This is a genomic window from Streptomyces sp. NPDC005017, from assembly GCF_042873115.1.
Taxonomy (GTDB): Bacteria; Actinomycetota; Actinomycetes; order Streptomycetales; family Streptomycetaceae; genus Streptomyces.
On sequence record NZ_JBIALD010000019.1, the window covers coordinates 1 to 56,778 of the forward strand.

General features: G+C 71.8%; 51 protein-coding genes and 1 riboswitch (1 of these 52 only partly in view). Of the genes, 12 read left to right on the plus strand and 39 right to left on the minus strand.

The window, feature by feature from the left end; genetic code table 11:
• Positions 1-123: 123 nt before the first annotated feature.
• Positions 124-534, minus strand: a complete 411-nt coding sequence (locus ACFYR0_RS25900; RefSeq protein ID WP_389332642.1) for a winged helix-turn-helix transcriptional regulator — start codon at positions 532-534, stop codon at positions 124-126.
• Positions 535-622: 88 nt separating this feature from the next.
• Between ACFYR0_RS25900 and ACFYR0_RS25905 the strand changes: the two genes are divergently transcribed.
• Entirely contained in the window at positions 623-1,477 is an 855-nt protein-coding gene (locus ACFYR0_RS25905) for an NAD(P)H-binding protein (RefSeq protein WP_389332645.1), read from the plus strand.
• Positions 1,478-1,733: 256 nt separating this feature from the next.
• Positions 1,734-2,726, plus strand: coding sequence for an EamA family transporter RarD (rarD, locus tag ACFYR0_RS25910; RefSeq protein WP_389333042.1), 993 nt, complete (start codon positions 1,734-1,736; stop codon positions 2,724-2,726).
• A 243-nt stretch (positions 2,727-2,969) separates the two neighbouring features.
• On the opposite strand, the gene ACFYR0_RS25915 is transcribed toward rarD, so the two are convergent.
• Positions 2,970-3,602 (minus strand): CGNR zinc finger domain-containing protein, encoded by a 633-nt coding sequence (locus ACFYR0_RS25915; protein ID WP_389332648.1) that lies wholly within the window; start codon positions 3,600-3,602, stop codon positions 2,970-2,972.
• Between the two features lie 21 nt (positions 3,603-3,623).
• On the opposite strand from ACFYR0_RS25915, the gene ACFYR0_RS25920 reads away from it, so the two are divergent.
• Complete coding sequence (locus tag ACFYR0_RS25920) at positions 3,624-4,115, plus strand: VOC family protein (protein ID WP_389332651.1); 492 nt, start codon at positions 3,624-3,626, stop codon at positions 4,113-4,115.
• Between the two features lie 68 nt (positions 4,116-4,183).
• Here the strand turns inward: ACFYR0_RS25920 and ACFYR0_RS25925 are convergent, their stop codons facing one another.
• Positions 4,184-5,536 (minus strand): tetratricopeptide repeat protein, encoded by a 1,353-nt coding sequence (locus ACFYR0_RS25925; RefSeq protein ID WP_389332654.1) that lies wholly within the window; start codon positions 5,534-5,536, stop codon positions 4,184-4,186.
• 369 nt (positions 5,537-5,905) lie between these two features.
• Here ACFYR0_RS25925 and ACFYR0_RS25930 point away from each other — a divergent pair, with 369 nt between their 5' ends.
• Entirely contained in the window at positions 5,906-6,487 is a 582-nt protein-coding gene (locus ACFYR0_RS25930) for a flavodoxin family protein (protein ID WP_389332657.1), read from the plus strand.
• A gap of 12 nt (positions 6,488-6,499) precedes the next feature.
• Here ACFYR0_RS25930 and ACFYR0_RS25935 read toward each other — a convergent pair whose 3' ends face one another.
• From ACFYR0_RS25935 to ACFYR0_RS25950, 4 genes are all read right to left on the minus strand, one after another.
• A complete protein-coding gene (locus ACFYR0_RS25935) occupies positions 6,500-7,399 on the minus strand; it encodes an ABC transporter permease (protein WP_389332660.1) in 900 nt (299 codons plus the stop codon).
• Positions 7,386-8,399: an ABC transporter ATP-binding protein gene (locus ACFYR0_RS25940; RefSeq protein ID WP_389332663.1), complete on the minus strand. Its 1,014-nt coding sequence runs from the start codon at positions 8,397-8,399 to the stop codon at positions 7,386-7,388. Before ACFYR0_RS25940 ends, ACFYR0_RS25935 begins: the two co-directional genes overlap by 14 nt.
• A gap of 74 nt (positions 8,400-8,473) precedes the next feature.
• On the minus strand, positions 8,474-9,718 hold the full coding sequence (locus ACFYR0_RS25945) for an outer membrane lipoprotein carrier protein LolA (protein ID WP_389332666.1): 1,245 nt from the start codon (positions 9,716-9,718) through the stop codon (positions 8,474-8,476).
• Positions 9,719-10,121: 403 nt separating this feature from the next.
• Positions 10,122-11,132, minus strand: coding sequence for a polyprenyl synthetase family protein (locus ACFYR0_RS25950; protein WP_389332669.1), 1,011 nt, complete (start codon positions 11,130-11,132; stop codon positions 10,122-10,124).
• Positions 11,133-12,088: 956 nt separating this feature from the next.
• Positions 12,089-12,216, plus strand: a riboswitch (cyclic di-AMP (ydaO/yuaA leader).
• Between the two features lie 5 nt (positions 12,217-12,221).
• Between ACFYR0_RS25950 and ACFYR0_RS25955 the strand changes: the two genes are divergently transcribed.
• Positions 12,222-12,692, plus strand: coding sequence for a transglycosylase SLT domain-containing protein (locus ACFYR0_RS25955; RefSeq protein ID WP_389332672.1), 471 nt, complete (start codon positions 12,222-12,224; stop codon positions 12,690-12,692).
• A 73-nt stretch (positions 12,693-12,765) separates the two neighbouring features.
• Here ACFYR0_RS25955 and ACFYR0_RS25960 read toward each other — a convergent pair whose 3' ends face one another.
• Positions 12,766-13,590 (minus strand): HAD family hydrolase, encoded by an 825-nt coding sequence (locus ACFYR0_RS25960; protein WP_389332675.1) that lies wholly within the window; start codon positions 13,588-13,590, stop codon positions 12,766-12,768.
• 338 nt (positions 13,591-13,928) lie between these two features.
• Here ACFYR0_RS25960 and fahA point away from each other — a divergent pair, with 338 nt between their 5' ends.
• Positions 13,929-15,140: a fumarylacetoacetase gene (gene fahA, locus ACFYR0_RS25965; RefSeq protein WP_389332678.1), complete on the plus strand. Its 1,212-nt coding sequence runs from the start codon at positions 13,929-13,931 to the stop codon at positions 15,138-15,140.
• 518 nt (positions 15,141-15,658) lie between these two features.
• Entirely contained in the window at positions 15,659-16,597 is a 939-nt protein-coding gene (locus ACFYR0_RS25970) for a M56 family metallopeptidase (protein ID WP_389332681.1), read from the plus strand.
• A gap of 47 nt (positions 16,598-16,644) precedes the next feature.
• Here the strand turns inward: ACFYR0_RS25970 and recQ are convergent, their stop codons facing one another.
• The 15 genes from recQ to ACFYR0_RS26045 form a co-directional block, all read right to left on the minus strand.
• Positions 16,645-18,639 (minus strand): DNA helicase RecQ, encoded by a 1,995-nt coding sequence (recQ, locus tag ACFYR0_RS25975; RefSeq protein WP_389333045.1) that lies wholly within the window; start codon positions 18,637-18,639, stop codon positions 16,645-16,647.
• Between the two features lie 241 nt (positions 18,640-18,880).
• Positions 18,881-20,530 carry an NADH-quinone oxidoreductase subunit NuoN gene (nuoN, locus tag ACFYR0_RS25980; RefSeq protein ID WP_389332684.1) on the minus strand — a complete coding sequence of 550 codons (1,650 nt, stop codon included), beginning with the start codon at positions 20,528-20,530 and terminating at the stop codon, positions 18,881-18,883.
• Complete coding sequence (locus ACFYR0_RS25985; RefSeq protein WP_389332687.1) at positions 20,527-22,098, minus strand: NADH-quinone oxidoreductase subunit M; 1,572 nt, start codon at positions 22,096-22,098, stop codon at positions 20,527-20,529. The genes nuoN and ACFYR0_RS25985 overlap by 4 nt, the downstream gene beginning before the upstream one ends.
• Before the next feature lie 5 nt (positions 22,099-22,103).
• Positions 22,104-24,017: an NADH-quinone oxidoreductase subunit L gene (nuoL, locus tag ACFYR0_RS25990; protein ID WP_389332690.1), complete on the minus strand. Its 1,914-nt coding sequence runs from the start codon at positions 24,015-24,017 to the stop codon at positions 22,104-22,106.
• A 14-nt stretch (positions 24,018-24,031) separates the two neighbouring features.
• Positions 24,032-24,331, minus strand: a complete 300-nt coding sequence (gene nuoK, locus ACFYR0_RS25995) for an NADH-quinone oxidoreductase subunit NuoK (RefSeq protein ID WP_053760538.1) — start codon at positions 24,329-24,331, stop codon at positions 24,032-24,034.
• A complete protein-coding gene (locus ACFYR0_RS26000; protein WP_389332693.1) occupies positions 24,328-25,170 on the minus strand; it encodes an NADH-quinone oxidoreductase subunit J in 843 nt (280 codons plus the stop codon). The genes nuoK and ACFYR0_RS26000 overlap by 4 nt, the downstream gene beginning before the upstream one ends.
• Positions 25,167-25,817 carry an NADH-quinone oxidoreductase subunit NuoI gene (gene nuoI, locus ACFYR0_RS26005; RefSeq protein WP_389332696.1) on the minus strand — a complete coding sequence of 217 codons (651 nt, stop codon included), beginning with the start codon at positions 25,815-25,817 and terminating at the stop codon, positions 25,167-25,169. Before nuoI ends, ACFYR0_RS26000 begins: the two co-directional genes overlap by 4 nt.
• Positions 25,810-27,177 (minus strand): NADH-quinone oxidoreductase subunit NuoH, encoded by a 1,368-nt coding sequence (gene nuoH, locus ACFYR0_RS26010; RefSeq protein ID WP_389332699.1) that lies wholly within the window; start codon positions 27,175-27,177, stop codon positions 25,810-25,812. The genes nuoI and nuoH overlap by 8 nt, the downstream gene beginning before the upstream one ends.
• Positions 27,174-29,678, minus strand: a complete 2,505-nt coding sequence (locus tag ACFYR0_RS26015; RefSeq protein WP_389332702.1) for an NADH-quinone oxidoreductase subunit G — start codon at positions 29,676-29,678, stop codon at positions 27,174-27,176. The genes nuoH and ACFYR0_RS26015 overlap by 4 nt, the downstream gene beginning before the upstream one ends.
• The gene (gene nuoF / locus ACFYR0_RS26020) at positions 29,675-31,021 is read right to left on the minus strand and encodes an NADH-quinone oxidoreductase subunit NuoF (RefSeq protein ID WP_389332705.1); all 1,347 of its coding nucleotides are present in this window, start codon (positions 31,019-31,021) and stop codon (positions 29,675-29,677) included. The genes ACFYR0_RS26015 and nuoF overlap by 4 nt, the downstream gene beginning before the upstream one ends.
• Positions 31,021-31,893, minus strand: coding sequence for an NADH-quinone oxidoreductase subunit NuoE (nuoE, locus tag ACFYR0_RS26025; RefSeq protein WP_389332708.1), 873 nt, complete (start codon positions 31,891-31,893; stop codon positions 31,021-31,023). Before nuoE ends, nuoF begins: the two co-directional genes overlap by 1 nt.
• Complete coding sequence (locus ACFYR0_RS26030; RefSeq protein ID WP_389332711.1) at positions 31,890-33,212, minus strand: NADH-quinone oxidoreductase subunit D; 1,323 nt, start codon at positions 33,210-33,212, stop codon at positions 31,890-31,892. Before ACFYR0_RS26030 ends, nuoE begins: the two co-directional genes overlap by 4 nt.
• Complete coding sequence (locus ACFYR0_RS26035; RefSeq protein ID WP_389332714.1) at positions 33,209-33,943, minus strand: NADH-quinone oxidoreductase subunit C; 735 nt, start codon at positions 33,941-33,943, stop codon at positions 33,209-33,211. Before ACFYR0_RS26035 ends, ACFYR0_RS26030 begins: the two co-directional genes overlap by 4 nt.
• Positions 33,940-34,494 (minus strand): NADH-quinone oxidoreductase subunit B family protein, encoded by a 555-nt coding sequence (locus ACFYR0_RS26040; protein WP_003998928.1) that lies wholly within the window; start codon positions 34,492-34,494, stop codon positions 33,940-33,942. Before ACFYR0_RS26040 ends, ACFYR0_RS26035 begins: the two co-directional genes overlap by 4 nt.
• A 15-nt stretch (positions 34,495-34,509) precedes the next feature.
• Positions 34,510-34,869: an NADH-quinone oxidoreductase subunit A gene (locus ACFYR0_RS26045; protein ID WP_007383963.1), complete on the minus strand. Its 360-nt coding sequence runs from the start codon at positions 34,867-34,869 to the stop codon at positions 34,510-34,512.
• Positions 34,870-35,586: 717 nt separating this feature from the next.
• On the opposite strand from ACFYR0_RS26045, the gene ACFYR0_RS26050 reads away from it, so the two are divergent.
• Positions 35,587-36,432, plus strand: a complete 846-nt coding sequence (locus ACFYR0_RS26050; RefSeq protein WP_389332717.1) for a C40 family peptidase — start codon at positions 35,587-35,589, stop codon at positions 36,430-36,432.
• A 335-nt stretch (positions 36,433-36,767) separates the two neighbouring features.
• On the opposite strand, the gene ACFYR0_RS26055 is transcribed toward ACFYR0_RS26050, so the two are convergent.
• Complete coding sequence (locus ACFYR0_RS26055; RefSeq protein WP_389332720.1) at positions 36,768-38,105, minus strand: geranylgeranyl reductase family protein; 1,338 nt, start codon at positions 38,103-38,105, stop codon at positions 36,768-36,770.
• 47 nt (positions 38,106-38,152) lie between these two features.
• Between ACFYR0_RS26055 and ACFYR0_RS26060 the strand changes: the two genes are divergently transcribed.
• A complete protein-coding gene (locus ACFYR0_RS26060) occupies positions 38,153-38,659 on the plus strand; it encodes a GNAT family N-acetyltransferase (protein ID WP_389332723.1) in 507 nt (168 codons plus the stop codon).
• A gap of 119 nt (positions 38,660-38,778) precedes the next feature.
• Entirely contained in the window at positions 38,779-39,087 is a 309-nt protein-coding gene (locus ACFYR0_RS26065) for a PASTA domain-containing protein (RefSeq protein WP_389332726.1), read from the plus strand.
• 284 nt (positions 39,088-39,371) lie between these two features.
• Here the strand turns inward: ACFYR0_RS26065 and ACFYR0_RS26070 are convergent, their stop codons facing one another.
• The 8 genes from ACFYR0_RS26070 to ACFYR0_RS26105 form a co-directional block, all read right to left on the minus strand.
• Entirely contained in the window at positions 39,372-40,067 is a 696-nt protein-coding gene (locus tag ACFYR0_RS26070) for a demethylmenaquinone methyltransferase (protein WP_386380585.1), read from the minus strand.
• A gap of 60 nt (positions 40,068-40,127) precedes the next feature.
• Positions 40,128-40,727, minus strand: coding sequence for a hypothetical protein (locus ACFYR0_RS26075; protein WP_389332729.1), 600 nt, complete (start codon positions 40,725-40,727; stop codon positions 40,128-40,130).
• Between the two features lie 48 nt (positions 40,728-40,775).
• Positions 40,776-41,972 (minus strand): cyclic dehypoxanthinyl futalosine synthase, encoded by a 1,197-nt coding sequence (gene mqnC, locus ACFYR0_RS26080; RefSeq protein ID WP_389332732.1) that lies wholly within the window; start codon positions 41,970-41,972, stop codon positions 40,776-40,778.
• Positions 41,973-42,044: 72 nt separating this feature from the next.
• A complete protein-coding gene (locus ACFYR0_RS26085; protein ID WP_389332735.1) occupies positions 42,045-42,953 on the minus strand; it encodes a prepilin peptidase in 909 nt (302 codons plus the stop codon).
• 20 nt (positions 42,954-42,973) lie between these two features.
• Positions 42,974-45,958, minus strand: coding sequence for a BTAD domain-containing putative transcriptional regulator (locus ACFYR0_RS26090; protein WP_389332738.1), 2,985 nt, complete (start codon positions 45,956-45,958; stop codon positions 42,974-42,976).
• Between the two features lie 203 nt (positions 45,959-46,161).
• On the minus strand, positions 46,162-46,704 hold the full coding sequence (locus ACFYR0_RS26095) for a barstar family protein (RefSeq protein WP_389332741.1): 543 nt from the start codon (positions 46,702-46,704) through the stop codon (positions 46,162-46,164).
• A gap of 7 nt (positions 46,705-46,711) precedes the next feature.
• Positions 46,712-51,280, minus strand: a complete 4,569-nt coding sequence (locus ACFYR0_RS26100; RefSeq protein WP_389332744.1) for an RHS repeat-associated core domain-containing protein — start codon at positions 51,278-51,280, stop codon at positions 46,712-46,714.
• Positions 51,281-51,332: 52 nt separating this feature from the next.
• Complete coding sequence (locus tag ACFYR0_RS26105) at positions 51,333-52,010, minus strand: hypothetical protein (protein WP_389332747.1); 678 nt, start codon at positions 52,008-52,010, stop codon at positions 51,333-51,335.
• Between the two features lie 107 nt (positions 52,011-52,117).
• Between ACFYR0_RS26105 and ACFYR0_RS26110 the strand changes: the two genes are divergently transcribed.
• Together ACFYR0_RS26110 and ACFYR0_RS26115 are read left to right on the plus strand one after the other, a co-directional pair.
• Positions 52,118-52,453 carry a hypothetical protein gene (locus ACFYR0_RS26110; protein WP_389332750.1) on the plus strand — a complete coding sequence of 112 codons (336 nt, stop codon included), beginning with the start codon at positions 52,118-52,120 and terminating at the stop codon, positions 52,451-52,453.
• On the plus strand, positions 52,450-52,869 hold the full coding sequence (locus ACFYR0_RS26115; protein ID WP_389332753.1) for a hypothetical protein: 420 nt from the start codon (positions 52,450-52,452) through the stop codon (positions 52,867-52,869). Before ACFYR0_RS26110 ends, ACFYR0_RS26115 begins: the two co-directional genes overlap by 4 nt.
• 213 nt (positions 52,870-53,082) lie before the next feature.
• Here the strand turns inward: ACFYR0_RS26115 and ACFYR0_RS26120 are convergent, their stop codons facing one another.
• The 7 genes from ACFYR0_RS26120 to ACFYR0_RS26150 all read right to left on the minus strand — a co-directional run.
• Positions 53,083-53,502, minus strand: coding sequence for a pilus assembly protein TadG-related protein (locus ACFYR0_RS26120; protein ID WP_389333048.1), 420 nt, complete (start codon positions 53,500-53,502; stop codon positions 53,083-53,085).
• 44 nt (positions 53,503-53,546) lie between these two features.
• A complete protein-coding gene (locus ACFYR0_RS26125; protein ID WP_389333051.1) occupies positions 53,547-53,951 on the minus strand; it encodes a TadE/TadG family type IV pilus assembly protein in 405 nt (134 codons plus the stop codon).
• Positions 53,952-54,019: 68 nt separating this feature from the next.
• Positions 54,020-54,472: a TadE family protein gene (locus ACFYR0_RS26130; RefSeq protein WP_389332756.1), complete on the minus strand. Its 453-nt coding sequence runs from the start codon at positions 54,470-54,472 to the stop codon at positions 54,020-54,022.
• Positions 54,473-54,495: 23 nt separating this feature from the next.
• Complete coding sequence (locus ACFYR0_RS26135; protein ID WP_389332759.1) at positions 54,496-54,762, minus strand: hypothetical protein; 267 nt, start codon at positions 54,760-54,762, stop codon at positions 54,496-54,498.
• 55 nt (positions 54,763-54,817) lie between these two features.
• Positions 54,818-55,738, minus strand: coding sequence for a type II secretion system F family protein (locus ACFYR0_RS26140; protein ID WP_389332762.1), 921 nt, complete (start codon positions 55,736-55,738; stop codon positions 54,818-54,820).
• A complete protein-coding gene (locus tag ACFYR0_RS26145; protein WP_389333054.1) occupies positions 55,735-56,694 on the minus strand; it encodes a type II secretion system F family protein in 960 nt (319 codons plus the stop codon). The genes ACFYR0_RS26140 and ACFYR0_RS26145 overlap by 4 nt, the downstream gene beginning before the upstream one ends.
• A gap of 46 nt (positions 56,695-56,740) precedes the next feature.
• Positions 56,741-56,778: the 3' portion of a CpaF family protein gene (locus tag ACFYR0_RS26150; RefSeq protein WP_389332765.1), read on the minus strand. It continues 1,270 nt past the right edge of the window; the window shows 38 of its 1,308 coding nt (coding positions 1,271-1,308); the start codon falls outside the window, past its right edge — the gene reads right to left on this strand; its stop codon occupies positions 56,741-56,743.

Genomic DNA, 56,778 nt, shown 5'->3' on the forward strand with positions numbered 1-56,778 from the left:
CACCCAGATGGCCGAGCAGCTCGACACGGCCGTCGAACAGCACGGCAAGGGCGACCTCGCCGCACTGCTCACCGGCGGCGACACCTGGACCGTCGTCGGCTGACCCGACGAGGGCAGGCTGTCTCACGAGGCCCGGGCGGACTCCGTCCGGGCCTCGTCGTATGCCGTGCGGGCGTCCGCGACGTCGGACATCCGGCGCTCGGTCCACAGGGCGAGGGCACGCACCTGCTCGGCGGCCTCACGGCCCAGGGGGGTCAGCGAGTAGTCGACGCGGGGCGGGATGACGGGCTTGGCGTCCCGCAGGACCAGGCCGTCGCGCTCCAGGGTCTGGAGGGTCTGGGTGAGCATCTTCTCGCTGACGCCCCGCCCGGACCGCCCGATCTCGCGGCGCAGTTCGCTGAAGCGGTAGGAGCGTTCCATCAGGGCGATCAGCACCAGGACGCCCCAGCGGCTGGTGACGTGCTCCAGCACCAGACGGTACGGGCACATGGCCTCGGCCTCGGCCGGTGAGACCTTCGAGTTACTTACTCCCATGCCAGTACCTTACTTCAAAGTGGGTACTTACGAAAAGTTAGTGCCCCTCCTAGGGTGAGTGACACAGACACCGAAGGAGATCACCACCATGAGCATCGTCGTTACCGGCGCCACCGGAAAGCTCGGCCGTCACGTCGTGGAGCAGCTGCTGGAGAAGGTTCCGGCGGAGCGGATCACCGCGGTCGTGCGGGACGAGGCGAAGGCCGCCGACCTCGCCGAGCGCGGCGTACGGCTGGCCGTCGCGGACTACAACGCCCCCGAGACCTTCGACGGGCTGTTCGCGGCCGGCGACAAGGTGCTGCTGATCTCCGGGAACGAGTTCGACAAGGGCCGCCCGGCCCAGCACAAGGTCGTCATCGACGCCGCCGCGGCCGCGGGGGTCGCCCTGCTCGCCTACACCAGCGCTCCGGGCGGCCTGACCGCCGCGCTGGCCGACGACCACCGCGCCACCGAGGAGATCTTGCTGGCCTCGGGCGTGCCCTACGCCCTGCTGCGCAACGGCTGGTACTTCGAGAACTACACGGAGAACCTCGCCCCGGTCCTGGCGCACGGAGCCGTGGTGCAGGCCGCGGGCGACGGCCGTGTCTCCGCCGCCTCCCGCGCGGACTACGCGGCCGCGGCGGTCGCCGTGCTGACCGGCGAGGGCCACGAGAACAAGACCTACGAACTGGGCGGCGACGAGTCCTTCGGCTTCGCCGAGTACGCGGCCGAGCTGAGCCGGCGGACCGGACGCGAGATCACCTACACGCCCGTCTCGCCCGAGGCGTTCGCCGGGATCCTGACCGGCGCCGGACTGCCCGAGGTCTTCGCCGGGATCCTCGCCGCGGTGGACGTGTCCGTGGGGAAGGGCGAGCTGGTCGTCTCCACCGGGGACCTGTCCCGGCTGGCGGGCCGCCCGACGACGACGCTCACGGAGGCGGTCGCCGCGGCGGTCGAGGCCTGAGCGAGCGGCGGGGGCTGCGGCCGGGGCCGGGAGGCCGGGGCCGGGAGGCCGGGGCCGGGAGGCCGGGGCCGGGAGGCCGGGGGCTTTCCATCCGCACCTCCGCCTGTCATGACCGTATGGCGATACGGACATGACACGCGGGGGTGCTCGGCGCTACCTTGTCCCAGCGGGTGATGGCGGCGAGTGAGGAGGACCTGTGGGCGAGGCGAAGGGCGAGCGGCGCGTCGGACTGCTGAACGGTTTCGCGGCCTACGGGATGTGGGGGCTGTTCCCCCTGTTCTTCCCGCTGCTGGCACCCGCCGGAGCGGCCGAGGTGCTCGCCCACCGGATGGTGTGGTCCTTCGCCGTCGTGGCCGTGGTCCTCGTCGTCCTGCGCCGGTGGCGCTGGATCGGCGAGCTGGTGCGGCAACCGCGCCGGCTGGCGCTGGTGGCCGTCGCCGCGGCCGTGATCGCCGTCAACTGGGGCGTGTACATCTGGGCCGTGAACAACGACCGGGTCGTCGAGGCGTCCCTCGGTTACTTCATCAACCCGCTGGTCACCATCGCGATGGGCGTACTGCTCCTCAAGGAGCGGCTCCGGCCCGCGCAGTGGGCTGCCGTCGGTACCGGCTTCCTCGCCGTCGTCGTCCTCACCGTCGGCTACGGCCGTCCGCCGTGGATCTCGCTCGTGCTGGCCTTCTCCTTCGCCACGTACGGCCTGGTGAAGAAGAAGGTGAACCTCGGCGGTCTGGAGTCGCTGGCGGCCGAGACCGCGATCCAGTTCCTGCCCGCGCTGGGCTATCTGCTGTGGCTGGGCGCCCAGGGCCGGTCGACCTTCACCTCCGAGGGTGCCGGGCACACGGCCCTGCTGGCCGCGACCGGCGTCGTGACGGCGATCCCGTTGATCTGCTTCGGCGCGGCCGCGATCCGTGTGCCGCTGTCCACGCTGGGACTGCTCCAGTACCTCGCCCCGGTCTTCCAGTTCCTGCTCGGCGTCGCCTACTTCCACGAGGCCATGCCGCCCGAGCGGTGGGCCGGCTTCGCCCTGGTCTGGCTGGCGCTGACGCTGCTGACCTGGGACGCGCTGCGCACGGCACGACGGGCGGCACGGGCCCTGCGGGCCGGGGCGGCGGAGGCCGCGGGCCTGGCGGGGACGGTGACGGGCGTACCCGTGGCCGGGGCCACCGCCGGTTCGGCCCCGGTCACGGCGGCTTCTCCGGAACCGGCGGTGGCTCCGGGCGCGGCCGAGCCCATGGAATCCGCTTCGTAGCGACGGCGAGCCCGCCCGGAGGCGGGGCGGGCCGGCCACTAGGGCCCTTCTGATGGCTCTCCGTGGGAGAAGGAGCGGCGTTCGGTGCGTGCGATCGGCCTGCGGTCGTGCGGTGTGGAGGGTCATGTGGCGGAGCCACCTGTCCCCTCGCGCCGTGCGGCTGGGGGCACCTCCCACGCCCTTGAGGCAGTGGGGGAGTGCGTGCCGGGTGCCGCGACGCCGCGGAGATCCATCAGAAGGGCCCTAGGCCTGCCCGGTCGCGTTGCGGGCGCGGTGGGCGCGGGCCTTCTCGCGGTTTCCGCAGTGCTCCATGGCACACCAGCGGCGACGGCCGGGGCGCGAGGTGTCGACGAAGAGCAGGAAGCAGTCGTGGGCACCGCACTCGCGGACGCGGTCGGCGTACGGTCCGCCGAAGAGGTCGATCGCGTCACGGGCCAGCGTGGACAGCAGCCGGGTCCCGGTGGCACCCGGCGCCCAGGCGGGTGAGCCGTCCGGGGCGAGACGGGGCACGAGGGGCGGTTCGGCGGCGGCCGTGTTGACGATCTCCAGATGACGCGGCTGGAGCGGACGGCCGTGCGCCCGGTCGGCGGTGAGCAGGAACAGCGCGTCGCGGAAGACCCGGGCGTCGCTCAGCTCGCCCTCGTCGACGGCGAGCTCCAGACCGTCCGCGAGCCGGCTGCGGCGCGCCCAGGCCGCCAGGTCGGCGGGCTCGTGCAGCACCTCGAAGCGCGCGAAGGCACCCGGACCGCCCGTGGGCAGCAGCTCCAGGCACAGGGCACCCGGATCGAAGCGGTACGGCGTTCCCTCGTACGAGATCAGGGTCAGGCCGGGCGTCTTCGGCGGGAGTTCCGGCGTTTCCCGGACGCGATCGGTCACGTAACCAATATAACTGGTTACGTGACCGACACCGAAGCACACGAGACGAGGGCGCCCGCCCCGGCGCCCGTCCACTGGAAGCTCGTCATCGACTGCGGCAACCCACAGGCCCAGGCCGACTTCTGGGCCGCCGCGCTGCACTACGAGGTCGAGGACAACAACGCGCTCATCGAACGGCTGCTGGAACTCGGCGCCCTGCCGCGCGAGGCGGTCGTCGAGTTCCACGCCCGCCTCGCCTTCCGCGACCTGGTCGCCGTACGGCATCCCGAGGACCCCGTCGAGCCGGACAGCGGCACAGGGCTGGGGCGGCGGCTGCTCTTCCAGCGCGTGGCCGAGCCCAAGTCCGGCAAGAACCGGCTCCACCTGGACCTGCATCCGGGCGCCGACCGGCGCGAGGACGAGGTGGCCCGGCTGCAGGGGCTCGGGGCGAGCGTGCTGCGGGAGGTGAAGGAGGCGGGGGGACAGTGGGTGGTCATGGCGGATCCGGAGGGGAACGAGTTCTGCGTGCAGTGAAGCCCAGGCCCCGTGCCGCGAGCGGGCCGGGGCCCCCGTGCCCTAGGAACGGGCGGGCCGGGGCACCCTCACGCCTGGGAACGGGCGGCGCGGGCCGCTCGGTCGGTGAGCCGGATCATGCGGGCGTGGGACGACTCCAGTTCCTCCAGGTCGACGGCGGCGGGGCCGCCCTCGGCCGCCAGGTCCGTCCACATGTCTATCAACTCGTGGCCGAGCCGCAGCCCGTCCTGCGGATCGCGCACCGCGCGCCAGGCCATCGCGGCGCTCTGCACGTTCCCGTACGCCGCGTCGGCGTCTCCCAGACGTCGGTGCACCCGGGCCAGGTCGAGCGACATTCCCATGGCGCGCTCGCCCTCTCCGGCCAGGTAGGCGATGTAGGCGGTCAGTTCCCGCAGCCGCAGCACGTCGGGGTGCTCCGGCTCCAGCCCCGATCCCGCCAGCGTCCGTGCCGCGAGCTCTGCGGCCGTCTCGACCCGTCCCGACCGCACGGCCTCGCCGATCCGACCCATGGGCTCCGCGAGGGGCCCGGTGGCGACGCCCTGTTCGTCGTCGAGCACCGCTTCGGCGATGGCGTCGAAGCCGCAGGGCGGGGTCGGGGTGAGCGAGGTGGACGGGGCCGCCGGGGCGGACTCGGTGAGCCGGGTCAGGGCGGACGAGGTCAGCGCGGACGTGGTCAGCGGGGGCGGGGTGCCGTTCGCGGTGGTGGTCTGCGGTTCCGGGATCGGCCGGGGGGCCGGCGCGGTGCCGGGAACCGGCTCGGGCCGCAGGGCCGTCGGCGGCGGTGCCGTCGGCCGGAGGTAGGGGTTCGACGCGTCCGGATCGGCGTGGTGCGCCTGCGGGACGTAGGGCGAGCCGGAGGGCGCGGGCGGCGGGGGCAGGGTCTGGGGGCCGTACGGCTCGGCGCCGTGGGACGGCCCGGCCATCACCGGCGGCGGACCGAATCCCTCGGCGGGTGACGGCTCCGGGTGCCGGGCGCGCACCGGCTCCACCCGCCGGGGCTCCCCGCCGGGTGCCGCGGTCCGCGGCCGCTCCTGCCCCCGGGGCCGGCCGACCCCGCCCGGGGTGGCCGGTGCGGTCGTCCCGCCCAGGGCCTCGGCCTTCGGTGCCTCCCGCCGCACCCGGACCGGGTCGGCCGTGAAGCTGCTCGCGCCGTCGGGGGCGACCTGGAGCGGAACGACGTAGCCGATGCGCTCGTCGTGGACCATCGCGAGCACCGGGCGGCCCGAGGCGCGGGCGACGGTCTGGAGGTGCTTGAGGACGGCCCGCTGGATCTCCTCGCCGGTGCCCGTGGCCACACGCACCCCCTCGACGAGGGCGCCGGTCACGGTGACGCGGACGTCGAGCGGTGCCACCGGTCCTGCGGTCGGCGCCTGGGTGATGCCGTGCTGCTCCCGCTGGTCGCCGCGGCTGGTCGGTGTCATCGGTTCCCCCACTCCCTCTGTCCGCGAACGCCGCCGGACACGCACGGTCGAGTCTCTCCGCTCACGGGCCCTTCACACGTCACCACGACGTCACAGCCTCGTCCCAAGAACCGGGGCTGAATTCCCGGGCGCCCCAGGCCTCCCGAAGGCCCCAGAGACCACACAGACAGCAGAGGCACCAGAGATCGCTGAGATCCCAGGGACCGCTGAGGCCCCGTGAGCCCCAGAGGCCCCAGAGATGCCACTCCCTCGGTTCCCGGTGGAAAGATTTTGATGCATGTGCATACGATGTGGGAGCCTTCCCGACCCGAGCACGGGCCTGAGCAGCGTTCCGAGCACAGCTCTGGACACGGACCACCTGGGGGACCCATGACCCGCCGCTTCCTCTTCCTGACCACCGGCAGCCGCGCGGACGGCAACACCGAACTGCTCGCCCGCCGCGCCGCCGAGCAACTGCCCGAGGACGTCGGGCAGCGCTGGATCCATCTGGCCGACCACCCCCTGCCCGACTTCGAGGACGTACGGCACGACGGCGCCCGCGAGCGCGGCGAGGACCCGAATGTCAGCCTCCTGCTCGACGCCACGCTCGCCGCGACGGACCTCGTCATCGCCTCACCCCTGTACTGGTATTCCCTCTCCGCACACGCCAAGCGCTACCTCGACCACTGGTCGGCCTGGCTGCGCGTGCCCGGCGCGGACTTCCGGGCCACGATGGCGGGACGGACGCTGTGGGGCGTCACCGCGCTCGCGCACGAGGAGACCGAGGTCGCCGAGCCGCTCATCGGCACCCTGAACAACTCCGCGGCGTACATGAGGATGCGCTTCGGCGGCGTCCTGCTCGGCAACGGCAGCAGGCCGGGTGATGTGCTCGCCGACACCGACGCCCTGGCCCGCGCCAAGACCTTCTTCGCCCAGGACGCGCCCCTCGCCCGCTTCCCGTACGGGAAGTGAGCGGCCGGGGCCCTACGCCGTGATGTCCTTCGTGGTGAACCGCGCCCAGGCCGCCGAGCCGAACACCACCGCGTACAGCGCCTGGACGCCGAGGTTCCTGCGCAGGTCCTCCCAGTAGACCGGCTCACGCATCAGGTCGGCGAAGGACAGCCAGTGGTGGGAGAAGAAGTACGGGTGCAGTGCGCTCAGCTGGGGGATCTGGTCGAGGATCTGCACGGTGATCAGCAGGCCCACCGTCGTCGCCATCGCGGCGATGCCGCTGCCGGTCAGCGTGGAGACGAACAGGCCGAGCGCCGCGACCCCGAGCAGTGACGCGGCGACGACGAGGGCGATCAGCACGGCCCGCACGAGGCCCTCGGTGAAGCTGATGCGGGTCCCCGAGATGGTCGTCAGATCACCCATGGGGAAGAGCAGGGCACCGACCATGAGGGCCGAGACGGCGACCGTGAGCGTGGCCGCCAGACAGAAGGCCATCACCGTCACGTATTTGGTGAGCAGCAGCCGGGTGCGGCCGGCGGGCGCGACCAGCAGATAGCGCAGGGTGCCCGCGTTGGACTCGCCGGCCAGCGCGTCCCCCGCCACCACGCCGACGGCCATCGGCAGGAAGAACGGCAGTGTCGCCGCGAGCCCCGTGAACACCAGGAACAGGCCGTTGTGGGTGATCTGCGAGATGAACGCGGGGCCCTCGCCGCCTCCGCCGCCGACGGCGGAACCGTCACTGGTCTCGATCTTCACCGCGATCCCGACCAGGACCGGCACGGCCGCCAGCACCCCCAGCAGGGCGAGCGTGCGCCAGCGCCGGAAGGTCGTCACCAGCTCGCTGCGCAGCAGGCCCAGGCTCCACAGGAAACCGGGCGTGCGGGCGGCGGACGCGCCGCCCGGCGCCGCGACGGTCAGGTCAGCCCGCGACATCGAAGCCCTCCCCCGTCAGCGCCACGAACGCCTCCTCCAGCGAGGCCCGTTCGACGCCGAATCCGCGTACCCGCACCCCTGCCCGGACCAACGAGGCGTTGATCTCCGCGAGTTCCCGCTCGGGCGGCTCGCCGGTGACCCGGTCCCCGTCGGCGACCACGTCGCCCACGCCCTGTTCCTTCAGCACCCGGGCCGCCTCGGCCGTATCCGGGGTCGTGACGACCAGCCGCCCGCGCGCCCCGGCCGCGAGGTCGGCGACCGCGCCCTGGGTGATCAGCCGGCCGCGGGCCATCACGGCCGCGTGCGTGCAGACCTGCTCGATCTCGTCCAGCAGATGGGAGGAGAGGAACACCGTCGTGCCGTCGGCGGCCAGCTCCCTGATCAGGGTGCGGATCTCCCGCATGCCCTGCGGGTCGAGCCCGTTGGTCGGCTCGTCCAGCACCAGCAGCCGGCGCGGCTGGAGGAGGGCCGCGGCGAGGCCCAGCCGCTGCTTCATGCCGAGGGAGTAGGCCCGTGCCTTCTTGCCCGAGGCGCTCGCCAGCCCCACCCGCTCCAGTGCCGTGCCGACCCGGTCCCGGCGGGTGCGCGGGTCGGCGGTGGGGTCGGCGGCGTCGTACCGCAGGAGGTTGTCGCGGCCGGACAGGAAGCCGTACAGCGCCGGGCCCTCGATCAGGGCGCCCACCTGCGGGAGCACGGTCCGCGCGGCCCGGGGCATGGGCCGCCCCAGCACGCGCGCGCTGCCCGAGGTGGGCTCGATCAGGCCCATCAGTATGCGGATGGTGGTGGTCTTGCCGGAGCCGTTGGGGCCGAGGAAGCCGAAGACGCTGCCCGCCGGGACGGTCAGATCCAGCCCGTCGACGGCGAGCTGCCCGCCGCGGTAACGCTTGGTGAGAGCGCGGGTGACGATCACTCCGTCACCCTCGTCGGCACCGGCGCCGGGGGCGGAATTGGCGGCGCCCGGGTCGCTCTCGTGCCCCGGTGTGGCGGACGTCGCGCGCATGGGCTCCCCCGGCTCCCTCGACTCGTCGTACGCGTACGGTACTTACTGTCCCGCCCGCACGCCCGCCCTCGCGGTCATCCCTGCGAATCGGCCGCCTTCACCAGGGCTTCCTCGGTGACCGCGCCGACGTAGACCTTGCCGTCGTCGGTGATCAGGGCGTTGATCAGGCGGGTCTTGAAGACCGTGCCCGAGCCGAACTTGCCGTCGACCTTGTCGCCGAGGGAGTCCAGGAAGCCGCCGAACTGGCCGCCCACCTCGTCGCCGGAGGGGACGCCCTCGCCGCCGGTGTCCAGGACGGCGATCGCGTTCCAGCCCTCGCCGATGGTCTGCGGACCGTCCGCGGACCCGCCCTCGGTGCCCGGCTCCAGGCCCTTCCCGAAGCCCTTCCCGAAGTCCCCGAAGCCGCCGTCGCGGGAGGCGCCCGGAGCGTCGTGCCCGGCCTCGCCCTCCTCGGTGACCTTCGCGCCCTCGGGCGGGGTGAAGTCGAACGTGGAGGCGGCCGGCCTGGCGAAGCTGACCTGGGTGAAGCCGACGTCCAGGACGGCCGCGCCGCCGCTCGCCGGGGTGAGCGTGAACTTCAGCGGCGTCCAGGTCTTCGCGTCCACCGCGATGCTGATCGCGCCGACGGTCGTACCGGACTGCTTGGGCTCGATCAGCAGCTTGTACGCGTCGCGGCCGGCGACCCGGGCGGTGCCGTCGACGGTCACGGACGTGGTGTCGTCGGCCGCCTTCAGGGCCTCCTCGGCGAAGTCCTTCGGCGTGGCGGGCACGTCCTCGGGCTCGGCGGGCTCGGCCGTCGTCGAGTGGTAGACCTCGTTGGACCGGCTGTCGTAGCCCCAGACGTCCTTGCCGTTGTGGATGACGCTGTACTCGGCGGCGTCCTGGAGGAGCGACAGCTTCTGGCGGTCGGGGCCGTCGGCGGCCACGCGCAGGGTGTGCGTGCCCGTGGCCAGCTCGGTGAGCCGGGCCGACGGGTCGGCCGCGGAGCCGTCGCCGCCGTCCGCGCCCCGGGCGGCGCCGGAGAACAGCCCGCTCTCCAGTCCGCCGAGGTCGGGCAGGCCGAGGTCGGTGTTGATACGGACCGTGCCGGACAGCTGCTCGGTGTCCGACTCGGCGATGTTCTGGACGACTTGCTCCGCGCTGATCTTCGGCAGGTCGGGGCTGCCGGAGCTGGCGAGCGCGGGCACGAGCCCGATGGTCGCCGCCGCCACGCCGGTCACCGCGACCGGGACGATGTACCGCGTGGCCCTGCGTCGGCCCGCGCTCGGGCCGTCGGCCTCCGAGGCGGCCGTGGTCTCGTCGGATTCGTACGGTGCCATGTGTGCCCTACCTCCGTGTCGGCGGCGGCCGTTCAGCTCGATGCGCACTGTTCACCCTGAGCCGCCATTCTCACCCGAATCGGTGAGGAGTGGTGTTTTCCGTGTGGTCTCCATCAGACCAAACCGGGGGTGGCGACGCGTCACTCCGCGGAGCCAACTCCACGTACTCCTGCGGTATGACACGCGAGGGCGGCGCCTCCCCCGACCCGTAGGGGTCGGGGGAGGCGCCGCCCTTGGACAGGCAGTTGGGGGGCGGAGCTCCGGGTGGTGGTGCCGGGGGAGCCGGGCCGTGGTGCAGGGGGAGCCGGGTGGTCGCTTCGGCGAGGGACGACGGGGCCTGCGGACCGCCGGGGCGGTGTGGTGCGGAGCCCCCGTGGCCCTCGGGCCGTCCCCCTGGGGGCCGTCAGCCCGCCCGGTGCACCACCGCGTCGCAGAGTTCCACCAGGGACGCCTTCGCGTCGCACTCCGGCAGGGGCGCGAGCGCGGCGCGGGCTTCCGAGGCGTAGCGGACGGTGTCGCGGCGGGCGTGCTCCAGGGCCGGGTGCTCGCGCAGCGCGGTGAGCGCCTCGGCGTGCCGGGCGTCGTCGGTGAGGTCGGAGTCGAGCAGCTCGCACAGGGCGAGGTCCTCGGCGAGTCCCAGCCGGGCGGCCCGCTCGCGCAGCCGCAGCACGGGCAGGGTGGCGATGCCCTCGCGCAGGTCGGTGCCGGGGGTCTTGCCGGACTCGCGGGAGTCGGAGGCGATGTCCAGGACGTCGTCCGCGAGCTGGAAGGCGACGCCGAGCCGCTCGCCGTACTGGGTGAGCACGTCGACGTAGGTCTCGTCGGCGCCGGACATCATCGCGCCGAACCGGCAGGAGACGGCCACCAGCGAGCCCGTCTTGCCGCTCAGCACGTCCAGGTAGTGGTCGACGGGGTCGCGGCCGTCGGCGGGACCGGCCGTCTCCAGGATCTGGCCGGTGACCAGCCGCTCGAACGCCTCGGCCTGGACGCGGACCGCCTCGGGGCCGAGGTCGGCGAGGATGTGCGAGGCACGGGCGAAGAGGAAGTCGCCGGTGAGGACGGCCACCGAGTTGCCCCAGCGGGTGTTGGCGCTGGGCACGCCACGGCGTACGGCCGCCTCGTCCATCACGTCGTCGTGGTACAGCGTGGCGAGGTGGGTCAGCTCGACCACCACGGCCGAGGGCACTACGCCGGGCGCGTAGGGGTCGCCGAACTGGGCGGCGAGCATCACGAGCAGCGGCCTGAACCGCTTGCCGCCGGCCCGCATCAGATGCTGGGCGGCCTGGGTGATGAAGGGGACCTCACTCTTGGTTGCCTCGAGCAACCCTTCCTCGACTGCCGTCAATCCGGCCTGGACATCGGCCTCCAGAGCCTGGTCCCGCACGCTCAGCCCGAACGGCCCGACGACGGTCACGAGGGTCTCCTGTCTGCTGGTGTCCACCGGCGATTACGCGGTTTGTCGATAGGTCGCCGCCATCACTCAAGTCAGCGTATCCGGTCACGATTCGATCACTGCCGCCACCCACCCCGCAGGCAGGGCGGTATCGCGGCACGGCCGGTATGTTGCCGATCAACCGATAAGAACGGACATTTATCCACTTAATCGAACGGGTTTCACAGGGATCGCGCCATTCGCATTCGCCCGCCCTCCCCGGCGGGATCGCCCCCCAGGATCCGCGTACCCCGCTTCCGGACGGGGCGCGCCCGCGCGGACGCTCCGGCAGGGGCGCCCCCGCCCACGTCCGGCGACCCGCCGCGCTCGGCGACCCGCCGCGCCCGCGGAGGTCCGGGAGGCGACCGCCACGCCCACGGGACGCGGCCTGGGAGGCGACCGCCACGCCCACAGGAGGCCACGGAAGGCGGCCGCCGCGCCCCGGGAGCCACGGAAGGCGACCGCCACGCCCGCGGGAGCCAGGGGAGGCGACCGCCACGTCCGCGGGAGGTCCGGGAGGCGACCGCCACACCCACGGAAGGCGGTCGACCCGCCCGGCCCCGGGCTCCGAGATCCGCACCCGGGAGAGGCGGATCCCACGAGCGGTCAATTGAGGGAGAGTTGGGCCTGATGCCCGAATTGCCGTTCTTGCGGCCGACGGTGAGTTGGCTCACTGGCGGGCCCCCACGCCGAACCGCGCACCCAGGGGTCACGAGGGGCGCCCCGCCCTGCAATTGCACGGCGGCCGCCAAAATGGATCAAGTACCCCAAACAGCCTGGATCATGCCGGGTCGGCTCATTGTGTGAATCCCGCGCTTGTTTCGGTCATGCGCTCTCGCATACGTTCCGGGCCAGCCGGGCGGACGCCGAATCCTGCCGCCGCCCACAGCATCCGACGACCAGACGCAGCGGCAGGAGCGGGGGACCCAGGCAGGTCGCCGGACCGAACGTCGTACCAGGTACGAGGCGCGGTACGGCTCGGGGTGAAGCCGTGTCCGAAAGGGCAGGGCCGGGCGCCTTTCCGCCCGAACCCGACAGCTCACCTCGCAGGCGCCGGAGAGGAACACCCCCATGCCTGCGACCACGCACGCAAACCGCCGCCCCCGTCTCGCCCGTGCCCTCGCCGCCGCCGGTGTCGGCGCCGCCGTGCTGGCGCTGCCGATCGTCGGCGCGACCACCGCGTCGGCCGCCCCCACGGCCCCCACGGCCGCGACCGCCTACCCGAGCAACCTCGACGGCTGGATCCGTCAGTCGCTCGACGTGATGGCCCAGAACGGCATCCCGGGCACGTACGACGGCATCTACCGCAACGTCATGCGCGAGTCCTCGGGCAACCCCCTCGCCATCAACAACTGGGACTCCAACGCCGCCGCCGGCACGCCCTCCAAGGGTCTGCTCCAGGTCATCGACCCGACCTTCGCGGCGTACCACGTGCCCGGCACGGCGTTCGACCCGTACGACCCGGTCGCCAACATCACCGCCGCCTGCAACTACGCGGCCGCGCGCTACGGGTCGATCGACAACGTCTTCGGCGCCTACTGATCCCTCCGGCCGGCCGCCGAGACCCGGGCAACACATCCGATCTGATCGGATTCACCCGGATATGCCCGGCGTGTCAGCCGTAGAGTCGTTCGAGGACGACGGCGATGCCGTCGTCCTCGTTCGAGTGGGTGATCTCGTCGGCCACCGACTTGAGTTCGGGGTGGGCGTTGGCCATGGCGACGCCGTACTCGGCCCAGTCGAACATGGGGATGTCGTTGGGCATGTCCCCGAAGGCGATGGTGTCCTGCGGGGTCAGGCCGAGATGCCGGGCCGCAAGCGCCAGGCCGGTCGCCTTGGTGATGCCGCACGGCTGCAGCTCGACCGTGCCGGGCCCCGACATGGTGACCGTGGCCAGCGAACCCACCGCGCCGCGCGCGACCGTCGCCAACTCGTCGTCGCCCAGGGTGTGATGGCGCAGCAGCACCTTGCTGATCGGCTCGCACCACAGGTCGTCGCGGCGCTCGACGCGCAGCGCGGGCAGGGTGGGGTGCGGCATCGTGTAGCCCGGCTCGATGAGCGTGAGCCCGTCGACGCCGTCCTGGTCCACGGCCGCGTACACCTGCCCCACCTCGGCCTCGATCTTGCCGAGCGCGGTCTCGGCCAGCTCCCGGTCCAGCGTCACGGACCACAACAGCCGGTCCGCACCGGCGTCGTAGAGCTGCGCGCCCTGTCCGCACACCGCGAGGCCCGTGCTGCCCAGCTCCTCCAGGAGCGGACGCACCCTCGGCGCCGGCCGGCCGGTCACCACCAGATGCCGGGCGCCCGCGGCCTCCACCAGGGCCAGCGCGGCACGCGACCGGTCGGAGAACGTGTCGTCGCCGCGCAGCAGTGTGCCGTCCATATCGGTGGCGACGAGCGAGAAGGCGGTGCGGTCGGCATATGCGGTGGGTGCGGCCATGATCAGAGAATACGGACATCGAACCCCCCGGACCCCCCGCCTCGGAGACTACGACAGGCGCCTCTCCGAGCTCACGCGCCTCTTCAACTTCCTTTCGCGCTCCGGCATTTCACCCCCAAGTGGGGCCGACCGGATGGCTCGGCCCGGTGGCCCGGCTCCGTTCGGCGCGGTTCGACCGGTTTCGGCAGCGGCGACGCGGCCGGGAATCGACGGCGGCTCCGCCTGACGACGCCGGGCGGCTCGGCCGTAACGTGTGGCGCAGTCACGTGCCGTCCGAACGCGCGGCACGCGAGCGCACGGCACCGCACACGGCACGCACGAGAGCGAGGCAGAACCGCATGCCCCCCTTCGATGTCCCCGAGGGCGACCCCTTCGGTCCGCACAACCTTCCGTACGGCGTGTTCTCCACCGGGGACCCGCACGCCCGGACCGTCGGCGTCCGGCTCGGAGACCACGTCCTAGACGCGGGCGCGGCGGCCCGGGCCCTCGGCTCCCCCTACGCCACGCTGCTCGCCCAGCCGTCCCTGGACCCGCTGCTGGCCGCCGGCCGCACGGCCTGGTCGGACGTCCGGCGCGCACTCACCGCGTGGGTGACGGTCCCCAGCTACCGCGAGACCGTCGAGCCGCTGATGCACCCCCTCGACTCGGTGACCCTGCACCTGCCCTTCACCGTCGCGGACTACGTGGACTTCTACGCGTCCGAGCACCACGCCCGCAACGTCGGCCAGATGTTCCGTCCCGACGCCGAGGACTCCCTCACCCCGAACTGGAAGCACCTGCCGATCGGCTACCACGGCCGCTCCGGCACCGTCGTGGTCTCCGGCACCGACGTCGTACGGCCCTCCGGGCAGCGCAAGGCCCCGGCCGACCCCGCCCCGGTCTTCGGCCCGTCCGTGCGCCTGGACATCGAGGCCGAGGTCGGCTTCGTCGTCGGCACGCCGTCCACGATGGGCACCCCCGTGCCGCTGGCCAGCTTCCGCGACCACGTCTTCGGCCTCTGCCTGCTCAACGACTGGTCCGCCCGCGATCTCCAGGCCTGGGAGTACGTCCCCCTCGGCCCCTTCCTGGGGAAGTCCTTCGCCACCTCGGTGTCGGCGTGGATCACCCCGCTCGAGGCCCTGGAGGAGTCCCGCGTCGCCGCCCCGGAGCGCACCCACCCGCTGCTGCCCTACCTCGACGACGCCGACGAGGAGCCCTACGGCTACGACCTGCGGATCTCCGTCGCGGTCAACGGTCAGGTCGTCTCCGAGCCCCCCTTCTCCACCATGTACTGGACCGCCGCCCAGCAGCTGGCCCACATGACCGTCAACGGTGCCTCCCTGCGCACCGGTGACCTCTACGGCTCCGGCACGGTCAGCGGCCCCGCCGAGGCCCAGCGCGGCTCCCTCCTGGAGCTGACCTGGAACGGCCGCGACCCCTTCGAACTCCCCGACGGCAAGCGCACGTTCCTCGAGGACGGCGACGTCGTCACCCTCACCGCCTGGGCCCCCGGCCCGGACGGCATCCGCGTCGGCCTGGGCGAGGTCACCGGGCGGATCGTGGCGGGCTGAACCGGCGCCCCGGTGCGGCGGGTGGCGCCGGGCAGGGCACGGTGACGCACGGCCGGTGCGGCGGGTCAGCCGGGCGGGACGGACCTGTGCGGCGGGTGCGCCGGGCGGGACGGGCCGACTCGCGGCCGGTGCGGCGGGTCCGCCGGGCAGTGCTGGCCGACGCACGGCCGGTGCGGCCGGGCGGGACGGGCCGGGGCGCAGGCGGTGAGTGAGGACGGCCCGGGCGGCCTGGGCCGCGATCGGTGAGGAGATCCCCGGCGGCCGGTGCCGCGATCCCGTGAGGGTGGGTCGCGGCCCGGCCCGCCGGGCGACGGACTGGCGACGGCCGGGCGACGGACTGGCGACGGCCGGGCGGCGGCATGGCTCCGGCCACTACCGGATCCCCTCCCGATCCGCTCACGCCGATTCCTTACGCCCACCGCCCCCCGCCGTCATACTGGCGGCGAGCGCGTCCCGCCGCGCGCGCAGCGAGGCACCGCACCCCCGCCCTACTCCCGATCAGGACCGGAGCCCGTGGCATGACCGTCTGCCTGCTCCTGCTGAGCCTTCTCGCCCTGACGGCCGCCGTGCCGGCCCCCCGCGCGCTCACCCGGGCCGCCTGGCCCGAGCGGGAGCCCGTGGTCGCACTGTGGGTGTGGCAGTGCCTCGTCGCGACCGTCCTGCTCTGCTGTCTCACCGCCCTCACGCTGAGCGCCGCCGCCGTCTTCCAGACCGTCCGCGCCCATGTCTTCGCCCCGGCGCCCGCCGAGGTGACCGCCGCCTACGACCTCACCGCCGCCCCGCCCTGGGCGACCGCCCTCACCGTCCTGCTGGCCTTCGGAGCGGCCTGGACCACCGCGATGCTGGCCCGTGAGCTGGTGGAGGCCCGCCGTCGGCGTGGACTGGCCCGCGCGCAGCTGCGCGAGCGCGCCCCCGACCTGCCCGCCGGGCTCCCGGCCTCGCGCGGCCCCCTGCTGGTGCTGGAGGACGAGTACCCAGACGCCTGGTGGATGCCGGGCAGTCCGCCCCAGCTGGTCGTCACCACCGGCGCGCTGCACCGCCTCACCGACCACCAGCTGGACGCCGTGCTCACCCATGAACGCGGTCACGCCCGCGCCCACCACGACTGGCTGCTGCATCTGTCGACGGCCCTTGCCACCGGCTTTCCCCGGGTGCCGCTGTTCGCCCACTTCTGCGACCAGACCCGCCGGCTGGTGGAGCTCGCCGCCGACGACACCGCCTCGCGCAGGTGCGGCCATCTCACCGCGGCCCTGGCACTGATCGAGCTGAACCAGCACCGCGGCGTCCTGTCCTGCGCCTCCAGCGACCGTCTGCTGCGCGAGCGCGTGGACCGCCTGCTCCAGCCGCCGCCCCGCCTGGACCGCGGCCGGCGCGCCCTGACGACCACGGTCGCGGCCCTGGTCCCGCTGCTCCCGCTGCTGATCACCTTCGCGCCGGGGCTGACCGCGCTCAACTGACCCGGCGCCCCCTGCGCCGCCCGGTCCGCCTCGGGCGCCCCTCCCGCCTACGCCCAGTCGTCCGGCTCGGGCTCGGCGTCGAACTCCGGCCAGTCGTCCGGCGCGGCGGCGGCCTCCTCGCCCGGCCCCGTGGAGCCGGGCTCGCCGTCCAGCGCGGCCAGCACTCCGAGCACGCCCTCCCCGTAGGTCGCCAGCTTCTTCTCGCCGACGCCGTTGATGGAGCCGAGCTCGCGCACCGAGCCGGGCCGGGCGAGGGCGATCTCCCGCAGCGTGGCGTCGTGGAAGATGACGTACGCCGGGACGCCCTGCTCCCGGGCCTGCTCGCCGCGCCAGGCGCGCAGCGCCTCGAAGACCGGCTGAAGCTCCTCGGGCAGCTCGACCGCCGCCGCCTTGGGCTTGCGCTCGCCTCTGCCGGAGGACGAGCCCGACCGCGATCCGGCGGGCTTCTTCGGCTCCTTGCGCAGCGGCACCTCGCGCTCGCGCCGCAGCACCGACCCGCTCTCCTCGGTGAGCACCAGCGTGCCGTACTCCCCCTCGACGGCGAGCAGTCCCTGCGCCAGCATCTGGCGGACGGCACCGCGCCATTCGGCCTCGCTCAGCTCCTCGCCGATGCCGAACACGGACAGCTGGTCGTGGTCGAACTGGATCACCTTCGCGGTGCGTCTGCCGAGCAGGATGTCGACGATCTGTCCGGCGCCGAACTTCTGCCCCCGTTCGCGCTGGAGCCGCACCACCGTCGACAGCACCTTCTGGGCCGCGACCGTGCCGTCCCAGGTCTCGGGCGGTGTCAGACAGGTGTCGCAGTTGCCGCAGGCCGTCGAGTCGGGGTCCTGGCCGAAGTAGGTGAGGAGCTGTGCGCGCCGGCATCGCGCGGTCTCGCACAGGGCGAGCATCGCGTCCAGGTGGGACGCGGCCCGGCGGCGGAACGCCTCGTCGCCCTCGCCGGACTGGATCAGCTTGCGCTGCTGGATGACGTCGTTGAGCCCGTAGGCCAGCCAGGCCGTCGAGGGCTGTCCGTCGCGGCCGGCCCGGCCCGTCTCCTGGTAGTAGCCCTCCACGGACTTGGGCAGGTCGAGGTGGGCGACGAAGCGCACGTCGGGCTTGTCGATGCCCATGCCGAAGGCGATGGTGGCCACCACGACCAGGCCGTCCTCGCGCAGGAACCGGGACTGGTGGGCCGCGCGGGTGCCCGCGTCCAGGCCCGCGTGGTACGGCACGGCCTCGACGCCGTTGGCGGACAGGAACTCCGCCGTGCGCTCCACGGAGTTGCGCGACAGGCAGTAGACGATGCCCGCGTCGCCCGCGTGTTCCTCGCGCAGGAAGCTCAGCAGCTGCTTCCTGGGCTCCGCCTTCGGCACGATCCGGTACTGGATGTTGGGCCGGTCGAAGCTGGCCTCGAAGTGGCGGGCGGCCGGCATGCGCAGCCGCTCGGTGATCTCCTGGTGGGTGGCCCGGGTCGCCGTGGCCGTGAGGGCGATGCGCGGCACGTCCGGCCAGCGCTCGCCGAGCAGGGACAAGGCGAGGTAGTCGGGGCGGAAGTCGTGGCCCCACTGGGAGACGCAGTGCGCCTCGTCGATCGCGAACAACGAGATCTTGCCGCGCCCCAGCAGCTCCAGCGTGGTGTCCAGCCGCAGCCGCTCCGGCGCCAGATAGAGCAGGTCCAGCTCACCCGCGAGGAACTCCGCCTCCACCAGGCGCCGCTCGTCGAAGTCCTGCGTGGAGTTGATGAAGCCGGCCCGCACGCCGAGTGCCCGCAGCGCGTCGACCTGGTCCTGCATGAGCGCGATCAGCGGGGAGACGACGATGCCCGTGCCGGGTCTGACCAGGGCGGGGATCTGGTAGCACAGGGACTTGCCGCCGCCGGTGGGCATGAGCACCACGGCGTCCGAGCCGGACACCACATGCTCGATGATCGCTTCCTGCTCGCCGCGGAAGGCGTCGTAGCCGAACACGCGGTGCAGTGTGGCCAGTGCCTCGCTGTCGGTCGCCACCGGCCCCCCGGTCGTCCCTGTCATCTCGCTGATCCCGCCCGTCCCGCCCATCGCCGTGCCCCCCGTACGCCGTGTCTCGACCACTGCGTCCACGATAGGCGCAGGCACCGACAGCCCCTGGAGTTATCCACAGACCCGTACGAGTGAACGCCGCGACTCTCCGTGTTCGGCCAGAAGAGTCGGCAGGAACAGGCCGCCGGATCGGCCGACCGGAGCAGCGGGCCGCCCCCGCCGGACGCGCGTGGGCCCCGGCCCCCTCACGGGGAACCGGGGCCCACGGGCGATGCCGGTCTCAGCGCACGAACACCCCGGCCTGGCCCGCCAGGTCCAGGAAGTACTGCGGCGCCACACCGAGCACCAGCGTGACCGCCACGCCCACGCCGATCGCCGTCGTCGTCAGCGGCGACGGCACGGCGACGGTCGGGCCCTCAGGCCGCGGCTCGCTGAAGAACATCAGCACGATCACCCGGATGTAGAAGAACGCGGCGATCGCCGAGGAGATCACACCGACCACGACCAGCGGCGCCGCGCCGCCCTCCGCCGCCGCCTTGAACACGGCGAACTTGCCGGAGAAGCCCGAGGTCAGCGGGATGCCCGCGAAGGCCAGCAGGAACACCGCGAACACGGCCGCCACCAGCGGGGACCGCCGGCCCAGACCGGCCCACTTGGACAGGTGCGTCGCCTCGCCACCGGCGTCCCGGACGAGCGTGACCACCGCGAACGCGCCGATCGTCACGAACGAGTAGGCGGCCAGATAGAAGAGGACGGAGGAGACGCCCTCCGGCGTGGTCGCGATGACACCCGCGAGGATGAACCCCGCGTGCGCGATCGAGGAGTACGCCAGCAGACGCTTGATGTCCGTCTGGGTGATCGCCACGATCGCGCCGCCCAGCATGGTGACGACGGCCACGCCCCACATCACCGGCCGCCAGTCCCAGCGCAGGCCCGGCAGCACCACGTACAGCAGCCGCAGCAGGGCGCCGAAGGCGGCCACCTTGGTCGCGGCCGCCATGAAGCCGGTCACCGGGGTCGGCGCGCCCTGGTAGACGTCCGGCGTCCACATGTGGAACGGCACCGCGCCCACCTTGAACAGCAGGCCCATCAGGATCAGCGCGGAGCCGACCAGCAGCAGCGCGTCGTTGCCCATGGTGCCGGCGAGAGCCGGGCTGACCTCGGGGACCGAGCCGTCGACGACCTGCGCGATCGCCGCGTACGACATCGAGCCGGAGTAGCCGTACAGCAGGGCGATGCCGAACAGCGTGAACGCGGAGGCGAACGCGCCGAGCAGGAAGTACTTCACGGCCGCTTCCTGCGACATCAGCCGCTTGCGGCGGGCCAGCGCGCACAGCAGGTACAGCGGCAGCGAGAAGACCTCGAGCGCGACGAACAGCGTCAGCAGGTCGTTGGCCGAGGGGAACAGCAGCATGCCCGCGACCGCGAAGAGCAGCAGCGGGAACACCTCGGTGGTGGTGAACCCGGCCTTCACCGCGGCCTGCTCGCTCTCGCTGCCGGGCACGGAGGCGGCCTGCGCGGCGAAGGAGTCGACGCGGTTGCCGTGCGACTGCGGGTCGAGCCGGCGCTCGGCGAAGGTGAACAGACCGACCAGCGCCGCCAGCAGGATCGTGCCCTGGAGGAACAGCGCCGGACCGTCGACCGCGATCGCGCCCATGGCCGCGACGCCCGCCTTGGTGGTGCCGTACCCGTCCGCGGCGAGCGCCACGACCGCGGCGAACGCGGCGACCAGGGCGACGACCGAGACGAACACATGGGCGTAGTAACGGGACTTGCGCGGCACGAACGCCTCGACCAGTACTCCGACGATCGCCGCGCCCACGACGATCAGGGTGGGCGACAGTTGCCCGTATTCGATCTTCGGCGCGTCGATCTTCGTGATCGGGTCGGCCGCGGTTGTCCACAGGCTGTGGACGGCTGTTGCGCTCACTTGGCCGCCTCCACCTCGGGCCGGGGGTCCTTCTTCTGTACGTCGGACATGGTGTGCTCGACCGCCGGATTGACGATGTCCGTCAGCGGCTTCGGGTAGACACCCAGGAAGATCAGCAGCACCACGAGGGGCGCGACCACGGCGAGTTCACGGAGCCTGAGGTCGGGCATCGTGGCGACCTCGGTCTTCACCGGGCCGGTCATCGTCCGCTGGTACAGGACGAGGGTGTACAGCGCGGCGAGCACGATGCCGAGGGTGGCGATGATGCCGACCACCGGGTACTCGGCGAACGTGCCGACCAACACCAGGAACTCGCTGACGAACGGCGCGAGCCCCGGCAGCGACAGCGTCGCCAGGCCGCCGATCAGGAAGGTGCCCGCGAGCACCGGGGCGACCTTCTGCACACCGCCGTAGTCGGCGATGAGCCGCGAGCCGCGCCGCGAGATCAGGAAGCCGGCCACCAGCATCAGCGCGGCCGTCGAGATGCCGTGGTTGACCATGTAGAGGGTCGCGCCGGACTGGCCCTGGGTGGTCATCGCGAAGATGCCCATGATGATGAAGCCGAAGTGCGAGATCGACGCGTACGCCACCAGGCGCTTCATGTCCCGCTGGCCGACCGCGAGCAGCGCCCCGTAGATGATGCTGATCAGGGCGAGGACGAGGATCGCGGGCGTCGCCCACTTCGATGCCTCCGGGAACAGCCCGAGGCAGAAGCGGAGCATCGCGAAGGTGCCCACCTTGTCGACGACCGCGGTGATGAGGACGGCGACCGGGGCGGTGGCCTCCCCCATCGCGTTGGGCAGCCAGGTGTGCAGCGGCCACAGCGGGGCCTTCACCGCGAAGGCGAAGAAGAAGCCCAGGAACAGCCAGCGTTCGGTGCTGGTCGCCATGTCGAGCGTGCCGTTGGCGCGGGCCTCGGCGATCTCGGGGAGCGAGAAGTTCCCGGCGACCACGTACAGGCCGATCACCGCGGCCAGCATGATCAGACCGCCGACCAGGTTGTAGAGGAGGAACTTCACGGCCGCGTACGACCGCTGCGTCGAGGCCGCCTCCTCGCCGTGCTCGTGGGCACGGTCCCCGAAGCCGCCGATGAGGAAGTACATCGGGATGAGCATGGCTTCGAAGAAGATGTAGAAGAGGAAGACGTCGGTGGCCTCGAAGGAGAGGATCACCATGGCCTCGACGGCGAGGATCAGGGCGAAGAAGCCCTGGGTCGGCCGCCACCGCTTGCTGCCGGTCTCCAGCGGGTCGGCGTCGTGCCAGCCCGCGAGGACGATGAACGGGATCAGCAGGGCGGTGAGCGCGATCAGCGCCACCCCGATGCCGTCCACGCCCAGTTCGTAGCGGACCCCGAAGTCCGCGATCCAGGAGTGGGACTCGGTGAGCTGGTACCGGTCGCCGTCGGGGTCGAAGCGGACCAGGACGCCGATGGCCAGGGCCAGCGTGGCCAGCGAGAACAGCAGCGCCAGCCACTTGGCGGCGGTGCGGCGCGCGGCGGGCACGGCGGCCGTGGCCACCGCCCCGATGGCCGGGAGCGCCGCCGTCGCTGTCAGCAGGGGAAAGGACATCGGTATCAGACCGCCCTCATCAGCAGGGTCGCGGCGACGATGAGTGCCGCACCGCCGAACATCGAGACCGCGTACGACCGCGCGAAGCCGTTCTGGAGCCGGCGCAGCCGTCCGGAGAGGCCGCCGACCGAGGCAGCCGTGCCGTTGACGACGCCGTCGACCAGGGTGTGGTCGACGTAGACCAGGGACCGGGTGAGGTGCTCGCCGCCGCGGACCAGGACCACGTGGTTGAAGTCGTCCTGGTACAGGTCGCGACGGGCGGCCCGGGTGAGCAGCGACCCGCGCGGGGCGACGGCCGGGACCGGGCGGCGGCCGTACTGGAGGTAGGCGACGGCGACGCCGATGAGCATGCAGGCCACCGTCGCGCCGGTCACCGCGCCCGCGCTGATCGGCGCGTGGCCGTGGTCGTGCCCGGTGACGGGCTCCAGCCAGTTCAGGAAGCGGTCGCCGATGCTGAAGAAGCCACCCGCCGCGACCGAGCCGACGGCCAGGAGGACCATCGGGATCGTCATGATCTTCGGCGACTCGTGCGGGTGCGGCTCGTGGCCGTCCGCGTCGGGCTGCCAGCGCTTCTCGCCGAAGAACGTCATGATCATCACGCGCGTCATGTAGAAGGCGGTGAGGGCCGCGCCCAGCAGGGCCACGCCGCCGAGGATCCAGCCCTCGGTGCCGCCCTTGGCGAACGCCGCCTCGATGATCTTGTCCTTGGAGAAGAAGCCGGACAGGCCCGGGAAGCCGATGATGGCGAGGTAGCCGAGGCCGAAGGTGACGAAGGTGACCGGCATGTACTTCCTGAGGCCGCCGTACCTGCGCATGTCCACCTCGTCGTTCATGCCGTGCATGACCGAACCGGCGCCGAGGAAGAGCCCGGCCTTGAAGAAGCCGTGCGTCACCAGGTGCATGATCGCGAAGACGTAGCCGATGGGGCCGAGGCCCGCGGCGAGGACCATGTAGCCGATCTGCGACATGGTCGACCCGGCCAGCGCCTTCTTGATGTCGTCCTTCGCGCAACCGACGATCGCACCGAACAGCAGCGTGACCGCGCCGACGATGGTGACGACGAGCTGCGCGTCCGGTGCCGCGTCGAAGATCGCGCCGGAGCGGACGATCAGGTAGACGCCCGCGGTCACCATGGTCGCGGCGTGGATGAGGGCCGAGACCGGGGTCGGGCCCTCCATCGCGTCCCCGAGCCAGGACTGCAGCGGCACCTGGGCCGACTTGCCGCAGGCCGCGAGCAGCAGCATCAGCGCGATGGCGGTGAGCCTGCCCTCGGAGCTCTCGCCGACCAGGCCGGGCTCCCCGTGCGTGCCGAGGAGGGGGCCGAAGGCGAAGGTGCCGAACGTCGTGAACATCAGCATGATCGCGATCGACAGGCCGATGTCGCCGACGCGGTTGACCAGGAAGGCCTTCTTCGCGGCCGTGGCCGCGCTGGGCTTGTGCTGCCAGAAGCCGATCAGCAGGTAGGAGGCGAGACCGACGCCCTCCCAGCCGACGTACAGCAGCAGGTAGTTGTCGGCGAGGACCAGCAGCAGCATCGCCGCGAGGAACAGGTTCAGATAGCCGAAGAAGCGGCGGCGCCGCTCGTCGTGCTCCATGTACCCGACCGAGTACAGGTGGATCAGCGAGCCGACGCCCGTGATCAGCAGCACGAACGTCATCGACAGCTGGTCGAGCCGGAAGGCGACGTCCGCGTCGAAGCCCCCGACCTGGATCCAGGTGAACAGGTGCTGGGTGACGGTGCGGTCCTCGGCGGCCCTGCCCAGCAGGTCGGTGAACAGGACGAGACCGAGGACGAAGGAGACGGCCGCCAGCGCCGTGCCGATCCAGTGGCCGACGGCGTCGAGACGCCGGCCGCCGCACAGCAGTACGGCCGCTCCGAGCAGAGGCGCCGCGATGAGCAGCGCGATCAGGTTCTCCACGATTCAGCGACCCCTTACAGCTTCATCAGGCTGGCGTCGTCGACCGAGGCCGAGTGGCGGGAACGGAACAGCGACACGATGATCGCCAGCCCGACCACGACCTCCGCGGCGGCGACGACCATCGTGAAGAACGCGATGATCTGCCCGTCGAGATTGCCGTGCATCCGGGAGAAGGCGACGAACGCGAGGTTGCAGGCGTTCAGCATCAGCTCGATGCACATGAACAGCACGATCGCGTTCCGCCTGATCAGCACGCCGGTGGCGCCGATCGTGAACAACAGGGCGGCGAGGTAGAGGTAGTTGACCGGGTTCACTTCGACGCCTCCTCGGTCCGCTTGAAGGGGGGCGGCTCGATCTCGCCACGCTCCAGGCGCTCCTCGGCGCGCTGCTCGATGGCCTTCAGATCGTTGAGCGCCTGCGCCGAGACGTCCCGGATCTGGCCGCGCTCGCGCAGGGTCTTGCTGACCGTGAGCTCCGACGGGGTGCCGTCGGGGAGCATGCCCGCGATGTCCACGGCGTTGTGCCGCGCGTACACGCCGGGCGCCGGCAGCGGCGGCAGGTGCTTGCCCTCGCGCACCCGCTGCTCGGCCAGCTCGCGCTGGGTCCTGGCGCGCTCGGTGCGCTCGCGGTGGGTGAGCACCATCGCGCCGACGGCGGCCGTGATGAGCAGCGCGCCGGTGATCTCGAACGCGAAGACGTACTTGGTGAAGATGAGGGCCGCGAGACCCTCCACATTGCCGTTCGCGTTCGCCTGGCCGAGGCCGTTGAACTCCGTCAGGGAGGCGTTGGCGATGCCGCCGATCAGCAGGATGCCGAAGCCGGCGCCGCACAGCAGGACCAGCCAGCGCTGGCCCTTGATGGTCTCCTTCAGGGAGTCCGCCGCGGTGACACCGACGAGCATCACCACGAAGAGGAACAGCATCATGATGGCGCCGGTGTAGACGATGATCTGCACGACGCCGAGGAAGTAGGCGCCGTTGGCGAGGTAGAACACCGCCAGGACGATCATGGTGCCGGCCAGGCAGAGCGCGCTGTGCACGGCCTTCCTCATCAGGACGGTGCACAGGGCGCCGATCACCGCGACCGTGCCGAGGATCCAGAACTGGACGGCCTCGCCGGTGGAGGTGGTGTAGGCGGCGAGCTGGGCGCTCATCGGCGGACCACCCCCTCCGCCGCCGGCTCGTCCTCGCCGGAGGTGGACGCCGCCTCCTGCGGGCCCTCGCCCTTGGAGACCGCGGCCTGCTGCTCCGTGCCCGGAGCGGCCTCCGTCACCAGGCCCCGGTAGTAGTCCTGTTCGTCCATGCCGGGGTAGATGGCGTGCGGACTGTCGACCATGCCCTCGTCCAGACCGGCGAGCAGCTGCTCCTTGGTGTAGATGAGGTTGGCCCGGCTGGAGTCGGCCAGCTCGAACTCGTTGGTCATCGTCAGCGCGCGCGTGGGGCACGCCTCGATGCACAGGCCGCACAGGATGCAGCGGGCGTAGTTGATCTGGTAGACGCGGCCGTAGCGCTCGCCCGGGGAGTAGCGCTCCTCGTCGGTGTTGTCCGCGCCCTCCACATAGATCGCGTCGGCCGGGCAGGCCCACGCGCACAGTTCACAGCCGACGCACTTCTCCAGGCCGTCCGGATGGCGGTTGAGCTGGTGCCGTCCGTGGAAACGGGGAGCGGTGGTCTTCTGCTGCTCCGGGTACTGCTCGGTCAGCCGCTTCTTGAACATGGCCTTGAAGGTCACGCCGAAGCCGGCCACGGGGTTCTGGAAACCGGGCTTCGACTGCTCGGTCTCCTTGGGCTCCTCAGCCATCGGACGCCTCCTTTCCATCCAGAGATCCGTCACTGGCAGTATCCGGTCCGCCACTGACAATCAGCTCCCGCTCCCGGCGCGGGCGCCTGCGCGGGGCCGCGGGCACCTCCTGTCCGGGCAGCGGCGGCACGGGGAATCCGCCCGCCATCGGGTCGAAGGGGGCGCGGTCCGCGGGCGCCGCCTCCGCCTGCCCGTCCCGGCCGCCGCGGAAGAAGTCCGCGACGAAGGAGAGCAGCAGCAGGGCGATCACACCGCCGCCGACGTACAGGGCGATGTCGGCGAAGTCGTAGTTCTCGTTGCGCAGGGCCCGCACGGTCGCGACGAGCATCAGCCAGACCAGCGAGACCGGGATGAGGACCTTCCAGCCGAGCTTCATCAGCTGGTCGTAGCGGACCCGCGGGAGCGTGCCGCGCAGCCAGATGAAGAAGAACAGCAGCAGCTGCACCTTCACGGTGAACCACAGCATCGGCCACCAGCCGTGGTTGGCGCCCTCCCAGAAGCCGCTGATCGGCCACGGGGCCCGCCAGCCGCCCAGGAAGAGCGTCACCGACACGGCCGAGACGGTCACCATGTTGACGTACTCGGCGAGCATGAACATCGCGAACTTGATCGACGAGTACTCGGTGTTGAAGCCGCCGACCAGGTCGCCCTCGGACTCCGGCATGTCGAACGGCGCCCGGTTGGTCTCGCCGACCATCGTGATCACGTAGATGATGAACGACACCGGCAGCAGCAGGATGTACCAGCGGTCCGCCTGCTGTTCGACGATCGTCGACGTCGACATCGAGCCCGAGTAGAGGAACACCGAGGCGAACGCGGCGCCCATCGCGATCTCGTACGAGATCATCTGCGCGCAGCTGCGCAGACCGCCGAGCAGCGGGTACGTCGAGCCGGAGCTCCAGCCCGCCAGCACGATGCCGTAGATGCCGACCGAGGCGACCGCGAGGATGTAGAGCATCGCGATCGGCAGGTCGGTGAGCTGCATCGTGGTGCGGGTGCCGAAGATCGAGACCTCGTTGCCGGCCGGGCCGAAGGGGATCACCGCGATCGCCATGAAGGCCGGGATCGCCGCCACGATCGGCGCGAGGATGTAGACGGCCTTGTCCGCGCGCTTGACGACGAGGTCTTCCTTCAGCATCAGCTTGATGCCGTCGGCGAGCGACTGGAGCATGCCCCAGGGCCCGTGCCGGTTGGGCCCGATGCGCAACTGCATCCAGGCGACGACCTTGCGCTCCCAGACGATGGAGAACAGCACGGTCACCATCAGGAAGGCGAAGCAGAACACCGCCTTGATCGTGACCAGCCACCAGGGGTCGCGGCCGAACAGCGAGAGGTCTTCAGCGGCGAGGAACGGGCTCATGCCTCCACCTCCTTGGGGGCCTCGCCGGCGGGGACCGCCGGGCCGATGCGGACGAGGGAGCCGGGCTGTGCCCCGGCGTCGGAGGCGACGCCCCGGCCGGTGGAGTTCAGCGGCAGCCAGACCACGCGGTCGGGCATCTCGGTGATCTCCAGCGGCAGTTCGACGGTGCCGGAGGGCCCGGTCACGACCAGGACCTCGCCGTCCCGCACCCCCGCCTCGACGGCCGTGGCCGCCGACACGCGCGCGTGGGCCGCGTGCCGCGTCCCGGCGAGCGCCTCGTCGCCCCGCTGGAGCGCGCCGAGGTCCAGCAGCAGCCGGTGCCCGGCGAGCACGGCCTCCCCGGCCGCGGGCCGGGGCAGCACACCGCCGCTCTCCCGCGGCTCGCCGGCCCGCTGACCGTCCCACGCGCCCAGCCGGTCCAGCTCGGCGCGCGCGGTCCGCAGGTCCGGCAGGCCCAGGTGGACGTCCATGGCGTCGGCCAGCATCTGGAGCACCCGCGCGTCGCCGGGCGCGAGGCGCCGGGTCATCTGGTCGGGCTTCAGCGCGGCCTCGAAGAAGCGCACCCTGCCCTCCCAGTTGAGGAAGGCACCGGCCTTCTCGGCGACCGCGGCGACCGGCAGCACCACGTCCGCCCGCGCGGTGACCTCGCTGGGCCGCTGCTCCAGCGACACCAGGAAGCCGGCCTCGTCCAGGGCCTCACGCGCGCGTGCCGGGTCGGGCAGGTCGGCGACCTCCACACCGGCCACCAGCAGGGCCCGCAGTTCGCCGGAGGCCGCGGCCTCGACGATCTGGCCGGTGTCGCGGCCGTAGCGGTGCGGGAGTTCGGCGACGCCCCAGGCGGCCGCGACCTCCTCGCGCGCCCGCGGGTCGGTGGCCGGACGCCCGCCCGGCAGCAGCGACGGCAGCGCGCCCGCCTCGATCGCGCCGCGCTCACCGGCCCGGCGCGGGATCCACACCAGCCGAGCGCCGGTCGCCGTGGCGGCCCGTACGGCGGCGGTGAGCCCGCCCGCGACGGCCGCCAGCCGCTCGCCGACGACGATCACCGAGCCCTCGGCACGCAGCGCCTCGGCGCACCGGCCGCCCGGCTCCTCCAGGCCGACGCCGCTCGCGAGCGCGTCCAGCCACTCGGTCTCGGTGCCGGGAGCGGCCGGGAGCAGTGTGCCGCCCGCCTTCTGGAGTCCGCGGGTGGCGTAGGTGGCCAGCGAGAACACCTTCTGGCCGTGTCCGCGCCAGGCCTTGCGCAGCCGCAGGAAGACTCCGGGGGCCTCCTCCTCGGACTCGAAGCCGGCCAGCAGTACGGCCGGCGCCTTCTCCAGGGAGGTGTAGGTGACACCCGTGCCGTCGAGGTCCCGGCCGCGTCCGGCGACGCGGGCGGCGAGGAAGTCGGCCTCCTCGCTGCTGTGCACGCGCGCGCGGAAGTCGATGTCGTTGGTGTCGAGCGCCACGCGCGCGAACTTGCTGTACGCGTACGCGTCCTCGACGGTCAGCCGGCCGCCGGTGAGCACTCCGGTGCGGCCGCGCGCGGCCAGCAGCCCCTCGGCCGCGGCCTGGAGCGCCTCCGGCCAGGACGCGGGCACGAGCCTGCCGTCGGCGTCGCGCACCAGGGGCGTCTCGACGCGGTCGCGCGTCTGCGCGTACCGGAACCCGAAGCGCCCCTTGTCGCAGATCCACTCCTCGTTGACCTCGGGGTCCGCCGCCGCGAGGCGCCGCATGACCTTGCCGCGCCGGTGGTCGGTGCGGGTGGCGCAGCCGCCGGAGCAGTGCTCGCACACGCTCGGCGAGGAGACCAGGTCGAAGGGCCGGGAGCGGAACCGGTACGCCGCCGAGGTGAGCGCGCCGACCGGGCAGATCTGGATGGTGTTGCCGGAGAAGTACGACTCGAACGGGTCGCCCTCGCCCGTGCCCACCTGCTGGAGCGCGCCCCGCTCCAGCAGTTCGATCATCGGGTCGCCGGCGATCTGGTTGGAGAAGCGGGTGCAGCGCGCGCAGAGCACACAGCGTTCCCGGTCCAGCAGCACCTGGGTGGAGATCGGCACGGGCTTCTCGAACGTCCGCTTCTTTCCCTCGAAGCGGGACTCGGAGTGGCCGTGCGACATGGCCTGGTTCTGCAGCGGGCACTCGCCGCCCTTGTCGCAGACGGGGCAGTCCAGCGGGTGGTTGATGAGCAGGAGCTCCATCACACCCTTCTGGGCCTTCTCCGCGACGGGCGAGCTGAGCTGGGTCTTCACCACCATCCCGTCGGTGCAGGTGATGGTGCAGGACGCCATCGGCTTGCGCTGGCCCTCGACCTCGACGATGCACTGGCGGCAGGCGCCGACCGGCGCGAGGAGAGGGTGGTCGCAGAAGCGGGGTACCTCGATGCCGAGCTGCTCGGCGGCCCGGATGACCAGGGTGCCCTTGGGCACGCTGATCTCGGCGCCGTCGATCGTCAGCGACACGAGGTCCTCGGGCGGCACCGCCGCCTCCCCGCCTCCGGAGGGAGCGCTGGTGGTCACTGTCATGCGTTCACCTCCGTACGGTCGGCCCAGGCCGTCGACTTGGCCGGGTCGAAGGGGCAGCCGCGGCCCGTGATGTGCTGCTCGTACTCCTCGCGGAAGTACTGCAGCGAGGAGAAGATCGGCGAGGCGGCGCCGTCACCGAGGGCGCAGAAGGACTTGCCGTTGATGTTGTCGGCGATGTCGTTCAGCTTGTCGAGGTCGCTCATCACGCCCTTGCCGGCCTCGATGTCGCGCATCAACTGGACGAGCCAGTAGGTGCCTTCACGGCAGGGCGTGCACTTGCCGCAGGACTCGTGGGCGTAGAACTCGGTCCAGCGGGTCACCGCCCGCACCACGCAGGTCGTCTCGTCGAAGCACTGCAGTGCCTTCGTGCCGAGCATGGAGCCCGCGGCGCCGACGCCCTCGTAGTCGAGGGGGACGTCGAGGTGCTCGTCGGTGAGCAGCGGGGTCGAGGAGCCGCCGGGCGTCCAGAACTTGAGCCGGTGCCCGGGGCGCATCCCGCCGCTCATCTCCAGCAGCTGGCGCAGGGTGATGCCGAGCGGGGCCTCGTACTGGCCGGGGCTCGCGACATGGCCGCTGAGCGAGTAGAGCGTGAAGCCCGGGGACTTCTCGCTGCCCATCGACCGGAACCATTCCTTGCCGTTCTGGAGGATGGCGGGAACCGAGGCGATGGACTCGACGTTGTTCACCACAGTGGGGCACGCGTAGAGGCCTGCCACCGCCGGGAAGGGGGGACGCAGCCGCGGCTGGCCACGGCGGCCTTCCAGCGAGTCCAGCAGCGCGGTCTCCTCGCCGCAGATGTACGCGCCCGCGCCCGCGTGCACGGTGAGGTCGAGGTCGAGTCCGCTGCCCAGGATGTCCGTGCCGAGGTAGCCCGCCTCGTACGCCTCGCGCACGGCCGCGTGCAGCCGCCGCAGTACGGGGACGACCTCACCCCGCAGATAGATGAACGCGTGCGAGGACCTGATGGCGTAGCACGCGATGACGATGCCCTCGATGAGGCTGTGCGGGTTCGCGAAGAGGAGCGGGATGTCCTTGCAGGTCCCGGGCTCCGACTCGTCGGCGTTGACAACGAGATAGTGCGGCTTTCCGTCCCCCTGCGGGATGAACTGCCACTTCATCCCGGTCGGGAAGCCGGCGCCGCCGCGGCCGCGCAGCCCGGAGTCCTTGACGTAGGCGATCAGGTCGTCCGGCGTCATGGCGAGCGCCTTGCGCAGGCCCTCGTACCCCTCGTGCCTGCGGTAGACGTCCAGGGACCAGGAGCGGTCCTCGTCCCAGAAGGCCGACAGCACGGGTGCGAGCAGCTTCTCGGGGCCGGTGTCCTTCAGTTCGGGTGCCAAGGTCATCACTCCCCCTCCTCGGCGTCAGGGCCTGCCGGGTGAGCCGGGTCGGAGGCCGATGTGTCCTGCGGCGCGTCGTGCGAGCTGAGGTGCTCGGTGGGCGACGGCTCGTGCGCCGCGCGGTCGTGCGGTTCCCTGTGCGGACCGCCGTCGCGGGGGTGGACCACGCGCGCGGGGGCGGTCTCGCCCTTGGCCAGGCGCAGGCCCACCAGCGACGCGGGTCCCGCGCTGCCGCTCGCCTCGACGGCCCCGGGGCGCTCGTCGGGGAAACCGGCCAGGATCCGCGCGGTCTCCTTGAAGGTGCACAGTGGCGCGCCCCGCGTGGGCGAGACCACCCGGCCGTCACGCAGGTCGTCCACCAGGCGCTTGGCGCTCTCGACGGTCTGGTTGTCGAAGAACTCCCAGTTGACCATCACGACCGGCGCGAAGTCGCAGGCCGCGTTGCACTCGATGTGCTCCAGGGTGACCTTGTCGTCGGCGGTCGTCTGGCCGTTGCCGACGGCCAGGTGCTCCTGGAGCGCCTCGAAGATCGCGTCGCCGCCCATCACCGCGCACAGGGTGTTGGTGCACACCCCCACCTGGTAGTCGCCGGAGGGCTTGCGCCGGTACATGGTGTAGAAGGTGGCGACGGCGGTGACCTCGGCCGTGGTCAGCTCCAGCACGTCGGCGCAGAACTGCATCCCGGTGCGGGTGACGTGTCCCTCCTCGGACTGCACGAGGTGGAGCAGCGGCAGGAGGGCGGAGCGGGAGTCCGGGTAGCGGGCGATGATTTCGCGCGCGTCGCGCTCGAGCCGTTCCCGGACGTCGTCCGGGTAGGCGGGCGCGGGCAGCTGGGGCATGCCCAGGCTCACGCCCCGCTCGGAAGAAGAGGTGGTCACCGGTCGACGCCTCCCATCACGGGGTCGATGGACGCGACGGCGACGATGACGTCGGCGACCTGGCCGCCCTCGCACATCGCCGCCATGGCTTGCAGGTTGGTGAAGGACGGGTCGCGGAAGTGGACCCGGTAGGGGCGGGTGCCGCCGTCGGACACGGCGTGCACGCCGAGCTCGCCCTTGGGTGACTCGACGGCCGCGTACGCCTGTCCCGGCGGGACGCGGAAGCCCTCGGTGACCAGCTTGAAGTGGTGGATCAGGGCCTCCATGGAGGTGCCCATGATCTTCTTGATGTGGTCGAGGGAGTTGCCGAGGCCGTCCGGGCCGAGCGCGAGCTGGGCGGGCCAGGCGATCTTCTTGTCGGCGACCATGACCGGGCCGGGCTGGAGCCGGTCCAGGCACTGCTCGACGATCCCGAGCGACTGGCGCATCTCCTCCAGGCGGATGAGGAAGCGGCCGTAGGAGTCGCAGGTGTCGGTGGTCGGGACGTCGAAGTCGTAGGTCTCGTAGTCGCAGTAGGGCTGCGTCTTGCGCAGGTCGTGCGGCAGACCGGTCGAGCGCAGGATCGGGCCGGTGGCGCCGAGGGCCATGCAGCCGGCCAGGTCGAGGTAGCCGACGTCCTGCATACGGGCCTTGAAGATCGGGTTCCCGGTGGCGAGCTTGTCGTACTCCGGGAGGTTCTTCTTCATCTTCTTCACGAACTCGCGGATCTGGTCCACCGCGCCGGGCGGCAGGTCCTGGGCGAGTCCGCCGGGGCGGATGTAGGCGTGGTTCATCCGCAGGCCGGTGATGAGCTCGTAGATGTCGAGGATCATCTCGCGGTCGCGGAAGCCGTAGATCATGATCGTGGTCGCGCCGAGCTCCATGCCGCCGGTGGCGATGCACACCAGGTGGGAGGAGAGCCGGTTCAGCTCCATCAGGAGCACCCGGATGATCTTGGCCCGGTCGGTGATCTGGTCCTCGATGCCGAGGAGCTTCTCGACGGCGAGACAGTAGGCGGTCTCGTTGAAGAAGGACGTCAGGTAGTCCATGCGCGTCACGAACGTGGTGCCCTGCGTCCAGGTCCGGTACTCGAGGTTCTTCTCGATGCCGGTGTGGAGGTAGCCGATGCCGCAGCGGGCCTCGGTGACGGTCTCGCCGTCGATCTCCAGGATCAGGCGGAGCACTCCGTGCGTGGAGGGGTGCTGGGGGCCCATGTTGAGGACGATGCGCTCGTCGTCGGCACGGGCCGCGGCCCTGACGACCTCGTCCCAGTCGCCACCGGTGACCGTGTATACGGTGCCCTCGGTGGTCGCGCGCCCCGTTGCGTGCTGCGTGCTCATGAGTACGACCTCCGCTGGTCCGGAGCCGGGATCTGGGCGCCCTTGTACTCGACGGGGATGCCGCCGAGGGGGTAGTCCTTGCGCTGCGGGTGGCCCTGCCAGTCGTCCGGCATCATGATCCGCGTCAGGGCCGGGTGGCCGTCGAAGACGATCCCGAAGAAGTCGTACGTCTCGCGCTCGTGCCAGTCGTTCGTCGGGTAGACCGGGACGAGCGAGGGGATGCGCGGGTCGCCGTCGGGGGCGCTGACCTCCAGCCGGATCAGCCGGTTGTGGGTGATCGAGCGCAGGTGGTAGACGGCGTGCAGCTCGCGGCCCTTGTCCTCGGGGTAGTGCACCCCGCTGACGCCGGTGCACAGCTCGAAGCGCAGGGCCGGGTCGTCGCGCAGGGTGCGGGCGACGCGCGGCAGGTGTTCGCGCTCGATGTGGAAGGTGAGTTCGTCGCGGTCGACGACCGTCCTCTCGATCGCGTTCTCGGGGAGCAGGCCCTGCTCCTCCAGCGCGCCCTCGAGTTCGTCGGCGACCTCGTCGAACCAGCCGCCGTAGGGGCGGCTCGCCGGGCCGGGGAGCCGGACCGAGCGCACCAGGCCGCCGTAGCCGGAGGTGTCGCCGCCGTTGTTCGCGCCGAACATGCCGCGCTGGACGCGGATCTCCTCGCCGCCCTGACCGCGCTGGCCGGGGAGGTTGGAGGCGCTCAGGTCCTTCTCGGGGTTCACCCCGCTCGCGTCGCTCACCGCAGCAGCCCCTTCATCTCGATCGTCGGCAGGGCCTTGAGCGCCGCTTCCTCCGCCTCCCGGGCCGCTTCCTCCGCGTTCACGCCGAGCTTGGAGGTCTGGATCTTCTGGTGGAGCTTGAGGATCGCGTCCATCAGCATCTCGGGCCGGGGCGGGCAGCCGGGCAGGTAGATGTCGACCGGGACGATGTGGTCGACGCCCTGGACGATGGCGTAGTTGTTGAACATGCCGCCCGAGGAGGCGCAGACCCCCATGGAGATCACCCACTTGGGGTTCGGCATCTGGTCGTAGACCTGCCGGAGCACCGGCGCCATCTTCTGGCTGACCCGGCCGGCGACGATCATCAGGTCCGCCTGGCGCGGTGATCCGCGGAAGACCTCCATGCCGAAGCGCGCCAGGTCGTACCGGCCGGCGCCCGTGGTCATCATCTCGATGGCACAACAGGCGAGGCCGAACGTGGCGGGGAAGACGGACGCCTTGCGCACCCAGCCCGCGGCCTGCTCGACGGTGGTCAGCAGGAATCCGCTCGGCAGCTTTTCTTCGAGTCCCATGTCCTTTAAGGCCCCTCAGTCCCATTCCAGGCCGCCGCGCCGCCACACGTACGCGTAGGCGACGAAGACGGTGAGCACGAAGAGCAGCATCTCCACGAGCCCGAACACACCCAGGGCGTCGAAGGTGACGGCCCAGGGGTAGAGGAAGACGATCTCGATGTCGAAGACGATGAAGAGCATCGCCGTCAGGTAGTACTTGATGGGGAAGCGCCCGCCGCCGGCCGGCGTGGGGGTCGGCTCGATGCCGCATTCGTAGGCTTCGAGCTTGGCGCGGTTGTACCGCTTCGGACCGATCAGCGTGGCCATGACCACGGAGAAGATCGCAAAGCCTGCCCCGAGGGCTCCCAGTACGAGGATGGGCGCATACGCGTTCACCGCTCCTCGCTCCTCTCAGTCGGCACTGACTGCTGGCGGGTGGTACCGGGGCTCACTTCCGCCTCGTCCGCCCCCTCAACCCCGTTCGTCCCGGACGAAGATCGAGAACATGTGAAGCAGGTCACAAGCCCAACTGCCTCGCATCCTATGCCCGGCGCTCTGTGATCTGCGACACGGGGTATTCCACAAGCTTTGTGATCTCCACCACCTGACGAAGGATCATGAAGTCGGATGAGCGGTGATCTTCACACTCGAAGCGTCAGAGTGATCACCAGAGGTGACATTTTCGCTCGTCGGGCCAGCTCAGGAGGGGCGTCTCCATATCAAGAGGGTTCGCCTGCATGCAAATTGGTGCTGGACGTCCCCCCTTGATAGAGGGCGGCATTCACACATCAGGGGGAGGTCCGGGGCGAGATGTGGACGTGTGCACGCGTTCACGAGCGCCCGGCGGACCCCGGAGCGCGCGAGACGCAGCCTCCCGGGTGACCGTTCCGTGACCTCCGCCACATCCGTGAGAGGCGGATGAAAACCGGGCTTGGCCAACGGTCTCAACCAGTGGTAGGCGCCGGGCAATCCGGACGTAACGACGAAAGCCCATGATCACAGGCTTGGAAGGGTGTGTCCGTAATGCCCGTTACGGCGTCAATAAGGAGCCGGGCGAGGGGTTTTCGCGACGCCGATTGAACAACTGTGGCGCAGCCCACGTTTCTTGTAGGTATGGAGGAGCCCCTGATACCGATTGCTCTCATGTCCCACACCGCTCACATACGCAGCCACCGGAAGCCCCGCCGCACCGCGTCCTCGACGATCGCGATGCGCGCCGGAGTCGCCGGTGGCGTTCTCAGCATGGCGGCGGCCGGTGCGTCGGCAACGGCCAACGCCGCCGAGCCGGTGACGCAGACGATCGAACTGCCCACCCTCACGGCCGACCTGTCCACTCATGTCGCCGAGTCCGCGGACGCCATGGAGCTGGCCGCCGCGAACTACGAGCTGGCCGCCGAGCGTGACGCGGCCGCCGCCCAGGCCGCCAAGGAGGCCAAGGCGGACCTCGCGGTGGCGAAGAAGAAGGAGGAGGCCCGGAAGAAGGCCGCCGAGGAGGCCGCAGCCCGCCGGGCCGCGGCAGAGGAGGCCGCCTCCCGCTCCGCGGAGCGGACCGAGCTCAGCACGGCGTCCGCGCCCGCCTCCGACACCGCGTCGGCCCCGGCCAGCGGCTCCGTGGGCACCGTCATCGCCTTCCTCAAGGCTCAGCTGGGCGACGCGTACGTCATGGGCGCCACCGGCCCCAACGCCTGGGACTGCTCCAGCCTCGTCCAGGCCGCCTTCCGCGAGGTCGGCGTGGACCTCCCCCGCGTCTCCCAGGACCAGTCGATGGTCGGCACCGAGGTCGGCACGTCCAACCTCCAGGTCGGCGACATCCTCTACTGGGGCGGCAAGGGCTCCGCGTACCACGTGGGTGTCTACATCGGTGACGGCCAGTACCTGGACGCGGCCAACCCCTCCAAGGGCGTCGTCATCCAGGACCTGTCCGGCTACCCGGCCTCGGGCGCGGTGCGCGTGCTCTGAGCCGCGCGAGACGCTCCGGCGCACGCAGGACCGGGTGAAGGGCCGCAGCCGCTCGGGGGCAGCGGCCCTTCACCGTTTGCGCGGTGGGGTGTTCGGGCCGCGCGGTCGCCCGAAAGGTCCGTTCGACCTGAAAGGTCCGGACAACCTGAAAGGTCCGGACGGCCCGAAAGATCTGGTCCGCCCGAAAGATCTGGTCGGCACGCGGACGAGCGGGCATGACCGATACGTCGGAACGGCCCGGGTGATACGCCAGGAGGGCTCGGGCGGTATGCCCGAACGGTCCCGCAGCGCACGGATTTTCGCCGGGCGCCCCTTTCCGGGGCGCCCGGCCTCGTTCACGCCTTGGGTGCCACCTTGCTCAGCCCGTTGATGATGCGGTCCATGGCGTCGCCGCCGGCCGGGTCGGTGAGGTTGGCCAGGAGCTTGAGGGTGAACTTCATCAGCATCGGGTGCGTCAGGCCCCGCTGCGCGGCGATCTTCATGACCCTCGGGTTGCCGATGAGCTTCACGAAGGCACGGCCGAGCGTGTAGTAGCCGCCGTAGGTGTCCTTCAGGATGCGCGGGTAGCCCTGGAGGGCCGTCTCGCGCTGGGCGGGCGTCGCGCGGGCGTGGGCCTGGACGATGACCTCGGCGGCGATCTGCCCGGACTCCATGGCGTAGGCGATGCCCTCGCCGTTGAACGGGTTCACCAGGCCGCCGGCGTCACCGACGAGCAGCAGGCCGCGCGTGTAGTGCGGCTGGCGGTTGAAGGCCATCGGCAGGGCGGCGCCGCGGATCGGGCCGGTCATGTTCTCCGGGGTGTAGCCCCAGTCCTCCGGCATGGAGGCGCACCAGGCCTTGAGCACCTCGCGCCAGTCCAGCTCCTTGAAGGAGTCGGAGGTGTTGAGCACGCCCAGACCGACGTTGGAGGTGCCGTCGCCCATGCCGAAGATCCAGCCGTAGCCGGGCAGCAGCCGGTCCTCGCCGGGGCCGCGGCGGTCCCACAGCTCCAGCCAGGACTCCAGGTAGTCGTCCTCGTGGCGCGGGCTCTCGAAGTACGTGCGGACGGCGACGCCCATCGGGCGGTCCTCACGGCGGTGCAGGCCCATCGCGAGGGACAGCCGGGTGGAGTTGCCGTCGGCGGCGACCACCAGCGGGGCGTGGAAGGTGACTTCACGCTTCTCGTCGCCGAGCCTGGCCTTCACACCGGTGATGCGGCCGGTGCGGTCGTCCACGATCGGGCCGGAGACGTTGCACTGCTCGAAGAGCCGGGCGCCCGCCTTCTGGGCCTGGTGGGCGAGTTGCTCGTCGAAGTCGTCCCGTTTGCGGACCAGGCCGTAGTCGGGGAAGGAGGCGAGATCCGGCCAGTCGAGCTGGAGGCGGACGCCGCCGCCGATGATCCGCAGGCCCTTGTTGCGCAGCCAGCCGGCCTCCTCGGAGACGTCGATGCCCATGGCCACCAACTGCTTGACGGCACGCGGGGTGAGGCCGTCGCCGCAGACCTTCTCGCGCGGGAACTGGGTCTTCTCCAGCAGAAGGACGTCGAGACCGGCCCGGGCCAGGTGGTAGGCGGTGGTGGAGCCTGCTGGCCCCGCGCCCACGACGATCACGTCTGCGGTGTTGTCGGAGAGGGGCTCGGTCACGGCGGGATCTCCCCAAGGCTCGAAATCTGCGTGCCGACCGGCACTGGACATGGGCAGTCTATGCAGCACAATTGATCAACCGGCTGAAGGGCTGCCCCGTGAACCGAGCTCTCCCCGCTGTACGGCTGCGCGTTCCGACCGACGAGGACGCCGTCGTGTGGCACCGGATCTTCGATCACCCGGACGTCATGGAGTTCCACGGCGGCAGGGCCTGGGAGCTGTCCGCGTACGAGGAGCTGACCGCCCGCCAGCGCCGGCACGACGCCGAACTGGGCTTCTGCCTGTGGAGCGTGCTCGACGGGTCCGGCGAGGTCGTCGGCTTCACCGGGGCCCAGCCGTGGCCGGGCGAGTGGGGGCCGAGGGGCAGGATCGAGATCGGCTGGCGGCTCGCCCGCCCGCACTGGGGCAAGGGGTACGTCACCGCGGCCGCGCGGGAGACCCTGGAACGGGTCCGCACGGCGGGCGTGGACGACGTCGTGGCCATGGTCGACGCCCGGAACGCCCGCTCGATCGCGGTGATCGACCGGCTCGGCATGCGGCTGGCCGACACGTTCGTCAGCCCGGAGTCGAAGCAGCAGGGCCGCTGCTACGAGCTGAACCTGTGACACACGGTAACCAGTTGCTACAGATAGCGACTTGACGCTTCCGGGCGGCACCCCCCGGCGTTACCCTGCCAGTACCGCTGGGGGTGACATCTGTGAGTTTCACACGCAAAACACCCGAAGTGCATGTGCCGAAACTCGTCGGGCTGATGGCCGTGGACGCCCGCCGCGAGGCCGAGGAGCACGGGGTGCTCCTCGCCGCGCCGGACCGGCCCGACTTCCATCTCGCCGTCGTCGACTACGTCGTACGGCAGTATCCGCCGCCCGGTGCGGAGGTGCCGCGGGACGCCGTCGTCACGGTGTGGTTCGACTTCGGGCGGGGCGAGGGCGGCGGAGGCGTACGGGAGCCGCGGCTGCCGCGCCCCGGGGGCGGCGGACTGGAACGGGAACTGGACGAGCCGGGCGATCCGTACCCGACCCTGGCAGGCTGACGGCCGGCAGCGGACGGTGGCGGGTGACGGCTGACGGTGGCGGGTGACGGCTGACGGTCGCGGGCGCCGGCAGCGGACGGTCGCGGGCGCCAGCAGCGGACGGTCGCGGGCGCCGACCGGCGACCGACGACCGACGGTGACGGCTGACGGCTGACGGCTGACGGCTGACGGCTGACGGCTGACGGCTGACGGCTGACGGCTGACGGTCGCGGGTGCCGGCTGCGGACTGTGACGGGCGTCGGCGGACGGTGGCGGACGGCGGCGCGGGGGCCTCGCCCGTGCCCTCAGGCCCGCTTGAACCCCCGGTGCAGGGCCACGACCCCGCCCGTCAGGTTGCGCCACGCCACGTCCGACCAGCCGGCGTCCTTCAGCCGGGCCGCCAGCGCGGGCTGGTCGGGCCAGGCGCGGATGGACTCGGCGAGATAGACGTACGCGTCCGGGTTGGAGGACACCGCGCGGGCGACCGGCGGCAGGGCGCGCATCAGGTACTCGGTGTAGACCGTGCGGAACGGCGTCCAGGTCGGGTGCGAGAACTCGCAGATGACGACGCGCCCGCCGGGCCGGGTGACCCGGTACATCTCGCGCAGGCCGGTGTCGAAGTCCTGGACGTTGCGCAGGCCGAAGGAGATCGTCACCGCGTCGAAGGTGTCGTCCTTGAACGGCAGCCGCGTGGCGTCGCCCGCGGTGAACGGCATCCAGGCCTGGCGCCGCTTGCCGACGCGGAGCATGCCGAGGGAGAAGTCGCAGGGCACGACGTAGGCGCCGGCCTGCGTGAAGGGCTGCGAGGACGTGCCCGTACCGGCGGCGAGGTCCAGGATCTTCTGCGCGGGGCGGGCGTCGACCGCCTTCGCGACCTCCTTGCGCCAGCGCCGGTCCTGCCCGAGGGACAGCACGTCGTTGGTGAGGTCGTACCGTTCCGCCACGTCGTCGAACATCGAGGCGACTTCGTGCGGCTGCTTGTCCAGGGATGCGCGGGTCACGGGTTCATTGTGGCAGCAGGGGGTGCGGCGGCCGGGCAGCGGCCCTCCCGCCGGTGCGCGTCAGCGCGCCCGGTAGAGCAGCCGTCCGCCCAGCACCGTGGCCACACAGGTGCCGGCCCCCTCCCGTACCAGGGCCGCACGGTCCGGCACGTCGAAGACGGCGAACCGGGCCGGGCCGCCCGGCAGCAGGGGAGGCAGCAGGATCAGCGGAACGGGGGAGAAGGACGGCGGGCCCGGCAGTGACGGCGGGCGCAGCCCCACGAGCAGCCCAGCGCGCCGCACCGCGTCCAGCGCGCCCCGCTCCCGCAGCTCCCCCGCGACGGCGACGGTCCCGTGCGCCAGGAGCCGCTGCACGCCCCGGCGTGCGCTGGCGCCCCGGCGGGCGGGGTCCGCGCGGAACAGCGCCTCCGCGCGCGGCCCGCCGATCGGCCGGGTGCCGTACGTGTCGGCCTCCCGCGGGTCGGGGTGGTAGGTGTGCTCCAGCAGCTCCGGCCCGTACGGGTTGAGCAGTCCGGGCGTGAGGATGCCGGGCCAGCGCCGCACGCGTGCCTGCGGGTGGGCGGCGGTCAGCTCCTCGTACCGGCCGACGGCGGCGAGGTGCGCGCCGTCGACCAGCACGGCGGCCTCCGGCGAGGCCTCGGCGACGTGAAGGGTCGGCAATTCGGACCAGTTCCACTGCGGTCCGCCCGTTCCGGCGGAGCGGGGCTGTCAGTTGGCGGCGAGGATCTTCAGCTCGGGGTGGGCCGTGCCGCCCTCGATGGCGGTCGAGGAGATGTGGGAGACCACGCGCTCGTCGACGGGGTCGTTCGCCGGGTCGTCGTGCACGAGGAGGTGCTCGTACGTCGTGCTGCGCTGGGCCGGGACACGGTCGGCGCCCCGGATCATCTCGATCATCTCCATCAGGTTGGAGCGGTGCCTGGCACCGGCCGCGGAGACGACGTTCTCCTCCAGCATGATCGAGCCGAGGTCGTCCGCGCCGTAGTGCAGGGTCAGCTGTCCCGCGTCCTTGCCCGTGGTGAGCCAGGAGCCCTGGATGTGCGCGACGTTGTCGAAGAACAGCCGGGCGATCGCGATCATCCGCAGGTACTCGAAGATCGTGGCCTGGGTGCGGCCCTTCAGATGGTTGTTCTGCGGCTGGTACAGGTACGGGATGAAGGCCCGGAAGCCGCCCGTGCGGTCCTGCACGTCACGGATCATGCGCAGGTGCTCGATGCGCTCGGCGTTGGTCTCGCCGGTGCCCATCAGCATGGTGGAGGTCGACTCCACGCCCAGGTTGTGCGCGGTCTCCATGATCTCCAGCCAGCGCTCGCCGCTCTCCTTCAGCGGGGCGATCGCCTTGCGCGGCCGCTCCGGGAGCAGCTCGGCGCCGGCGCCCGCGAAGGAGTCGAGACCGGCCGCGTGGATGCGCTGGACGGCCTCCTCCACGGACACCTCGGAGATCCGCGCCATGTGCTCGACCTCGCTCGCCCCCAGGCTGTGGATGACGAGCTGCGGGAACTCCTTCTTGATGGCCGAGAAGTGCTTCTCGTAGTACTCCACGCCGTAGTCCGGGTGGTGGCCGCCCTGGAACATGATCTGGGTGCCGCCGAGTTCGACGGTCTCCGCGCAGCGGCGCAGGATGTCGTCGAGGTCGCGGGTCCAGCCCTTGTCGCTCTTGGGCGGGGCGTAGAACGCGCAGAACTTGCACGCCGTCACGCAGACGTTCGTGTAGTTGATGTTGCGCTCGATGATGTACGTCGCGATGTGCTCGACACCGGCGTAGCGGCGGCGGCGTACGGTGTCGGCGGCCGCGCCCAGCGCGTGCAGCGGGGCGTCGCGGTAGAGGTCGAGCGCCTCCTCGGGGGTGATGCGCCCGCCCCCGGCGGCTCGGTCGAGGACGGACTGGAGGTCGGCCTTCTCGGTCACCGGGGTGCCCCTTTCGTCAAGGGTTGTGGACGGACTGATCCAGCCTACGCCAGGGCGTTCGGGGTGCTGACGTCAGGCCGTGTACGCCCCGGCCAGGACTCCCAGCAGGGCCCCGCCGATGAGGAAGGGGCCGAAGGGGATCGCCGTCCTGCGGTCGGCGCGGCGGGCGACGACGAGCGCGCCGCCGTAGAGCGCGCCCAGCAGGAACCCGGCGAACGTGCCGAGCATGACCGTTCCCCAGCCGTACCAGCCGAGCGCCGCGCCCGCGCCGAGGGCGAGCTTCACGTCGCCGAAGCCCATGCCGCCGGGGTTGATGAGGAACAGCACGAAGTATCCGGCGCCGAGGGCGAACGCCCCGAGGACGGACGTCGTCCACTCCCCCGCGTGCTCGGGCAGCAGCGCGGCGAGGCCCAGCAGGGCGACGGCCGCGGCGGCCAGGGGCAGCGTGAGCGGGTCGGGCAGCCGCCGCACCCGCAGGTCCACCGCGGCCAGCAGCACGCAGACGGGCGCGAGCAGCAGCCAGACGCCCAGTTCGGGCCGGGCCCCGGTGGCCGCGGCGAGCGCGGCGCAGACCAGCGCCGTGGCGGTCGCGGGACCGAGCGCTCCCGGGCCGTACGACGCTCCGGACGCGGTCGGCACGGGGTGCCCGGCGGCGGCAGGGGCGGACGGGGGCAGGGCGGGGACGTCGGCCGCAGGCGCGTCGGCGGCTTCGGCCGAGGACGGGTCGGCCGGAGGCGTAGCAGCGGCATCGACCTGGGACGCGCCGGTGGGGGACACGTCGGTCGGGGGCACACCGGCGGCGCACTCCGGGCAGCGGGCGGGGCCGGTCCAGCCCCGGAGGGGATGCCCGCCGGGGCACCGCTCGTGCCAGGGCTCCCCCGCGGGCGCGGAGAAGCGGTGGATCGCGCGGGGCAGCAGGGCACCGGCCGCCCCGCCCCACACCACGGCGAGGACGACCAGCACGGACTCGACCGTGTCCACGGTCGGGGCACCCGGCCCGGTCATCCCACCGCCGTGACGCCGTCGCGCCAGGACGGCAGGAGCTCGTCCAGCAGGGCCTCCGTGCGGGGCGGGAGGCCGCGGGCGCCGCTGCGGCCGACGAGGTCGGCGGCGAGCGTGGAGAGACGGGCCGCGTCACCGGTGGCGTGGGTGGCGCGCAGCAGTTCGTGCCACAGCCGCTCGTCGGCGGGAGCCGTCCGCAGGGCGGCGTCCAGGGCCTCGATCGCCTTCTCCGCGCGGTCCTTCTCCAGGTGGAACCCGGACAGCGCGAGCCCGATGTCCGCGACGAGCAGCGGGAGCTGGGCGTCGATGATCTCGTGGGTGAGCCAGCGGTAGCGGCCCTCGGGCCGGTCGGCGAGCAGCGGGCCGCGCACCAGTACGAGCGCGTCGGTGAGGAGCCGTCCGCGCACGACCCGGTTGTCCACGCCCCGGCCCTGGGTGGCCTCGTGGTAGAGCGAGCGCAGCACGTCGAGGTCGGAGACGACGGACTTGGCGAGGGTGAGGCGTCCGGCGGAGTCGGTGGCGAGGCGGGGCGTGCCGTCGGGGTCGGCGCCGAGCCAGTCGCGCAGCCGGTCGAGCAGCGCGTCACGGACGTCGTCGGTGACACCGCGCGGCCACAGCGCGGAGGCCAGCACGCGCGGGTGCACGCCCTCGCGGTGCAGGAGCAGCAGGGCGAGGGCCTCGTGCTGGAGGGCGCTGCGCCCGCCGTCGGGGGTGTCCAGGCCGATGACCTCGTACGAGCCGACGAGGCGGGCGTAGACGGCGGGCCGGCCCTGTTCGCTGATGTCGACGAGGAACGGCGGGGTGGTGACCGGGCCCCGGGGGCCGTCGTCGCCGGGGTCGGCCTCGACGAACAGCTCGACGACGGCGCGCTGCTGCGGCACGGGCAGGAGCTGGGCGTCGAGTTCGAGGCCCAGCAGGGGCGCGAGCAGCTTGCCCTCGCCGGTGATCTCCATCTCCCAGGAGGCGCCGGGCAGATCGCCGGTCCCGGTGCCGACGAGGTAGCCGATGCCGAGGCGGCCGGCGTCGGCGGCGAGTTCGGCGAGCCTGAGGGCGTCCTCGGCGGACGGCTCGGCGGCGAGCAGCACCAGGTGCGGCGCCCAACGGGTGTGCTGTGCGGGCCCCGTGCGGCCGGTGAGCACGGAGTCCTGTCCGGCGGCGCCGAGCGCGCCGCGCCGCTGCCGGGTCTCGGCGTCCATCGTCTCGATCAGGTCGTCGACGCCGTCGAGGTGGCGCAGCCGGTTGGGGGCGAGCGGGGTGAGGTCCTCGCCGAAGCCGACGAGGGTGATGGTCATGCGGTCCGACCAGCCGTTGGTGGCGAGTTCGGCGGCGACGGAGGCGAACACCGCGGCCCGGTCGGCCTCGTCGCCACTCAGCGAGACGAGGCCGGGCACGGCCTCCAGGTTGAGCAGCAGCCGCGACTCGTCCATGGTGCCGAGGCTGACCAGGCCGGGGTACGGGGCGGCGGTGTCGACGTCCTCGTAGGCCTCGGCGTCGGCGCGGGCCAGCATCCAGAACGTCTGGTCCTGCCCGAGCTGCCAGGGCGCGGGCGGCGCCCCGGCGGGCTGGGCGAGCTGGAGGTGCAGGTCGCCGTTGCTCAGCCAGGCCGCGTAGACGACGGGCAGGGGGCGCGACAGGTGTGTGAGGGCGGCGGCGAGGCCGCGCAGGGAGCGGTCCAGCAGGCGTACGGCCTCGGGGTCGGCGCCGACCATCAGCGCGTCCTGGGCGTCGGCGGCGGCGCCGGTCGGGGTGGGCGGTTCCATGCCGCGCCGCCCGCCGACGGCACCGACGGCCGACTGCCACAGGGCCTGGCGGCGGCGCCGGCCGAGGGCGCCGAGCAGGCCGGCGGCGAGGAGGGGGGCGCCGAGGAGGGCTTCGGGGAGGCCGAAGGAGCGGCCGTCGTCGGCCGCGGTGGCCTGCTGCCCGGACGGGGCCTGCGACTGGCCGGTGTCGTGCCCGGGAGCGGGAACGGGGGCGGGGGCCGGGGCGGGGCGCTGCCCGGGCAGGGACACCTCGCCCGTGCCGCCCGTGCCGCCCGCCTGTTCGCCGCCGCCCTGCTGCCCGGCGTGGTCGCCGGTCCTGGCGTAGTCGCGGATCTGCTCCCGCACCTCGGGCGGGACGGCGGGCGCCTCGTCGGGCATCTCGACGAGTTCGCCGCCGCGGGCGTCGCCGGGCATCTCCATGATCCAGCCGGGCCGGATGAGGCTGGCCTCGGACAGCCGGGAGCCGTCGGGCTGCACGCGGTCCTTGTTGAGCTGGTAGATCTCCTTGTAGCGGCGGCCGTCGCCGAGGTGGCGTTCGGCGACCTCCCACAGGGAGTCGTGATGGCGGCCCTCGGGCGGCTGGATCCGGTAGTACTTCGTGTCGCCCTTGGCCGCGGCGCCGGGCGCGGCGGTGTGGGCGGCGTCGGCGGCCTGTTCGGCGAGCGCGGCGGCCGTGGAGGAGGCCTGCTCCTGCGCCTGCGCGAAGAGGCCGGGGGTGGCCTGCGCGGCGGCGACGGCCGGGCGCTGGTTGCCCTCCAGGTTCTGCCCGAGCTGCGACAGACCCGGGGTGAAGCTGGCGGCCGTCGCGCCGACCAGCAGCAGCGCGGCGACCAACTGCCGTGCGAGCAGCTGGCTGGCACCGGCCCCGGGCACCCGTCCCGGTACGCCGACCCCGGACACGGCGGCCTTCACCTCGACGAGCACGCACGCGGTGAACTGCGCCCAGGCCAGCCACACGATGACGGTGAGGATGTTCAGGAACGTCTGCACCGAGATCTCGCGCTGGAGCCAGTCCAGACCGGGCGCCCCGTCAGGGAACGGCCACCCGAACTGCGCCGCGAGCCCCAGCGGCACGCCGAACACCAGCGCGGCGAGCGCGACGAGGGCGAGGAACGCCTTCACGAAGTCCCCGAAGGTACGCCGCCGCACCCGGACGGGCTGCGGGGTGCGGTTCCTCGGGGTGTCCGGGCTTCCCGTCGAACTCGAACTGGAGCGTCGCGGCATGGGAGATGTCCTGGGGTGGGTTTCGATGGGTGTACTGAGCCTACAGAGATCTTATGAAGTCGCTCCGTGAGGCACAGGAGCCGAGCTGGCCGACTCCGAACACTCCGTACGAAAAGCCCGAGTTGCCCTGACCGATCGGGCCGCTCCTCACCATCCCCACACAACCGCCGCGCCCACGCGCTTGTCCGCGCACCCCGGGCGCGTCAGTGCCATTCGTCGGGATCCAGCGCGACCCCGACGAACCCGTCGCCGACGGTCACCGTCAGATCCGGCTGGCGGACCCGGAGGGCGATCGACTCGCGGTCGAAGTCGCGGAACTCGAGTACGAAGTGTTCGGCGACGGCGGGCCGGTCCAGTGGGCACCCGTCCAGATCGGTCGCGGAGTTCGCCCGGTCCGCGCCCTGGCACAGGACCGACACGAACAGCGGGAAGTGCTCCGCCGCCAGCAGCCGGTCCGCGTCGCGCACGACGACGGCGACCCCTACCCCCCCGGTCACCGCGCCGCACAGGTCGTCCAGGCAGTCCACCATCGCGTCCCAGTTGTGGCCGAAGTAGCCGGGGAATCGGAGGGCTCGGGCGAACGAGTCGTAGACGCTCCGCTCGGTCATCAGGGCACCGGAGTCGAGGTGATGGACCTGGCCGCCCTTCGCCTCAAGGTCCGACAGCTGCCGCTGGACCTCGGGGTCCCCTTGGGGAACGAGGACGACCCAGGGTTCCGCGGTGTCCGTGATGGAGAAGCCCGTCATGTCTGGATCACCCTGTGAATTCACCGACGTAGTAGAAGGTTCCGTAGTGGTCTGGTGTGTAGTACGCGGGACCGGGACCGTCCTTGGGCGTCAGGAGTCGTTCAGGACCTCTGATCTCCTTGCCGCAGCCGGGCGCGCTGCACTGCGGAAGGTCGGTCTTGGCGTTGACGTCCCATTCCTTGTACTTGCCGCCCGGCAGGGCGTTCTTGTTGTTACCCCAGTTCGCGTTGCCATGGTATCCGTCGACCTTCCCGATCCCTCCCGGCCTCGCGTTGACCTGGTTCAGCATGTCCGTCGCCTTCTGGGGCGCGGGGCCCGGGAGAAGCCCGAGCCCTTCGGGACTGCCCGTGTCACCGCCGTGCTGATGACAGAGAGGGGCGAGGCCGAGCGGATCGGACCAGCTGTGGGGGTTGTGGACGTAGGTGACGGGGTTGGGCGCCGGGAGCAGACCCAGCGGATCGGGACTGGTGTAGCGAGCGGTCTCGGGATCGTAGTAGCGGTGATGGTTGTAGTGAAGACCGGTCTCCGGGTCGTGGTACTGGCCGGGGAATCGCAGCGGTGTGTACGCACTCGCGCCGCGGTTCCAGACTGTGGACCCCCAGAGGGTGGACTGCGTGTGCCAGGCGACCTCACCGTCCGGTGAGACCAGCTCGGTCGGGGTACCGACGACATCGGTGACGATGGCGAAGAACCGCTCGTCGATGGTCTCCTGCGGTGCTTCGGCCGCCCAGATCCGCTCGCTCTGGCTCAGCGGGGACAGTCCATCGTGATCCCAGGTGAGTGTGGTGCGACCGCCCGTGTCGCCCTGTCCGGTGGTCTGTTCGCAGAGGGTGTTGCCGTCCCAGGCGAAGACGGTGCGCTCCAGCACGCTCTCCCCGTCGGCGCCGAGCCGGAGCTTCGCCGTCCGACGGCCCAACGGGTCGTAGGTGTAGCGCCAGCGGCTGCCGTCCGGCGTGGTGACGCTCCTGAGCCGGTCCTCGGCGTCCCACTCGTAGCGCCAGACGTCGGGCTTGCGGGAGAGCCGGGTCCTGCGTCGCAGGATCACGCGGCCCTGGGCGTCGTACTCGTAGTGGACGCCGCCGGCCCGCGTGAGCCGGGTGCCGGTGTACTCGCGTGCTCCGACGGCCTCGTGGCCGGGATGCCTCGCCGGCCAGTCGGCCTCTGTCTGGTTGCCCGCGGAGTCGTAGGCGTAGCGCTCGCTCCAGCCGGCGGCGTGCACGGCTGTGACGCGGCCCGTGGGGTCGAGATCGAACCGGCGGCCGCCGGTTCGGGAGTCCTCCGTCGCCATGAGGTAGCCGTCGGGGCGGTAGGTGTAGGAACGCTCGGAGATCGGTCGGCCGCCCTGGGCGGCGCTCGTCTGCCGGACCAGACGGTCGAGGCTGTCGTAGCCGCGGGAGAGGACGAGCGCGTCGTCCACTCTGCGCGTGATCTCGCGGTCCGCCGCGTCGTGCGCGAAGTCGATGGTGTGCCCGCCCGTGCCCAGCCTGGCGGTACGTCCGGCGTCGTCGTACTCCCAGGTGCTGCGGGCGCCCGACGGTGTCGTGCGCAGCGTCCGATTCCCGGCGGCGTCGTAGGCGAAGGTCATGGTCCGGCCGTCGACCGTCTCCGTGAGACGCCGGCCGAGGGCGTCGAGTTCCACGTGCAGGCTGCTGTCCGGGCCGACGGCCCCGGTCAGAGAACCGTTCGCCGAGTACGTGTAGGCGGTGGTCGCGCCGTCGGCCTCCTTGGCGGTGATCTGTCCCAGGGCGTCACGCAGGTACCGGACGCTCTGCCCGAGCGCGTTGGTCCGCGCCGTCAGACGACCGGCGGCGTCGTGGGTGTAGCGGGTGGTACGGCCGTCGAAGTCCGTCTCGGTCAGCAGTCGCCCGGCCGCGTCGTAGGTGTAGTTCCACGTCAGGCCCTGCGGGTCGGTCACGGCTGTGAGACGCAGTGCCGCGTCGTGCCGGAAGGTGAACCGCGCGCCTCCCGGGCCGGTGCGGGCACTGAGCCGGTCGAAGTGGGTGTACTCGAACGTGGTCTCCTGGCCGATCGCATCGACGTGGCGAACGCAGTTGCCCTCGCCGTCGTACTCCCACGACTCGTGCGACCCGTCGGGGTCGACGCGCCTGGTCGGCAGCCCTTCGACGGTCCGTTCCAGGCGGGTCTCGTGGCCGAGCGCATCGGTCACGGCAGTGGTCAGACCGAAGGCGTTGTAGGTGTAGCGCGTGGTGTTCCCGAGACCGTCCGTCACCGTGAGCGGCAGGCCGGCCGCGTTGTGCGTGTACGAAGCGGTACGGCCGGACGCGTCCAGGACCTCGACGACACTGCCGTCCCTCCCGCGCGCGAAGCGGGTCATCGCACCGACCGGGTCCGTGACGGCGACGACGTTTCCGCGGTCGTCGTAGGCGTACCGCCAGACGGAGCCGTCCGGCAGCACGATCGACGTCGGCTGGTGCCCGTCGTCATAGGCGGCGCGCCAGGCCGCCCCGTCGGGGCGGGTCACGGCGACCGGTTGCCCCGCCTCGTTGTACGCGAAGGCCGTGCGATGGCCGAGCTGATCCGTTGTCCCGCTGACGTGCTGATGCGCGTCATAGGCCGTGGTGACCGTGCCGCCCAGCGCGTCGGTCTCGGCGACGACCAGGCACCGGTCGTCGACGACGAAGCGGGAGACGGAACCGTCTGCGGCGGTGAGGGTGGTGACGCGGCAGCCGGGCCAGGCGGGATCGGTCCCGTCGTAGGCCAGGCTGATCGCGATGTGCCCGGCCTCTCCGCCCTCGCCGAGACACCGGTCCCGGTCGTCGTACGAGTAGAAGTAGCGCCGGTCGTTGGTGTCCTGCCAGGAGGTGACCCGCAGGCGTTCGTCGTAGGTGAACCGAAGCGCCAGTCCGGACGAGTTGGCGACGGAGGTGAGGCTGCCGTCCGTGTAGCCGTAGCGCTTGATGACGACGTCGGTGCCGTCCTCCGCCGCCCCGGCCAGACTCAGGGCCGTGACCCTTCCGTCGTCGGTGGTGAGTTTGAGGTGATAGCCGCCGGAGTGGCGGATCGCCAGAGGGGTGCCGTACTCGTCGTAGTCGAAGGTGACCGTGTGCCGATTGCGGTCGCTGACGCGTGTCAGCGGGGCGATGCCGTCCACGCGGGGGCGAGCGAAGTGGTGGGTGTGGCCGGTCAGCGGGTCTTCGAGCCGATAGCCGCCGTCGTCGAGACGGGTCAGCGGGCGGTGGGGGCCGGCTTCCGGAAGGACGGGAACCCGCGAGTGGGAGGGGTGCGGGTAGGCGAGGAGCAGACCGTCCGCGGTGACGAGGACGATGCCCGTCTCGTCGACTTCGAGACGCTGGTCGACGGTGGAGGCCCAGGTCGGCCCGAACCACCAGCCGCAACGGTAGTCGGACGCCACCCGGCGGGTGAACGCCAGGGGCAGCAGGCCCGGCAGCTCCACGTCGACCTGTGGCAGGTACATCGCGCCGGAAGCCATGTCGACGGGGTCGCTGCCTTTGGACTTCACGAGGTTCCTGGCACGGTTGTAGGCGCCCTTGGCTCCGTCGGTGACCACGGTACGGGCGTTCTTGCCCAGGCCACGCACGGCCAGTCCCATGCCCTTCAGGCCACCCCTGACCCCCTTCATCGCGGCCATGCCGCCCTTGAGACCCCTGGCGAGTCCGCCCAGTGTCGTCAGCCCCTTGAAAGCGGGGATGCAGCCCAGTGCCGCGAACGCCACGTCCCACAGGGACGCTCTGCCCTGGGAGTATTTGTAGAGGGTGTCCGCGAGGACGACGAGCGCGGCGATCAGCACGATCGCACCGAGGATGGGCCCACCGATGATCATCACGACGATCCCGAGGACACCCACGACGACCTTGCAGACGGCGACGATGGTGTCCCAGTTGTCGACGAACCAGTCGCCGATCTCCTCCCACCACGACCGGTTCCGGATCCCCGCGTCCGACGCCTCGTCGATCTTCGACTTCGCGGTCCGGGCCGCTTCCTGACGCAGACTCCGCGCGTCCTCGGCCATCCGCTTCGCCGCGTCCAGCGCACTCTGCGCGGCCGACACGTCCGACCGGGCCGAGGACCGCGCCGCCTCCGCGTGCCGTACGTCCCGGGCCGCGGCACGGACCTTGGCCTCGTCCGGCTTCTCCACGGCCTTGCTGCCGGTGGGATCGTCCTTGTACTTGTCGGATTCCCTCCCCGCCCGCGTCACCCACGAATCCGCCGACTCCAGACGGGACTTGGCCGACGACAGATCCGCCCGCGCCTCCCGCCCCCTCACCAGCGCCCGGTCCGCCAGCGCCTGCGCCCGCTCCAGCTTCGGCCAGTAGTCCGCCAGCGCGTCACCGCACAGCGCGTACGACTTCTCCAGCTTCCTCAGGTTCTTCGGGACATCGGCGAAGTCCTCCTTGAACACCTCCGCCGACCTGCCCGCCCACTCCGCGAGCGTCGACTCCCCCGCCATGCCCTTCACCAGACGCAACGCGCCCGAGACATCGTCCGCGAAGTCGTGCAACGTGCCCGCCAGTTGACGCACCCGCTGCGGATCCCCGGGCACCGGATCCTTCTCCAGATCCAGCACGTGCCAGTCCGTGGGCCGATGCCCTGCCATACCGCAACCCCCGTCACGTGCGCATCACCAACAGTCGTACGCACGAGCGAATTTACACGGGACGCCGTTGCCCGTCACCCGCCTGCTCGGCGAAGCGGAACGTCGAGGTGATCGCGTCGAAGATGTCGAAGAAGGCGTCCGCCAGGTCCAGCACCTGGCTGCTCCCCGCCACCAGGGCGACCTTCCCCTCCTGCCCGGGGACCGGGATGAACGTCTGCATCAGCACCGCCCGGACCGTGCGCCTGAGCGCGTCGTCGGGGACGGTGATGTCCTCGACGCCGTACGTCCGCGCCGCCTGGCCCACGCCGGGGATGTCGACGGTCGTGACCTTGCGCCAGGAGTCTCCTTCCTTCCTGGCCTCCTTCACCGCGAGCTGACTCACGATGGCGGAAGGGTCCGTCGGCAGCGGTTCGCCGGATGCCGAGCGGCCGCCGACCAGGGAGACCGTGACCGAGCCGGTGATCGGCGTGTCCCCGCCGAAGCTCTCCGCCATGCAGCCGCAGTACAGGGCACCGGACTTCCAGGCGTCCGCGGCCGCCTTGCGCAGGAACTCCGTGTACACGTCGCGGTACTGCGCGAGCTCGGGCCTGGTCGCGATCCGTTCGCTCACCATCCTGCGGATGGAGTCGTCGCGCGAGTCGGGGCGCACGTCGAACTCCCACCACGTCTCCGGCACGTCGATCCGGAATCCGCCGCGTTCGACGGTGAGCGCCTCCATGTACCGGGCCATGACTCCGTACTCCCCCGTTCCTCGGATCCTCCGTACGGACATCGTTTCGTTGTACGGTGCGATCAGCCTAGTGACGAGCCTACGAACGACACCGGGGACGGGGGCGCATGGGCCAGGGCAAGAGCGACCTGTCACTGCCGCTGACCGAACTGGAGGACTTCGGTCGCCGGCTGCGGTCCATCAAGAGCCGTATGAACCACACCAAGAAGATGTTCCAGTCCTACGCCGACGACATCGGCGACGGCACCGTGAACTCCGCTCTCGGCGACTTCGAGGACAACTGGGAGGACGGCCGCGAGGACATCTCCCAGCAGCTCGACGCGCTCTCGGACATGTCCGACGCGGTCCATCGCGAGTTCAAGAAGCTGGACGACGACCTCGCGAAGCAGGTCAACGACGCGATGAAGGTCGAGGACAAGCGGGGCGGGAAGAAGGACAAGTGACCTCCCGGCTCCGGCCCGTGGGCTTCTTCACCGAACTCGCCCCCGGCTGGGGGCTGCCCGTCGACGGATCGATCCGGGACGCCGTCCGTCCGGCGGGCGAGCCCGACGAGCATCTGATCGTCGCCTACCTGCGCCAAGGGGCGGGTCTGTGGAGCGAGACGAGCGCGGGTCCTGACGTGCTCGACCCCGGGGCGCCCTGCCTCACGGGCATCGGCTCGCTGTACACGGACGGCACCTGGCTCTGGCGCGAGGATCTGCCGTACTACCTCGCCACGTACCATCTGGCCCTCCCCGTCGCGTTCGTCGACCACGTCCGCGAGCACGGTCACGCCGCGCCCCGGGTCCCGGAGGCACGGCTCGTCGAGATCGCGACCCGGGACCTGGGCCTGGACCTCGGCCGGCCGGCCACCTCGTGACCCCGCCGCCCGCCCCGGCTCACGGCGGCCCCTGCCCGGCCTCGGCGCCTGCCGGATCCGCGCCGCGCCCGCGCCCCTCGTCCCCGGGCGGCCGTGCGACGCCGTCGTCGGCTACCGCCTGCTCCGGGACCCGCGGGCGGAGCGTCCCGCGTGACGGCTGAGCGCACCTCGGCGGTCGACCGCCCGGTCCCGGGGCGGAGCAGGAACCCCGCGTCAGCCCACCTCGTTCTCCGCCACCGCCTGGCCGTGGACGACCACGTCGCCGCCGTAGAACATGCCGGTGAGGACCGGGGAGTACGTCAGCTGGATCTCCACCTCGACCTGGGCCGCGTCGGCCACCACGCAGTGGGACGCGGCGATGTCCGCGCCGGTCATGTCCATCTCACGGGCGAAGGCCTTGACCCGGACGTCGCAGTTCTCGAAGTTGATCGGCGCCGGGCCGCCCTCGTTGTCGTAGAGCGCCTCGCGGTCGATGTCCTGGGCGGCGTAGCGGGCGGCCTGCTCCGCGATGTCCGCCGCCCGCTCCCGCTTGGAGATCGACAGGCCGCCGTCGATCACGAAGGCGGAGAGCGACAGGAAGACCAGCGCGAAGATGATCACCGCGCCCGCGCCCGAGCCCCGGTCGTCCAGCATCGGCCGGCGGGACACCGTCGCCCGCAGCCTCGGCAGCCACGTCCTCACGCCGTCCTCCGGAACGGGTCCAGCGGTGAGCTGAAGCTCGCCGAGAGGGTGGTCGGGATGTCCAGGCCCAGCATCGCCAGACCGCGCACCTCGCAGCTGACCTCGACCGTGAAGAAGGTGTCCGGCTCGAAGCCGGGGCTGGTCTGGCGGACGGAGACCGGGCCGGAGCACACGTCTTCCAGGTTTGCCCGCGCAGCCTTCCGCGCCTCGGCCATCGCCGTCGCGTGGTCCTTCTGGATGGACCCGGCACGGGCCGCGTCACGGGCGGCGCCGTCGATCGCGCCGCGCCCGTCGACCAGCTGCCCGAAGGCGACCAGGACCAGGATGAACATGATCATCACGGGGGCCAGGATGACCACTTCGACGGTGGACAGCCCCTCGTCGGACCCTGAGACCGACAGCCTCGCGCTCCCGGTCCCTGCCGCGCGTGCGGGACCGCCTTCCGGCGCGCCGGCACGCCTTGCCGCCGTCACGGATTCTCCCCTTCCGGCACGAACCGTTCCACCGGGCCCGACGACCGCGCGTGCACCGTCAGGTCCAGGCCGGGGAACACGGTGGGCACCCGCGCGGTGATCTCCACGCCGACCGTGTTCTGCTCCGGCTGGAGCATCCGCACGTCCGGGGAGAGCACGAGCTGCGGGCCCAGCTGGGCGATGTAGGAGTCGACCACGTCCCGCGCCTCGCCCCGCCAGCCGCCCGGCTGCTGGTCGGCCGTGGCACGGGCCTTGCGCGCGCCGGCCTGGGCGGCGGCCTGGGCGACGTGATCGGCGAAGAAGTACAGCGCGAACTGCACCGTCGCGAAGATCATGAAGAACAGCACCGGCGTGAGCAGCACGAACTCGATCGCGGTCATGCCGGAGTCGCCGCGGGCGGACACCGTCTCCGTCCTGCGGCGCAACCAGCGAACCACGCGCACCAGCACAACCCCCGTCGATCCCGCGGCCGTCAGCAGGTCTTGCCGGCGTCCGCGCCCTTGATGCAGTCGCCCACCTTGGTCGCGCCCTCGCTCAGCGCGGCGTTGATGATGGCGGCGACGACACCGACGATCGCCACGACGACCGCGGAGATGATGACCCACTCCACCGCGGAGGCGCCGCGGTCGAGCTCGCCGGAGCGGGCGCGCTCGACACGGGCGCGCAGGAAGGTGACGAGGAAGTCCACCGCCGGGATGCCGGTGCGGACGTCCTGGGTCGTGGTCTTAAGTGCGTTCATGAGGGTTCTTTCCTCTCGACTCGGCTGGAGATCGGGGCGGGCGGCAAGGGAGACATCACACCTGGAACACCCGCATCGCCGCCGGGAAGATCAGGAACACCAGGAAGCCGGCGCACAGCAGCAGCTGCGCGACGAGCATCGACTGCGACTTCTCGCCCGCGCTGCCCTCGATCTCGGCCAGCTCACGGTGGCGCATGGTCTCGGCACGGGAGGCCAGGGACTCACGGACCTTGGCGCCGTCGTCCGCGACGAGGGCCAGCGAGGCCGACAGGTCCTTCAGTTCCTCCACGCCCAGTTCCTCACCGAGCTGGCCGAGTGCCTGCCACTGGCTGATGCCGGTGATCCGGGCGTCGGCGAGGGCGTTGCGGATGCGCTGCGTGGCCCAGCCGTCGGAGACCTCGGCGGCCGCAAGCAGCGCCTCGGGCAGACCGCGGCCGCCCGCGAGGCTCATCGACACCAGGTCCAGATACGCCCCGATGACCCGGCGCAGGTCGCGGCGCTTCTCCGCGGCGTCCCGCCGGACCTCCAGATCGGGCAGGAAGAAGAACAGGGCCGCGCACAGCAGCGCCAGCCACACCGGGACGACCGGGCTCCTGCCGACGCCCAGCGTCCACGCCACGGCGAAGAGGAACGGGCCGAAGACCAGACCCGTCGCCCCCAGCAGCACCTTCGTCGCGAGGAACTTCTCCCAACTGCGGTCCAGCACCGCGAGGTCGGCCCGCAGCGAGCGCTGCTCCCACCCCTGCTGCACGAAGAACTCGGCCACCCGGACACCGACTTCGGCACGCAGCGAGGCGAACCGGCCGGTGTCCTCGCCCCGTCGGGCCGACTCGTACGCCGCCCCGCGTGCCCGCATCGCGTCGATCCGCGCGACCTGGGCGACAGCGCTGCGCCTGGTCGGCATCAGGGCGCGGATCAGGGCGTACACGCCCAGACCCAGGATGACCCCGACGACGATCGGCATGGTCAGGCTCATCGCCGTACCCCTTCCTCCGTGGACGGCGACGCCGGCGGCGGCGGCGATGCCGGGGACGGCGTCCGGGGACGCACGAAGCGCACCGACGACTCGTCGCGCACCAGGAAGCGTTCGGGCGTCTCGATGGTGGACAGCTTGCGCAGCCACCAGAAGCCGAGGCCGAACAGGGCGCAGACGCAGGTGAGGACGAGCTGGCCGACGGCCGTGCCGTACGGCTCCACGAACTCGCGGTTGAACACGGACAGTCCGAGGACGAAGGCGATCGAGACCGCGACGACGATCTGCACCGAGCGGCGTGTGGAGGCGCGCTGCGCCATCACGCGCTGGCGCATGTCGACCTCCTCACGGGCCGACTTGGCGAGCGCGCCGAGGACCTGGCGCAGACCGGGGCCGCGCAGCCGGGCGTTGAGGATGAGCGCGGCGACGATGATGTCGGCGGAGGCGTCGTCGATCTCGTCCGCGAGCACCTGGAGCGCGTCGGGCAGCGGGGTGCGGGCGCGGAGCCGGTCGACGAGGGCGTCGAGGTGCGGGCGCAGCACCGGGGCCGCGGCGCGCGCGGAGGCCGGGATGGCCTGCTCCAGGCCGACCGCGCCGGCGATGGTGTCGCGCAGGGACTCCGTCCAGGAGGCGAGGGCCTCCACGCGGCGCATGGCGGCCCGTTCCTCGCGGGCGCCGCCGAAGAGGCGGTCCCAGAGGAAGACGAGCACACCGGCCGCGATACCGGCCACCGCCCAGCGGGTGAGGAGCAGTACGGCGAGGCCGACGAGGGCGGCCAGCGAGCCGCGCCGCCCGGCGAACCGGATCAGCTCGTTCGCCCGCTCGGACGCCTTCTGCTTCTCGTGCTCGGGCTTGGCGGGCAGCCCCCGTACGGCCACCAGCAGCAGGGCGAGGCCGCCGCCGACGGCGACCCCGCTGCCGATGGAGTACAGCACGGTGGTGGAGAACAGGCCGCCCATGGAGCCGAGTTGGCCCAGTGCCGCGAGTGTCGTCGTCATCGGCGTGTCACCCCCATGATCCCGAGGGCCGGTAGCCCTGCGCGA

Coding starts and splice junctions, on each gene's coding strand:
- ACFYR0_RS25900 (WP_389332642.1), bottom strand. CDS start 534: ATGGGAGTAAGTAACTCGAAGGTCTCACCGGCCGAGGCCGAGGCCATG.
- ACFYR0_RS25905 (WP_389332645.1), top strand. CDS start 623: ATGAGCATCGTCGTTACCGGCGCCACCGGAAAGCTCGGCCGTCACGTC.
- rarD (WP_389333042.1), top strand. CDS start 1,734: ATGTGGGGGCTGTTCCCCCTGTTCTTCCCGCTGCTGGCACCCGCCGGA.
- ACFYR0_RS25925 (WP_389332654.1), bottom strand. CDS start 5,536: ATGACACCGACCAGCCGCGGCGACCAGCGGGAGCAGCACGGCATCACC.
- ACFYR0_RS25930 (WP_389332657.1), top strand. CDS start 5,906: ATGACCCGCCGCTTCCTCTTCCTGACCACCGGCAGCCGCGCGGACGGC.
- ACFYR0_RS25935 (WP_389332660.1), bottom strand. CDS start 7,399: ATGTCGCGGGCTGACCTGACCGTCGCGGCGCCGGGCGGCGCGTCCGCC.
- ACFYR0_RS25940 (WP_389332663.1), bottom strand. CDS start 8,399: ATGCGCGCGACGTCCGCCACACCGGGGCACGAGAGCGACCCGGGCGCC.
- ACFYR0_RS25945 (WP_389332666.1), bottom strand. CDS start 9,718: ATGGCACCGTACGAATCCGACGAGACCACGGCCGCCTCGGAGGCCGAC.
- ACFYR0_RS25955 (WP_389332672.1), top strand. CDS start 12,222: ATGCCTGCGACCACGCACGCAAACCGCCGCCCCCGTCTCGCCCGTGCC.
- ACFYR0_RS25960 (WP_389332675.1), bottom strand. CDS start 13,590: ATGGCCGCACCCACCGCATATGCCGACCGCACCGCCTTCTCGCTCGTC.
- fahA (WP_389332678.1), top strand. CDS start 13,929: ATGCCCCCCTTCGATGTCCCCGAGGGCGACCCCTTCGGTCCGCACAAC.
- ACFYR0_RS25970 (WP_389332681.1), top strand. CDS start 15,659: ATGACCGTCTGCCTGCTCCTGCTGAGCCTTCTCGCCCTGACGGCCGCC.
- recQ (WP_389333045.1), bottom strand. CDS start 18,639: ATGGGCGGGACGGGCGGGATCAGCGAGATGACAGGGACGACCGGGGGG.
- ACFYR0_RS25985 (WP_389332687.1), bottom strand. CDS start 22,098: ATGTCCTTTCCCCTGCTGACAGCGACGGCGGCGCTCCCGGCCATCGGG.
- ACFYR0_RS26000 (WP_389332693.1), bottom strand. CDS start 25,170: ATGAGCGCCCAGCTCGCCGCCTACACCACCTCCACCGGCGAGGCCGTC.
- nuoI (WP_389332696.1), bottom strand. CDS start 25,817: ATGGCTGAGGAGCCCAAGGAGACCGAGCAGTCGAAGCCCGGTTTCCAG.
- nuoH (WP_389332699.1), bottom strand. CDS start 27,177: ATGAGCCCGTTCCTCGCCGCTGAAGACCTCTCGCTGTTCGGCCGCGAC.
- ACFYR0_RS26015 (WP_389332702.1), bottom strand. CDS start 29,678: ATGACAGTGACCACCAGCGCTCCCTCCGGAGGCGGGGAGGCGGCGGTG.
- nuoF (WP_389332705.1), bottom strand. CDS start 31,021: ATGACCTTGGCACCCGAACTGAAGGACACCGGCCCCGAGAAGCTGCTC.
- ACFYR0_RS26030 (WP_389332711.1), bottom strand. CDS start 33,212: ATGAGCACGCAGCACGCAACGGGGCGCGCGACCACCGAGGGCACCGTA.
- ACFYR0_RS26040 (WP_003998928.1), bottom strand. CDS start 34,494: ATGGGACTCGAAGAAAAGCTGCCGAGCGGATTCCTGCTGACCACCGTC.
- ACFYR0_RS26050 (WP_389332717.1), top strand. CDS start 35,587: ATGGAGGAGCCCCTGATACCGATTGCTCTCATGTCCCACACCGCTCAC.
- ACFYR0_RS26055 (WP_389332720.1), bottom strand. CDS start 38,105: ATGTCCAGTGCCGGTCGGCACGCAGATTTCGAGCCTTGGGGAGATCCC.
- ACFYR0_RS26090 (WP_389332738.1), bottom strand. CDS start 45,958: ATGCCGCGACGCTCCAGTTCGAGTTCGACGGGAAGCCCGGACACCCCG.
- ACFYR0_RS26095 (WP_389332741.1), bottom strand. CDS start 46,704: ATGACGGGCTTCTCCATCACGGACACCGCGGAACCCTGGGTCGTCCTC.
- ACFYR0_RS26100 (WP_389332744.1), bottom strand. CDS start 51,280: ATGGCAGGGCATCGGCCCACGGACTGGCACGTGCTGGATCTGGAGAAG.
- ACFYR0_RS26105 (WP_389332747.1), bottom strand. CDS start 52,010: ATGGCCCGGTACATGGAGGCGCTCACCGTCGAACGCGGCGGATTCCGG.
- ACFYR0_RS26110 (WP_389332750.1), top strand. CDS start 52,118: ATGGGCCAGGGCAAGAGCGACCTGTCACTGCCGCTGACCGAACTGGAG.
- ACFYR0_RS26120 (WP_389333048.1), bottom strand. CDS start 53,502: ATGCTGGACGACCGGGGCTCGGGCGCGGGCGCGGTGATCATCTTCGCG.
- ACFYR0_RS26135 (WP_389332759.1), bottom strand. CDS start 54,762: ATGAACGCACTTAAGACCACGACCCAGGACGTCCGCACCGGCATCCCG.
- ACFYR0_RS26140 (WP_389332762.1), bottom strand. CDS start 55,738: ATGAGCCTGACCATGCCGATCGTCGTCGGGGTCATCCTGGGTCTGGGC.
- ACFYR0_RS26145 (WP_389333054.1), bottom strand. CDS start 56,694: ATGGGCGGCCTGTTCTCCACCACCGTGCTGTACTCCATCGGCAGCGGG.